At 38.3% G+C, this 57,671-nt stretch carries 52 protein-coding genes and 2 tRNA genes (1 of these 54 running past the window's edge); 23 read left to right on the plus strand and 31 right to left on the minus strand.

All coding sequences use genetic code 11. The annotated features are described in order from the left end of the window. Nucleotides 1–19: 19 nt before the first annotated feature. The 4 genes from J690_RS16035 to J690_RS16050 form a co-directional block, all read right to left on the minus strand. Nucleotides 20–96 (minus strand) — tRNA-Asp (locus J690_RS16035). A gap of 24 nt (nucleotides 97–120) precedes the next feature. Next, nucleotides 121–196 (minus strand) — tRNA-Val (locus J690_RS16040). 206 nt (nucleotides 197–402) lie between these two features. Further along, a complete protein-coding gene (gene elsL / locus J690_RS16045) occupies nucleotides 403–906 on the minus strand; it encodes a cell wall-recycling L,D-carboxypeptidase ElsL (RefSeq protein ID WP_032005430.1) in 504 nt (167 codons plus the stop codon). A 90-nt stretch (nucleotides 907–996) separates the two neighbouring features. Beyond that, nucleotides 997–1,365 carry a YbaN family protein gene (locus J690_RS16050; RefSeq protein WP_032036903.1) on the minus strand — a complete coding sequence of 123 codons (369 nt, stop codon included), beginning with the start codon at nucleotides 1,363–1,365 and terminating at the stop codon, nucleotides 997–999. Between the two features lie 103 nt (nucleotides 1,366–1,468). Here J690_RS16050 and J690_RS16055 point away from each other — a divergent pair, with 103 nt between their 5' ends. The 3 genes from J690_RS16055 to dapE all read left to right on the plus strand — a co-directional run bounded on the left by J690_RS16055 (nucleotide 1,469) and on the right by dapE (nucleotide 3,880). Next, a complete protein-coding gene (locus J690_RS16055) occupies nucleotides 1,469–2,350 on the plus strand; it encodes a DUF1853 family protein (RefSeq protein ID WP_032036904.1) in 882 nt (293 codons plus the stop codon). A 123-nt stretch (nucleotides 2,351–2,473) separates the two neighbouring features. Then, nucleotides 2,474–2,617 (plus strand): entericidin A/B family lipoprotein, encoded by a 144-nt coding sequence (locus J690_RS16060; RefSeq protein ID WP_014207555.1) that lies wholly within the window; start codon nucleotides 2,474–2,476, stop codon nucleotides 2,615–2,617. Nucleotides 2,618–2,743: 126 nt separating this feature from the next. Continuing rightward, complete coding sequence (dapE, locus tag J690_RS16065) at nucleotides 2,744–3,880, plus strand: succinyl-diaminopimelate desuccinylase (protein ID WP_005072799.1); 1,137 nt, start codon at nucleotides 2,744–2,746, stop codon at nucleotides 3,878–3,880. Nucleotides 3,881–4,020: 140 nt separating this feature from the next. Here the strand turns inward: dapE and J690_RS16070 are convergent, their stop codons facing one another. From J690_RS16070 to pilG, 8 genes are all read right to left on the minus strand, one after another. Continuing rightward, nucleotides 4,021–4,902 carry an alpha/beta fold hydrolase gene (locus tag J690_RS16070; protein ID WP_032036905.1) on the minus strand — a complete coding sequence of 294 codons (882 nt, stop codon included), beginning with the start codon at nucleotides 4,900–4,902 and terminating at the stop codon, nucleotides 4,021–4,023. 8 nt (nucleotides 4,903–4,910) lie between these two features. Then, nucleotides 4,911–6,302 (minus strand): coproporphyrinogen-III oxidase family protein, encoded by a 1,392-nt coding sequence (locus tag J690_RS16075; protein ID WP_032036907.1) that lies wholly within the window; start codon nucleotides 6,300–6,302, stop codon nucleotides 4,911–4,913. A gap of 213 nt (nucleotides 6,303–6,515) precedes the next feature. After that, entirely contained in the window at nucleotides 6,516–6,983 is a 468-nt protein-coding gene (locus J690_RS16080) for a hypothetical protein (RefSeq protein WP_032036909.1), read from the minus strand. Next, complete coding sequence (locus J690_RS16085; protein ID WP_032036911.1) at nucleotides 6,983–11,488, minus strand: hybrid sensor histidine kinase/response regulator; 4,506 nt, start codon at nucleotides 11,486–11,488, stop codon at nucleotides 6,983–6,985. Before J690_RS16085 ends, J690_RS16080 begins: the two co-directional genes overlap by 1 nt. 147 nt (nucleotides 11,489–11,635) lie before the next feature. Beyond that, nucleotides 11,636–13,714 carry a methyl-accepting chemotaxis protein gene (locus J690_RS16090; protein ID WP_032036912.1) on the minus strand — a complete coding sequence of 693 codons (2,079 nt, stop codon included), beginning with the start codon at nucleotides 13,712–13,714 and terminating at the stop codon, nucleotides 11,636–11,638. A gap of 42 nt (nucleotides 13,715–13,756) precedes the next feature. Further along, the gene (locus J690_RS16095) at nucleotides 13,757–14,293 is read right to left on the minus strand and encodes a chemotaxis protein CheW (RefSeq protein WP_002116439.1); all 537 of its coding nucleotides are present in this window, start codon (nucleotides 14,291–14,293) and stop codon (nucleotides 13,757–13,759) included. Between the two features lie 60 nt (nucleotides 14,294–14,353). After that, nucleotides 14,354–14,716 (minus strand): response regulator, encoded by a 363-nt coding sequence (locus J690_RS16100; RefSeq protein WP_002116220.1) that lies wholly within the window; start codon nucleotides 14,714–14,716, stop codon nucleotides 14,354–14,356. Nucleotides 14,717–14,738: 22 nt separating this feature from the next. Next, complete coding sequence (pilG, locus tag J690_RS16105; RefSeq protein ID WP_000389061.1) at nucleotides 14,739–15,122, minus strand: twitching motility response regulator PilG; 384 nt, start codon at nucleotides 15,120–15,122, stop codon at nucleotides 14,739–14,741. A gap of 284 nt (nucleotides 15,123–15,406) precedes the next feature. Here pilG and J690_RS16110 point away from each other — a divergent pair, with 284 nt between their 5' ends. From J690_RS16110 to J690_RS16125, 4 genes are all read left to right on the plus strand, one after another. Continuing rightward, the gene (locus J690_RS16110) at nucleotides 15,407–16,045 is read left to right on the plus strand and encodes a hypothetical protein (protein WP_032036913.1); all 639 of its coding nucleotides are present in this window, start codon (nucleotides 15,407–15,409) and stop codon (nucleotides 16,043–16,045) included. 68 nt (nucleotides 16,046–16,113) lie between these two features. Further along, the gene (locus tag J690_RS16115) at nucleotides 16,114–17,223 is read left to right on the plus strand and encodes an efflux RND transporter periplasmic adaptor subunit (RefSeq protein WP_081405207.1); all 1,110 of its coding nucleotides are present in this window, start codon (nucleotides 16,114–16,116) and stop codon (nucleotides 17,221–17,223) included. Between the two features lie 15 nt (nucleotides 17,224–17,238). Next, nucleotides 17,239–20,337, plus strand: a complete 3,099-nt coding sequence (locus tag J690_RS16120; RefSeq protein ID WP_002116481.1) for an efflux RND transporter permease subunit — start codon at nucleotides 17,239–17,241, stop codon at nucleotides 20,335–20,337. Nucleotides 20,338–20,395: 58 nt separating this feature from the next. Next, nucleotides 20,396–22,111, plus strand: coding sequence for a proline--tRNA ligase (locus J690_RS16125; protein WP_032036916.1), 1,716 nt, complete (start codon nucleotides 20,396–20,398; stop codon nucleotides 22,109–22,111). 53 nt (nucleotides 22,112–22,164) lie between these two features. Here J690_RS16125 and J690_RS16130 read toward each other — a convergent pair whose 3' ends face one another. The 4 genes from J690_RS16130 to J690_RS16145 form a co-directional block, all read right to left on the minus strand. Next, nucleotides 22,165–22,506: a YegP family protein gene (locus J690_RS16130; RefSeq protein WP_016143125.1), complete on the minus strand. Its 342-nt coding sequence runs from the start codon at nucleotides 22,504–22,506 to the stop codon at nucleotides 22,165–22,167. A 211-nt stretch (nucleotides 22,507–22,717) separates the two neighbouring features. Then, a complete protein-coding gene (locus J690_RS16135) occupies nucleotides 22,718–23,062 on the minus strand; it encodes a zinc ribbon domain-containing protein YjdM (RefSeq protein ID WP_032036917.1) in 345 nt (114 codons plus the stop codon). A 91-nt stretch (nucleotides 23,063–23,153) separates the two neighbouring features. Continuing rightward, nucleotides 23,154–23,510: a DUF488 domain-containing protein gene (locus J690_RS16140; protein WP_032036918.1), complete on the minus strand. Its 357-nt coding sequence runs from the start codon at nucleotides 23,508–23,510 to the stop codon at nucleotides 23,154–23,156. 139 nt (nucleotides 23,511–23,649) lie between these two features. Continuing rightward, the gene (locus J690_RS16145) at nucleotides 23,650–24,102 is read right to left on the minus strand and encodes an SRPBCC family protein (protein ID WP_081405200.1); all 453 of its coding nucleotides are present in this window, start codon (nucleotides 24,100–24,102) and stop codon (nucleotides 23,650–23,652) included. Between the two features lie 38 nt (nucleotides 24,103–24,140). Between J690_RS16145 and J690_RS23910 the strand changes: the two genes are divergently transcribed. The 4 genes from J690_RS23910 to J690_RS16160 all read left to right on the plus strand — a co-directional run bounded on the left by J690_RS23910 (nucleotide 24,141) and on the right by J690_RS16160 (nucleotide 26,905). Continuing rightward, entirely contained in the window at nucleotides 24,141–24,257 is a 117-nt protein-coding gene (locus J690_RS23910) for a hypothetical protein (protein WP_002116161.1), read from the plus strand. A 59-nt stretch (nucleotides 24,258–24,316) separates the two neighbouring features. Beyond that, nucleotides 24,317–25,039, plus strand: coding sequence for a CAF17-like 4Fe-4S cluster assembly/insertion protein YgfZ (gene ygfZ, locus J690_RS16150; RefSeq protein WP_032036922.1), 723 nt, complete (start codon nucleotides 24,317–24,319; stop codon nucleotides 25,037–25,039). 146 nt (nucleotides 25,040–25,185) lie between these two features. After that, entirely contained in the window at nucleotides 25,186–25,896 is a 711-nt protein-coding gene (locus tag J690_RS16155; protein ID WP_032036924.1) for a DsbC family protein, read from the plus strand. Between the two features lie 184 nt (nucleotides 25,897–26,080). Further along, on the plus strand, nucleotides 26,081–26,905 hold the full coding sequence (locus tag J690_RS16160) for a tetratricopeptide repeat protein (protein WP_032036925.1): 825 nt from the start codon (nucleotides 26,081–26,083) through the stop codon (nucleotides 26,903–26,905). A 31-nt stretch (nucleotides 26,906–26,936) separates the two neighbouring features. Here J690_RS16160 and J690_RS16165 read toward each other — a convergent pair whose 3' ends face one another. From J690_RS16165 to J690_RS16180, 4 genes are all read right to left on the minus strand, one after another. Continuing rightward, nucleotides 26,937–27,860 (minus strand): AEC family transporter, encoded by a 924-nt coding sequence (locus tag J690_RS16165; RefSeq protein WP_032036927.1) that lies wholly within the window; start codon nucleotides 27,858–27,860, stop codon nucleotides 26,937–26,939. A 56-nt stretch (nucleotides 27,861–27,916) separates the two neighbouring features. Next, entirely contained in the window at nucleotides 27,917–29,026 is a 1,110-nt protein-coding gene (locus J690_RS16170) for an NADH:flavin oxidoreductase/NADH oxidase (RefSeq protein WP_032036928.1), read from the minus strand. Nucleotides 29,027–29,035: 9 nt separating this feature from the next. Next, nucleotides 29,036–31,165 carry a TonB-dependent receptor family protein gene (locus tag J690_RS16175; RefSeq protein ID WP_032036930.1) on the minus strand — a complete coding sequence of 710 codons (2,130 nt, stop codon included), beginning with the start codon at nucleotides 31,163–31,165 and terminating at the stop codon, nucleotides 29,036–29,038. A 134-nt stretch (nucleotides 31,166–31,299) separates the two neighbouring features. Then, nucleotides 31,300–31,866 (minus strand): DNA-3-methyladenine glycosylase, encoded by a 567-nt coding sequence (locus J690_RS16180; protein WP_017482160.1) that lies wholly within the window; start codon nucleotides 31,864–31,866, stop codon nucleotides 31,300–31,302. A 75-nt stretch (nucleotides 31,867–31,941) separates the two neighbouring features. Here J690_RS16180 and mutM point away from each other — a divergent pair, with 75 nt between their 5' ends. Both mutM and J690_RS16190 read left to right on the plus strand, forming a co-directional pair. Beyond that, nucleotides 31,942–32,766, plus strand: a complete 825-nt coding sequence (gene mutM / locus J690_RS16185; protein WP_032036932.1) for a bifunctional DNA-formamidopyrimidine glycosylase/DNA-(apurinic or apyrimidinic site) lyase — start codon at nucleotides 31,942–31,944, stop codon at nucleotides 32,764–32,766. A gap of 19 nt (nucleotides 32,767–32,785) precedes the next feature. Next, nucleotides 32,786–33,076, plus strand: a complete 291-nt coding sequence (locus J690_RS16190) for a peptidylprolyl isomerase (RefSeq protein ID WP_002051379.1) — start codon at nucleotides 32,786–32,788, stop codon at nucleotides 33,074–33,076. 87 nt (nucleotides 33,077–33,163) lie between these two features. Here the strand turns inward: J690_RS16190 and J690_RS16195 are convergent, their stop codons facing one another. From J690_RS16195 to typA, 4 genes are all read right to left on the minus strand, one after another. Next, the gene (locus J690_RS16195; RefSeq protein ID WP_032036934.1) at nucleotides 33,164–34,345 is read right to left on the minus strand and encodes a maltoporin; all 1,182 of its coding nucleotides are present in this window, start codon (nucleotides 34,343–34,345) and stop codon (nucleotides 33,164–33,166) included. Between the two features lie 199 nt (nucleotides 34,346–34,544). Further along, on the minus strand, nucleotides 34,545–34,886 hold the full coding sequence (locus J690_RS16200; RefSeq protein WP_032036936.1) for a gamma-glutamylcyclotransferase family protein: 342 nt from the start codon (nucleotides 34,884–34,886) through the stop codon (nucleotides 34,545–34,547). A gap of 134 nt (nucleotides 34,887–35,020) precedes the next feature. After that, nucleotides 35,021–35,452 carry a large conductance mechanosensitive channel protein MscL gene (gene mscL, locus J690_RS16205; RefSeq protein ID WP_017385595.1) on the minus strand — a complete coding sequence of 144 codons (432 nt, stop codon included), beginning with the start codon at nucleotides 35,450–35,452 and terminating at the stop codon, nucleotides 35,021–35,023. A gap of 256 nt (nucleotides 35,453–35,708) precedes the next feature. Continuing rightward, nucleotides 35,709–37,544: a translational GTPase TypA gene (gene typA, locus J690_RS16210; protein ID WP_002116501.1), complete on the minus strand. Its 1,836-nt coding sequence runs from the start codon at nucleotides 37,542–37,544 to the stop codon at nucleotides 35,709–35,711. 178 nt (nucleotides 37,545–37,722) lie between these two features. Between typA and J690_RS16215 the strand changes: the two genes are divergently transcribed. The 5 genes from J690_RS16215 to J690_RS24390 all read left to right on the plus strand — a co-directional run bounded on the left by J690_RS16215 (nucleotide 37,723) and on the right by J690_RS24390 (nucleotide 43,272). Beyond that, nucleotides 37,723–39,081 carry a uracil-xanthine permease family protein gene (locus J690_RS16215; RefSeq protein WP_002116159.1) on the plus strand — a complete coding sequence of 453 codons (1,359 nt, stop codon included), beginning with the start codon at nucleotides 37,723–37,725 and terminating at the stop codon, nucleotides 39,079–39,081. Nucleotides 39,082–39,144: 63 nt separating this feature from the next. Further along, the gene (locus J690_RS16220; protein WP_032036937.1) at nucleotides 39,145–40,158 is read left to right on the plus strand and encodes a methyltransferase; all 1,014 of its coding nucleotides are present in this window, start codon (nucleotides 39,145–39,147) and stop codon (nucleotides 40,156–40,158) included. A 21-nt stretch (nucleotides 40,159–40,179) separates the two neighbouring features. Beyond that, the gene (locus J690_RS16225; RefSeq protein ID WP_014207587.1) at nucleotides 40,180–41,640 is read left to right on the plus strand and encodes an amino acid permease; all 1,461 of its coding nucleotides are present in this window, start codon (nucleotides 40,180–40,182) and stop codon (nucleotides 41,638–41,640) included. Between the two features lie 264 nt (nucleotides 41,641–41,904). Continuing rightward, complete coding sequence (locus J690_RS16230) at nucleotides 41,905–43,110, plus strand: RtcB family protein (protein WP_032036938.1); 1,206 nt, start codon at nucleotides 41,905–41,907, stop codon at nucleotides 43,108–43,110. A 3-nt stretch (nucleotides 43,111–43,113) separates the two neighbouring features. After that, nucleotides 43,114–43,272, plus strand: coding sequence for a hypothetical protein (locus J690_RS24390; RefSeq protein ID WP_032036940.1), 159 nt, complete (start codon nucleotides 43,114–43,116; stop codon nucleotides 43,270–43,272). 121 nt (nucleotides 43,273–43,393) lie between these two features. On the opposite strand, the gene omp38 is transcribed toward J690_RS24390, so the two are convergent. After that, nucleotides 43,394–44,464: an outer membrane protein Omp38 gene (gene omp38 / locus J690_RS16240; protein ID WP_031949255.1), complete on the minus strand. Its 1,071-nt coding sequence runs from the start codon at nucleotides 44,462–44,464 to the stop codon at nucleotides 43,394–43,396. 379 nt (nucleotides 44,465–44,843) lie between these two features. Between omp38 and J690_RS16245 the strand changes: the two genes are divergently transcribed. The 3 genes from J690_RS16245 to J690_RS16255 all read left to right on the plus strand — a co-directional run bounded on the left by J690_RS16245 (nucleotide 44,844) and on the right by J690_RS16255 (nucleotide 47,216). After that, complete coding sequence (locus tag J690_RS16245) at nucleotides 44,844–45,359, plus strand: GspH/FimT family pseudopilin (RefSeq protein WP_032036942.1); 516 nt, start codon at nucleotides 44,844–44,846, stop codon at nucleotides 45,357–45,359. Nucleotides 45,360–45,467: 108 nt separating this feature from the next. Next, on the plus strand, nucleotides 45,468–46,643 hold the full coding sequence (locus J690_RS16250) for a thiolase family protein (RefSeq protein WP_032036943.1): 1,176 nt from the start codon (nucleotides 45,468–45,470) through the stop codon (nucleotides 46,641–46,643). A 129-nt stretch (nucleotides 46,644–46,772) separates the two neighbouring features. After that, on the plus strand, nucleotides 46,773–47,216 hold the full coding sequence (locus J690_RS16255) for a VOC family protein (protein ID WP_032036945.1): 444 nt from the start codon (nucleotides 46,773–46,775) through the stop codon (nucleotides 47,214–47,216). Between the two features lie 51 nt (nucleotides 47,217–47,267). Here J690_RS16255 and J690_RS16260 read toward each other — a convergent pair whose 3' ends face one another. From J690_RS16260 to J690_RS16285, 6 genes are all read right to left on the minus strand, one after another. Beyond that, a complete protein-coding gene (locus J690_RS16260) occupies nucleotides 47,268–47,621 on the minus strand; it encodes a DMT family transporter (protein WP_032036947.1) in 354 nt (117 codons plus the stop codon). An 82-nt stretch (nucleotides 47,622–47,703) separates the two neighbouring features. Then, the gene (locus J690_RS16265) at nucleotides 47,704–48,189 is read right to left on the minus strand and encodes a DUF934 domain-containing protein (RefSeq protein WP_032036949.1); all 486 of its coding nucleotides are present in this window, start codon (nucleotides 48,187–48,189) and stop codon (nucleotides 47,704–47,706) included. Beyond that, entirely contained in the window at nucleotides 48,182–49,825 is a 1,644-nt protein-coding gene (locus J690_RS16270) for a nitrite/sulfite reductase (RefSeq protein ID WP_032036950.1), read from the minus strand. Before J690_RS16270 ends, J690_RS16265 begins: the two co-directional genes overlap by 8 nt. A 165-nt stretch (nucleotides 49,826–49,990) precedes the next feature. Continuing rightward, entirely contained in the window at nucleotides 49,991–52,396 is a 2,406-nt protein-coding gene (locus J690_RS16275; protein ID WP_017385605.1) for a glucose/quinate/shikimate family membrane-bound PQQ-dependent dehydrogenase, read from the minus strand. Nucleotides 52,397–52,570: 174 nt separating this feature from the next. Beyond that, the gene (locus tag J690_RS16280; protein ID WP_081405209.1) at nucleotides 52,571–53,803 is read right to left on the minus strand and encodes a carbohydrate porin; all 1,233 of its coding nucleotides are present in this window, start codon (nucleotides 53,801–53,803) and stop codon (nucleotides 52,571–52,573) included. Between the two features lie 155 nt (nucleotides 53,804–53,958). After that, nucleotides 53,959–55,077, minus strand: coding sequence for a CaiB/BaiF CoA transferase family protein (locus tag J690_RS16285; protein WP_032036952.1), 1,119 nt, complete (start codon nucleotides 55,075–55,077; stop codon nucleotides 53,959–53,961). A gap of 210 nt (nucleotides 55,078–55,287) precedes the next feature. On the opposite strand from J690_RS16285, the gene J690_RS16290 reads away from it, so the two are divergent. After that, on the plus strand, nucleotides 55,288–56,298 hold the full coding sequence (locus tag J690_RS16290) for an AraC family transcriptional regulator (protein WP_002116561.1): 1,011 nt from the start codon (nucleotides 55,288–55,290) through the stop codon (nucleotides 56,296–56,298). Nucleotides 56,299–56,467: 169 nt separating this feature from the next. Continuing rightward, a protein-coding gene (locus J690_RS16295; RefSeq protein WP_005064279.1) for an acetyl-CoA C-acetyltransferase crosses the window boundary here: on the plus strand, nucleotides 56,468–57,671 show its 5' portion. It continues 2 nt past the right edge of the window; only the first 1,204 of its 1,206 coding nucleotides appear in the window; the start codon lies at nucleotides 56,468–56,470; only part of the stop codon is in view: it crosses the right edge, with 1 base visible at nucleotide 57,671.

The following is a 57,671-nucleotide window of genomic DNA, read 5'->3' on the forward strand; positions in this document are numbered from 1 at the left end:
AACGATGTTAAGTCTTAAGTGGCGCAGCGGACGGGGCTCGAACCCGCGACCCCCGGCGTGACAGGCCGGTATTCTAACCAACTGAACTACCGCTGCACTTGAGAGCTTAACGTAAAGGCTTGGTGGGCGCTGACGGGATCGAACCGCCGACATTCTGCTTGTAAGGCAGACGCTCTACCAACTGAGCTAAGCGCCCTTAACGTCTTCATCGTTTGTGAGGTGCATTATAGAGAATCTTTAACAGGTGTCAAACGCTTTTCGACAACTTTTCAAAAAAATGCGAATGAATGATTAAAAATAAGTCATTATTAAGTAAAAAACAATTTTTTGTATTTTATTTAAGCACTTATTTTAATATTTTGATCATTCAGCTAATTAAATAAAAATTTTTAAAATCTTATTTTAGGTTAAAGATTGCTCAGACAAATAAACCAATGCATCTTCAGCGACTAAATCAAACAGTTCAATGATTTCTTCATTACGCATTCGAATACAGCCATGTGACATGGGAACGCCCATCGGTTCTTTATCAGGAGTGCCATGAATATAGATATAACGCTGCATGGTGTCATGACCTTCGCCTTTATTAAAGCCTTCTTCTAAGCCATCTAACCAAAGAATACGTGACAATATCCAATCTCTTTCAGGGAATTGTGCTGCTAGTTCACTACTATAGACCTCCCCTGTTGGCTTACGTGCAATAAAAACCGCATTTTGAGGAGATTGTGCACCTATTTTTTTTGCAACCCTATGCCATCCACGTGGAGTCCTACCAGTATTCTCTTGCTCACCGATTCCGTTCTTTCCGGTAGAAATGACATAAAACTTATTATGTTTAGGCAAAGTTAATGTTTGATTTGCTAAATCGATGAGGACGTCTGCTTCTTCGAGCTTAAATTGAGACATTGAACTTATTCTCTTATATCAACTCAAATACTTTGAGTTTAAGTAAAAATTTATATGAAGAACTTGTCTTGCGCCAAAATTAAAAGATTATCAATCTTTTAATTTTGTCTCAGGGCGTAGCCATAACCAAACTGCAACGATGAACATGGTAGTATCAGTAAAAATCTTGACCCAAAGCGGTGCTGAAGTAAATAGCATTATAAGGCCACTGATTGCCATCATTATGCTTGCAATCCATTTGGCTTTACGTGGTACTGTACCATTGGCTCGCCAATCACGTAATGTTGGGCCGTATTTGGGATGGTTTAATAACCAATCATCCATTTGTGGCCATCCCTTTGAAGCTGCCCATGCAGCCAGAATCAAAAACACTGTTGTGGGCATACCTGGTAAAATTGCTCCAATAATGCCTAGCGTGATAAAAATCACGACCAAAGAGCGCCAGAACAATGTTCGCATATATAAACCTTAACCTGCTGTTAGCGTTAGTATAAAGTGTTTTTCTAATATTGTTTGTTGATCCCTTATGAAATTAGGATGAATTACTTCGAGTATTAAATATATGAATATTGCCTCAGTGAAAACTTCCTATTTCGAACCATGGCTTCAATTCCAACATCCTATCGTGCGACAGCTGGCTTTTTGTATCGCTAGTCCAAATTTACTTTGTCAATTACCAAAAAGTTTTTCTATACAACATGACTTTAAGCTGCACCCAACCGAAGTATGGGAAGAGCATTTCCAAAATTATTTACCACGGTTAAAAGAGCTCGATAAGTCACCAGAGCCTTTAATCCAGTTTTTATCTCAACTTAAAAGTACACGCTTAGGCTTACGCTTTGAGAATTTACTTTGGTTCTGGCTCCAAGAGGATAATTATCATCCTTATCAACTGTTAGGTCATAGTATTCAAAAAATTGATGGAGCAAAAACTTTAGGTGAACTGGATTTTTTAATTTTAAATAAAAAAACTCAACAAATTGAACATTGGGAGGTCGCGTTAAAATACTATTTGGGCGAGGCAGACTTACATTTAGAACAATGGATTGGATTAAACCGTCAGGATACTTTAAGCAAGAAACTTTATCATTTTACGAATAAGCAATTTCAATTTTCTGAGGCATTAAATTTTAAGATTCAACAACGTTTTGCAGTTTTAAAAGGACAACTCTACCTACCACTTCAACTAAATTTTCAAAAGTCGCCACCAGACTGGATAAATTTAAAGCGTCGTTTGGGATATTGGGGGACTACCATTCTCCATTCTTCTTTTTATCGATTGGAAAGACATGAATGGTTGTGTCCAAATAAAGAGCAGACTTCAAATCAAGCACATTGGTGGACAGACGGTCTATATTGTAAAAATAGTAAAGAGATTTTGTTTTATATGTTTAGACATCCTTCGTACTTAAACATCAAGCCTCAACTGCAAAAATTAAGCTAATTAACAATAAGTTTTAAGCTTCTAGAAACATTTTATAACGTTTTTACTATTAAACAGTCATGTTTCTTTTTCCGTTTGTTTTTTAATCTAAATTTACTTCATTATTAAATTTAAACGGAGAAAATGATGAAAAAAGTTTTAGCTGCGTCTGTAATGGTTGCTGTTATTTTAACAGGGTGTAATACGTTTAAAGGTTTTGGGCAAGATGTTTCTAAAGCAGGTGATGCTGTAACAAATACTGCTGAAAAAACACAAGATAAAATGTAAGTTAGAGTTGTTACTTCAAAAACCTTATCATTCCGATAAGGTTTTTTTATTTTTACGTACCCATCATCTAGAGATTCGCCTATTATATCGGACTATATTTCACCTGATCAGCACGCAATTTTCGGTATGAACCATTCAGACACTCTCTCGCTTAGCTTAGAACTGTTACAACAACCTTCTGTTACTCCTATTGATCATACATGCCAAACCATCATGGCAGACCGTTTAGCCAAAATTGGTTTTCATATTGAACCAATGCGTTTTGGTGAAGTTGACAATCTTTGGGCGCGTCGCGGAACTGAAGAACCTGTATTTTGTTTTGCCGGTCATACTGACGTAGTTCCGACAGGTAAGTTAGAAGCATGGAATTCAGATCCATTTGTACCTGAAATTCGCGATGGAAAATTATATGGTCGTGGTTCGGCCGATATGAAAACAGCACTTGCAGCTATGGTCGTTGCATCTGAACGTTTTGTCGCAAAACATCCTGATCACAAGGGTTCGATTGCTTTTCTAATTACTTCTGATGAAGAAGGACCTGCTATTAACGGTACGGTTAAAGTGATTGAGACTCTTGAAAAACGTAACGAAAAGATGACATGGTGTTTGGTAGGCGAACCTTCTAGTACTCATAAATTGGGTGATATTGTTAAAAATGGTCGTCGTGGTTCACTTAATGCCGTATTAAAAGTTCAAGGTAAGCAAGGTCATGTGGCTTACCCACATTTGGCGCGTAATCCAATTCATGAAGCATCACCAGCTTTAGCAGAACTGTGCCAAACTGTTTGGGATAATGGAAATGAATATTTCCCAGCAACATCATTTCAGATTTCAAATATTCATGCTGGCACTGGCGCAACAAATGTCATTCCTGGTGCACTAGAAGTTACTTTTAACTTCCGTTATTCAACAGAAGTAACAGCAGAACAACTTAAACAACGTGTGCATGAGATTTTAGATAAACACGGTTTACAGTACGAAATCGTTTGGAATCTTTCTGGTTTACCATTCCTAACACCTGTAGGTGAACTCGTTAATGCAGCGCAAACTGCTATTTTGAACGTAACGGGTACTGAAACTGAGCTTTCAACGAGTGGCGGTACTTCTGATGGTCGTTTTATTGCTCCAACAGGCGCACAGGTATTGGAATTAGGTGTTCTAAACGCAACAATTCATCAAATTAACGAACATGTTGATGTACAAGACCTTGATCCACTAACTGATATTTATGAGCAAATTTTGGAAAATTTGTTAGCTAAGTAAAACTTAAGATCTAACGAATTGAAAAAGCGCCCTTTTGGGGGCGTTTTTTATATTTAAAGTATCAATACATTACATTCTTTTAAAATTTTAAAGATTATTTATATTCAATAAACTAGAAAATTAGTTTTAATAGAAATAGCTTATAAAGCTGCTTTTGAATTCTTATCTATCCATTGCAATATAGTTGGCCAGACTTCTTTAGCAGCATTTTGGCTAAGTACAATTCGACTATGAGAATAATTTTCTAAGTTACTATTGGAATAGCCAAATTCTCGAAATATATTATTTTCATTTTCAAAAGCTTGCAAATATTTATAGCATCCTTTAGCAGGGGCAATAAATTTATCGCCAGTCCCGCAAATAGAATATATTGGAACTCTAATAGAGCTCATAAATTTTTTATAATCTATATCTTTAAATTCACTTATAAAATTTTCCTTTAAGTTCCAATTAAACCATGGACGCATCGTGTAATAGGTTTCATTTATTCGCCCCAACTTAAATTTATTAGCAGGAATCTGACCTAGACCTTTTACAATTAATTTTGCAGAAAACAATTTAATAAAATCAAAGGAATTATTTACTGCTCCAAATGCTTGGCAAGCAATAAAAGTAATACTTTGAATATTTTTTAAATATTCAGGATAATTAATTAAGAACATGGTTAAGCATAGCCCTCCACCACTATGTGTTACACAGTGCAAGGAGGTTATATTAAAATTATGGTAAATATAATGAAATGCAGTTTTATATTCATATAATGCAACAGTTTCAAAATTAAATGGTATCTCTGTTTTTGGGCTAGTACCATGCCCTCGCCACTCTAAAATAAAACAAATATAACCATGATTTGCCAAATAATCTGCAATGCCTATACAAACAGTTTTATCCGAAAATGCACCATGAGATAAGAAAATTGCTTCTTTTTTTATTAGAGAATTATTTCTTTTAGAAATTTCCCATAAAGCAAATTCACCATGATCATCTGTTTTTAAAATATGTAGCTCTTTATGAATTGACATTTATTTATCTACTGTTGTAAAGACTTTATTCTAGGTTGACTTAGCAATGCTTGAATGAGTGGAGTATAAAACTCACCCTCATTAATAAGTTTAATATATTCGTCTGTATACTCTACCCAGCCTTCTTCAACTAAAGCATCCCATATCGGCTTATAGTCGAGTTTAATATCGCTATTAAAAATTTTCTCATATTTTTTTGTATTAATTTTCATTTCTTGTAATGCTTGGAATATCCAGATTAGCTTCACATCTTCAGTATCATGAACAAACATACGTTCAATAGGAAGCTTATTCAAAGATATCGCATCATAATATTCATTTAGGTTTCGGTGGTTCATTGCTGAAACAGACTTAATTTCTGATGAGTTAGGCTGTAATCTCATATTAACCGCTGCATAGCCTAATCCGCTCATTGTTGTCATTTTACTTTGACCATTTTCATGTAAACAGTCTCGGAGATTATCTTCATATAAATATTTTTCTGAGATCAGATGATTATCATTTGGTTTTTCCCAGTCATATACTGTTTTTTGTTTATAGCCTTTACTTATTAAGAATTGTTTTGCAATATTATACATTTCAATTTTTTTCTCAATAGATGGCGTATTCTGCTTTTGTTTTGTAGCAAAATCAGATCGACCAGCAATATTAAGCTCATAATGAGTAATATGTTTTATTCCTGATTGAACAATACTTTCTAAATCTCCTAGCATTGCTTCAATCGATTGATTTGGCCAGCCATAGATCAGATCAACATTGCAAGATAGAGAATACTTGTGGAATAACTCAATCGCGTCGAAAACTTGTTTTCTTGTTTGTTTTCGACCACTGGTAACGATTAGCTTATCATTAACCTGTTGTACCCCCATACTGACTCGATTGAAACCAGTCTCCTTAATTGCTCTTATTTTATCTTCGTTAAAAAGTTGAGGAATACCTTCTAAAGTCATTTCTATGGGTGTAGATAACCCCATGTCCGGAAAAACGGATGACACAATGTTAGCCAGTTTTATATAATCATGAGGTTGAAGTAAGTTAGGTGTACCCCCTCCTACATATAGGCTTTCTAGTTTAGCGCCTTGATAAAATTCTTTATATAATTGAGCCTCCCTATTTAAAAAGTCCAGATAATAATCTACTTCCTTTTTACCTTTATAGTCTTGAGTAGGGAAAAGACAAAATCCACAATGAGGTGGATCAGTAGGAATACAATAAGGAATACCTAAATATAAATTTATAGACTTATATTGAGCCTCCGTATTTAATAAAAAGTGATTATTTTCTTCCTCCTTTAAATCTGTTTTCCATATTTTAGGTGAAGGATGAGTATGTAGAACCTTATTTGATAAATGTCTTACTTTATTTTTTTGGATGAAATTTTTAATTGAAACAATATCCATAATCCGTGTATCTTTTATCCTATTAAAATAAATATATTATATTTAAGTATATTATTTTATACAATTAATTTAATTATTATTTCCCACTCGAAAAATCTTTATTAGTATAATTTAAATATTATTAAAAAAATCTTAAACTATATTTCAACATGTTTAGAAATTATTTAGTTTTAATAAAAAAGGAACTCAAAATGAGTTCCTTTTTTAGATATTTTATAGATGAAGTGAATTTTGAATATATTGCAAATTAGGAACATGGTAGCGTTGATTATCCATACGGACATATTTAAATACCGTTGGGTGCTGCAAAGACTCTTGTATATCTTCATTTTCATCTACGACTTCAGAAATACGCAGACGAACTGAAACTGGCATCGATTTACACATAAGTGCAAAACGTTGACTAATGTCTTCACTTTCAATGACTAATGCTACTGCTCGAGAATCTATTTCGTTGTGAACCGAATAAACAGGGAGTTTTACATCATGCCATTCAATATGCTTGATACCATTTTTAACATCCATAGCAGATAACACTATATTTTGTGGCAATAGCATCGGCACTTGCTGATGGCATTCAATAATATATGCATCAATAAAACCAGTTGAGACAGTAATTAAATGCTGAAGCTCTTGCTGGTCCATTTCATTAATTAAGGATGTACTTATATTACTTTTCATTAGGCAAGTCCCCCTTCAAATGTCATGAATAACGCATCAATATTGTGAAGTAAGTCTTCTTCTTGGAAAGGTTTACCCATGTATTGGTTAACACCTAAAGTAAATGCTCGTTCACGGTGTTTTTCACCAGTTCGTGATGTAATCATAATCACTGGCATATCTTGATGTAGATCATGATGTCGAACGAGGTTAAGTACCTCAAAGCCATCCATTCGCGGCATTTCAATATCAAGTAACATGAGATCTGGTTTAATATTTTCCAACTGCTCAATGGCATCAACCCCATCTTTAGCTGTAACTACATCATAGCCCTGACGTTCAAGTAAGCGAGACGTCACCTTACGTACAGTTACCGAGTCATCTACAATCATGATAAGACGTCGCTCGTCAGACTCGCGTTTTCTATAAATAGTTTCATTAAGCGATTTATGTCGGCGAGTAGATTGAATTTGGCGAGCAATATTTTGTCCATCTAAAATTAGACAAACTTGGCCATCACCTAAAATAGTTGCTCCTGCAATCGCACCAATGCTAGAGAATTGTTGTCCTATTGGCTTAACTACAATCTGTGCGCGTGAGCCAATCAGTTGGTCAATTAATAATGCGACGTTTTGTCCATTATTTGCCTTAATCATTAATACTGGTAATGAATACATCATTCCACTTAAACGCGGAATTGGTTGATTACCAACAAACTCAGATAAATAACGTAATGGATAACGCTTATTTTCAAATTCAAAGAGCTCTTGTGCACTTCCGAAATATTGTTCTAATGATGCTGGTGAAACTCGTACAATTCGATCAATCTGAGCCAATGGAATTGCAAATTGCTGATCAGCAACTTTAACCATTAAAGCATCACTAACAGCTACTGTCGTTGGAACACGTATGGTAAAGACAGTTCCCTGCCCGTATACAGAGTCGACACTCACATGGCCACCTAAGGCCTTAATATCACTTTGCACGACATCCAGCCCTACACCACGACCTGAAATCTGAGTGACTTGATCGGCTGTACTTAAACCAGGATGGAAAATCAGCTGTAAAATATCTTGATGTTCTAATACTTGCTCTGGATTAATCAAACCAGACATTAACGCCTTTTGACGCACCTTCTCGATATCAATACCTTGCCCATCATCCTTAAATGTAACTACAACATCTGTACCTTGACGATGAATATTGAGTTCAATACGTCCCGTTTCTGGTTTTTTAGCTTGCTCACGTTGCACACGGTCTTCTAGTCCATGGTCAATTGCGTTTCTAAGCATGTGCTCAAGTGGCGTAACCAAACGTTCTAACATTGTCCGGTCCAGCTCGCCTTCTGTATTATTAACAAAAAGCTCTGCTGGTCGATTTAACGCGGTAGAGGTCTGCCTCACAATTCTTTGTAGACGAGGCAATAATCGAGAGAATGGTACTAAGCGTGTTCGCATGAGACCTTCTTGAATTTCAGCCTGAATACGCGATTGCTGTACCAATAAACCTTCAGTGTCTCTAATCTTTTCAGATAATGTATTTTTAAAATCTACTAAATCCGATGCAGACTCGGCAAGAGACTTTGATAACTGATTTAATGAAGAATATTGGTCCATCTCTAACGGATCAAATTCCGTATAACGCGAGTTCTCAATACCGTGTTTTGCAATAATTTGGGTTTCCAATTCACCTTCCATTCGACGCAACTGATCTGCAAGTCGCTGAATAGCCAATTCCATTTCCGCTAAGGTATGACCAAATTGGCTTAAATCCATTTCAATTCGCGAACGGTTAATCGAATTTTCACCAGACAGATCAATCATTTTTTCAATTAAATCTGCCGAGACTCGAATCATCTCATTATTTTGATCAAGGCGTTGTGCTTGTTCCCACTCACCCATCATTGGCGGTGGTTCTGTACCGTCACCTTGCACAAAACTCATTACAGGTTCCGTGCTGAATAGATCATTTCTAGTTAACTTACTAGGAATTTGAATTGCTGTTTCAATGAACTGGATATTTTCCAGACTTTGTTGTAAACCATCGAAGTGTTGATAATTTTGTTTAAAAATTGCCTCTTTTAACCAGACAATTGCACTCTCTAATAAGTTGTCATAAATATTTGAGCTGAAATGATGAAGCGCAAATTGTTCAAAAGCATTCTCAAGTTGATAAGCAATCGCTTGCACGGTTTCAAGTCCCAGCATACGGGAACCGCCTTTCAAGCTGTGCACTGCCCTTTGTAGTTGAAGCAAGATACTACGGTTAGTACGTTGCTCGAACCATTGTTTTAATAAGTGATCGGCCATTTCTAATAGTTCGGCCGCTTCCTCCATGAATGTCTGCTCGACAACAGTATTAATATCTTGATCTGGGATACTCTCTGTATGATCGTGATCAGCATAAAGAACTTGTAATTCGGTTTGCTCAACAAGTTGATTATTAGACTTAGCAATCTGCTCAGAAGCAGAAGTTAACTCACTGAGGTTTAACTCCGTATTATTTATCGCTTCTTGTTGTAATACTTCAAAATTTAATTCAGGTATAACATACGTTTCAGGTTCTGTTTTGCTCTCTTTAATATGAGAATCAAATACCTGACCTGCATTTTTAAGTGCTTGAATAGTATGAGAAGCAGCATAATCTAGGTGCTGTTCACGCACTATTTGAAGACGGTCAGCCAAGTCATCTTGAACTAGTCGAATAAAATCAATGAGAGCAGACGAAGCTATCAACTGTTTTTGAATTAAACGCTCATAAATACTTTCTAACTCATGTGCAATTAAACCAATATAAGTTGCCTGAATCATATTTGCCCCACCTTTTAAGGTATGCAAATAACGCATCAGATTATTGAGAGCGGCAAAGTTTTCTTGATCATCAACCCAAAGATTAAGATCTGTATCCATTCCCTCAAGCAACTCATCGGCTTCTTCAAGAAAAATATCTAAAAGATCTGGATCAAAATGACGGTTTACATGCTCAGATGAAATGAATTGTCGATCTAGTTGTACACTCTGCCCTATGGTGACCTGATCAGTGAATACATTTTCTATCAGAGGATCATTCGCTGTTTGTTCAACTTCAGCATTAAACAATGGTTCAAAAACGTCTTGATGAGTTTCTAAAGATTCGGAATTAAGATTTGGAATATATTGAGTATATAGTTTTAGCTCGTCCAAGACATTTTGGTGTTGCTCAATGATACTTACTCTTTGTCCTGCGGCTAATGCATCAAATAACTGAATTAATTGTTGGTGCGCTTTTTGATAAATTTCAAAAACATAATCTGATTGCAATAAATCAGGTCGATCAAGCAATATGTCGTAGCTTTCTTTCAACTGGTTAGTATATTCATATAAACCAATCATTGCCTGCGACTGAGTGTGTTGCAGCAAAACATCTGCTTGTTCACTTAAACGTTCAAGATAATAAGGAAACTCTGTACGTATTCCCTTCTCAAAGTCTAATTCCGCATCAAGTAATTCAGCAACATTTAGCTGTAATAGCTGAGACACTAAACCATGTGGCGGCATGAGTGGGCTTGAATGCTCTCCATGCTGCTCCATGTAAGTATCCCAAACCTGATTAAATTTTTGTAGATCACATTCCAATTGCTCAGTAGAGCAATGTGCAGCCAATAGATCTAAACTATTTCGAATAAACTGACGATAATCACGGAGTAATGAAATTTCTTCTGAATGAGAAGAAAGCTCTTCTTGTAATAGTATTTTAAATAAATGCTCAACTTTGGTACTGGCATCAAAGATTGGTTCTACATGAGCCATGGCAGAGCTGCCACGTAATGTATGTAACGCACGTATTAGAGCATTATAACTTTCATGCTGATGTATTTCTTTTTCCAAAAACTGATCAATTGTCGCTAAGTGCTCTTCTGCTTCTTCCATAAATAAAATTAAGGTTTCAGCAAGAGTCTGTTCAGTTTCTATAGCAACTTCTGGAGTCAAAATAGTTAAAACTTCTGTAGATTCTGGTTCTAAGTCATTTGTTTCTAAACCAGTTTGAGTTTCAGCAGTAAGAATATCTGATAATAATAAAAGTTCGTCTAATGCGTGTTCTATACTTTGCTGTTGCTGTAATTGTTGTCCCAATAAAATGAGGGGCCTAAAGTCTAGGGTATGATTTTTTTTAGATTTGAAGTCATCTACTAACTTAAAGAAATAGAACTTAAATACCAACTGAACATATTGTTGGATGTTAGGAGTTAATCCGAGACTCTGATTGATTACCCGATTAAGCGTATCTTCTACAGTCCAAGCAAGCTCAGCAGAAGATTTGGCACCAATCATTCGCCCAGAACCTTTCAATGTATGAAAATGACGGCGGATTTCAGTAAGCGTAGCAATATTTTTAGATTGCATCCATTCGTGAATCAAAGATTGTAATTCAACAAAAATTTCTTCAATTTCTTCGACAAATATTTCAAGAAATTCATCGTCTTGTTGAGAGTAGCTATCTTCCGGTAGCATCATTGCTTCAGTTAAAGTTTTTAATATTTCTTTCATAGCAAAGGCTTCTTTTGCTTGTCTCCCAAATGGAGAAAAACGACAGAGTCAACACCAGAAAAATAGCTGTTTCCCCAATATTTATCTGGTGTTGTTAATACTTTTTAGAAGAATAGCGGTACTGAAACAGCTATTCTCATCCCCAATTTAATCAGGTAATTTAAAGTCCGTTACCGATTCACGTAATGACTCTGCCATGTTTGCTAGTTCAGAAACAGAGCGTGCTGTATCAAAGGTTGCAGTTGTCGTTTGTGAAGTAATTTCTTGTACGACTGTCATGGTGGTAGCAATGTGGCTGGCAGATGCGGATTGAAGTTTTGCTGCATCAGAAATGCTGGCAATTAAGTTTGCCAAGTCACCCGATACTTTTTGAATTTCATCCAAGGCAATACCCGCGTCTTTTGCCAAGTTTGCACCACGCACAACTTCAGTGGTGGTTTGTTCCATCGAAATAACAGCTTCATTTGTATCGGTCTGAATTGTTTTAACCAGAGTTTCGATCTGTTTAGTTGCCGATGCAGAACGCTCTGCAAGACGCTGTACTTCGTCAGCAACCACGGCGAAACCACGGCCTGCTTCCCCAGCCATAGAAGCTTGAATTGCAGCGTTTAACGCAAGAATATTAGTTTGGTCGGCAATATCGTTAATAAGCGATACGATGTTACCAATTTCTTGTGACGACTCACCCAATCGCTTAATACGTTTAGATGTTTCTTGAATCTGTTCACGGATTGTGTCCATACCTTCAATTGAACGGTTTACCACTTGCGCACCATTAGAGGCAATTTGTACCGAACGTTCTGCTACCTCAGCAGACTCAGATGCATTTGAAGATACTTGGTCAATCGATTGCGCCATTTCATTCATTGCTGTTGATGCACCAGCAATTTCTTGAGCCTGATGCTCAGACGCCTCTGCTAATTGGTTCGTAATACTCTGCGTATCTTGCGTATAGCGAGCAACCTCTTGAGAGGTTTCATGAATACGGGATACAAGATCACGTAGTTGGTCAATCGCAAAGTTAATCGAGTCTGCAATCGCTCCCGTAAAATCCTCAGATACGGTTGCATATGAACGTAAGTCACCATCTGCAAGATCGGCGATTTCATCCAGTAAACGTAAAATCGCGTTTTGGTTACGGTCATATTCGTCTTGTAATCGAGTAACACGTTGTTTATCCATCACACTACGTAATGTGATCAATTTAAATACAGAGAAGATTAAGCCTGCTAAAGAACTGATTAGCACCGCGCCTAACAATAAAGTAAGCCAGTTCTTTCTTGCTACATCAGATAAATGCCCCAAGTTATCTAACATCACATCTGATTTAGAGAAGATCTGAGAAGATGCCTGACGAACATTGACAATCTGGTTACCATTTTTTAATACCGTGGCAGCAGCAGATTTTAATACTTTGTCATATTCAGATTTAATACTTTCTAATGATTCACGTAAAGCTGGATCTGCAATACGATCAACACCCAATTCAGCATTACCATTAAGTTCAGCATTTAAATACGTACCAAACGTATCAATGTCTACACCAAAATCGCTAGTCGATACATTACCATCGGTACCACTTAATACCGAGTTAATAGAACGTAAAATACGTTCGGCAATAAACACCTGGTTTTTAGCAATAATTACCTGACTACTTGGCAAACCTTGACGCGCCATTTGGTCAACCATCAAGTTATATTCTGCCTGAATCTCAGGAACGGTTTCGCTAATAGAGATGTTAGTGTCATATAGCTGGTTAAGGACTTTTTGATGTGCTGAAATCAAATCGATGTTTTTTGAAAGTTCAGTCCACATAACTTGAACTTTTTGATATTCATCAGTCGATTTACCGTGAATATTTTCAATCTCAAGTAAGTTTTCATTAAAGTCTTTTTGAGACTGCTGTAGCTTGGTGATTGCCTCTTGAGAGCCAGACTCAGTTGCTTCAGTTGCTTGTTTAGAAATCGTTTGAGATAACAAACGTAACTCACCGAGACTTCGAATTAACTGGTTATGACGTGGAACGTTATAGAACAGATAGGCTAGAGAAACTAATGCAAGAACAAAACATAAAAGTGCTGCATATAGGATTGGCTTGGACTTTTCACTTTCCCCAAATAAACTGGCAAACTGCTCAATTTTTGACTGGATTGTTGCAATAAAATTGACACCCGATTTTTCGGACGTAACCCGACTACTGCCTTTCTTTTTAAGCTTAAAGCCCATAGCTTTTCCCCAGAAAAATACTCTGTTTTCACAGCGTAAAAATTAGTTTATAAATTTTGTCGATGCATTCATGTAATGTGGGTTTTGCAATAAACGACTAAATAAAAAGACATGCCAATGCTGGTTATGTTGATGAAAATAACCTTGGCAATATTCTTTTAGATTTTCCTCTAAGTCTAAGCTTTGAGAAAAAAAGCTTTTTTTATTAAAGTGCTGAATCCCCAAAACCTGATCCACGACCAACCCCACATACTGGTCGCGATGGCTAATACACAATACTTTTTGAGTTGACGAAAATGAACTTCGTTGCCCTAAAATAAAATGCGCCAAATCAGACACTGAAAGTAATCTTCCTCGAATATTTGCCAATCCCTTTACCCAACTTTGGGTATTTGGAACTGGTGTATATTTTGGTGGATAGATTACTTCTGACACTTCCCCAAGTGGTGCGACAAAGTATTGCCCTCTCATTTCAAAAGCAATTCCTGACCATCGCTGTGCTTCATTTTGAACTGAAGCGTAATTCTTATTACCCCGTTTAGACAAACGAAGTAACTCGATAAATCCATTCGCTGCCATACTCGATCCTATAAAACGGGTACAAAATGCCCGTTATTTATGTTTTTATGGATGGATGAGTTAATTTAGAAATTGTTTAATTACATCAATCAATTGATTTTCTTCGATTGGCTTAATCAAATAATCGATTGCACCTTGACGCTTGCCCCATACACGGTCAGTTGCCTGATCTTTAGTACTCACAATCACAACAGGGATATGCTTAGTGTCTTCATCACGAGTAATCTGACGTGTTGCCTGAAAACCATTTACACCCGGCATTACAACATCCATCAATACAAGATCTGGTTGCTCTGCTTTTGCAAGAGTTACACCATCTGCACCATTTGATGCTTCAAGCACGTCATAACCATGTTTGGTTAGGATCTCTTTAAAACGGAAAGTTTCTGTTGGTGAATCATCTACAATGAGAATACGTGCCATTTTTTTGCCCTCAAATTATTGTTTATGAACTTACATGATTACGAATCGCGTTTAACAATTCATCTTTGCTAAAAGGTTTCGTCAAGTATTCATCTGAACCTACCACACGCCCTTTTGCCTGATCAAATAAACCATCTTTACTAGAGAGCATGATAACGGGAATATTCTGATAATTTTGAGAGTTTTTTATCAAAGCACAAGTTTGATAACCATCTAAACGAGGCATCATGATATCGACAAAAACAATATCCGGATTTGCTTCTGCAATTTTGGACAAAGCTTCAAATCCATCCACAGCAGTAATCACTTCACAGCCTTCGCGCTGTAATAAGGTTTCTGCTGTACGGCGAATGGTTTTTGAGTCATCAATCACCATTACTTTCAGATTTTGGAATGCATCTTCCATTTAATCTTCCATCCCCATAAAAATAAAATATAAATGCAATTTAACTTAAATTTGTTTTTACACATTTATACGCATTTTTAACATATCTCACCTTCTATTTTCAATGAGGCATTTTTGTCTACTTTCTCATTTATAAACAATAACTTTTAACCTCATCACACTTTAATTAAAATTATCATTTTTTTTATAATGACTATATTTTTATTCAGCTAAATAATAATTAATATAATGAAGATTAAATATTTAAAAATAAGCGACTTAGCTATCTTTTTTGGGGATTTTCAATGAATGACGGGATGAAATATGCCTTTTACAGGAACTGTTTGTCTGTATCTATAGGCATTATTTCCTTCGGATCACTCTTTTTCTTACCCTCTGGTGTTGCTATTGCCGATACGCCTAAAGCGGTTTGGTATCGTTATTATGATCAACATGGTATTGCCAATATTAGTACATCGGTCACACCTGCTCATATTCGTTATGGTTATGAAGCTCTAGATCGTAATATGCAAGTGATAAAAAGAAACCATTCTTATAATGCTGAAGCTGATTTAAATCAATCAAGTCAACGGGCATTATTGGCGCGACATAAAGAACAAGATATCAAATTAAAAAAAGCTTATAGCAATAGTAAGACAGCTTCGATTAAAAGAGATCAGGCATTAGTGTCTATAAAAAAGCAAATTAATTATCAACAGGAACAACTTAATCAATTACAACAAGACAAAATTTTATTTAAGCGTCAGGAAATGGAGTATTTCAGAAAAGGAGAACCGATTCCTGAGCGTCATAAGGCGTTGATTGAAAACAATCTAATTAATATTAATCGGGTTAAACAAACACTTGAAACACTTTCCAAGACCTATAATCGAACCAACAATGAGTATGAAAATATTATCGATCGTTTAAAAAAGCTTGAATAACTGCAAAGGTTTATCAAGAATAGGGGCAAAATAAAATTTGAATTATAGGATGATGCTGTATGCACACAATGCATCTCACCCCTTCTACTTTTTTTAAACTGAGTATTATTAGTTTATGTTTAATTTTAGCTGCATGTAATCAGCAAGAAACAACCAAAACTACTGAATCAGCTCCTGTCAAAATTGAGCTTATTCCTCAAGATCTTATTGCAGTTAAAGAAGGAGCTCTTGACTCTCAAACTGCATTTACAGGAACTATTCGAGCGGTTCAGCAAAGTTCCATTCAGGCACAAGTGAGTGCAACGGCGACGAATGTCACTGCAAATGTGGGTCAACAGGTACAAAAAGGCCAAGTTCTAGTCAGATTAAATAATCAGGACAATGTTGCACGATTAGCACAAGCACGAGCTAACCTTGCATCAGCTCAGTCACAAGCTGAACTTGCTCGTAATTTGATGAACCGAAAACAAAGATTATTTAATCAAGGTTTTATTGCTCGTGTCGAGTTTGAACAAAGTCAGGTTGACTATAAAGGCCAGCTTGAAAGTGTAAAAGCACAACAAGCCAATGTTGATATTGCTAAAAAAGCGGATCAAGACGGAATTATTACTAGTCCAATTTCAGGTGTGATTATTAAACGCCAAGTTGAACCCGGCCAAACTGTTTCAGTTGGACAAACACTATTTGAAATCGTAAATCCAGATCAACTTGAAATACAGGCCAAGTTGCCAATTGAACAGCAAGCTGCACTTAAGATCGGTAGCAACATTCAATATCAAATTCAGGGCAATTCTAAACAATTAAATGCAACGCTAACTCGCATTTCACCTGTTGCAGATCAAGATAGTCGACAAATTGAGTTTTTTGCTGCTCCTAAAGAAAAAATTGACTCGTTAAGTATTGGAGCTTTCATTAATGGAAACATTTTGCGCAATGACACTCATCAAGGCCAAACTATTCCTTTAGATAGTATTCAAAATATACAACATGATCCGTTTGTATGGGTGATACGCAATCACACCATTCAAAAAGTTAAAATTCGGGTGGTTGAACAGCGTTATAACGACAATATTGCGTTAGTTGAAGGTTTACAAAGCACAGATCTGGTCAGCCGTATTCAATTTGAAGATTCCGACATTAATAAAAAAGTGACGGTTACAACCGACAAAAATAAATAAGGTAGCAAATAGCGTATGTGGTTTACTCGAATCAGTGTGAAATACCCCGTTTTTACCATTATGATGATGCTCAGCTTAATGGTACTCGGGTTGGCCTCTTGGAAACGTATGACTGTCGAAGAGTTTCCAAATATAGATTTCCCATTCGTAGTAGTCACCACACAATATGCGGGTGCGTCACCAGAAGCGGTTGAGTCAGATATAACAAAAAAACTTGAAGATCAAATCAATACAATTTCAGGAATTAAACAGATTACTTCACGCTCAAGTGAAGGCCTTTCAATGGTGATTGCCGAGTTTAATCTTGATACTTCTTCGGCGATTGCGGCACAAGATGTTCGTGACAAAATTGCACCCGTCACAGCGCAGTTCCGTGATGAAATTGATACACCGATTGTGCAACGCTATGACCCCTCTTCTAGCCCAATCATGTCAGTCGTATTTGAATCAAACAGCATGAGTTTGGCGCAATTAAGTTCGTATGTAGATAAAAAAATTGTACCTCAGCTTAAAACGGTTTCGGGTGTCGGTAATGTGAATTTATTGGGCGACGCTAAACGGCAAATACGAATAAAGGTTATTCCTGCACAATTGCAAAGCTACGGCATTGGTATTGATCAGGTCATTAACACCTTAAAAAATGAAAATATTGAAGTGCCTGCAGGGACCTTACAGCAAAAAAATTCTGAACTGGTTGTACAGATTCAATCAAAAGTTATTCATCCCCTTGCATTTGGTGATTTGGTGATTGCCAATAAAAATGGTTCACCCATTTTTTTAAAGCAAGTAGCAACTGTTGAGGACACACAAGCCGAACTACAATCGAGTGCCTTTTATAATGGAAGAACTGCGGTCTCAGTCGATATCTTAAAAAGCTCCGATGCCAATGTAATTAAAGTCGTCGATCAGACTTATCAAACGTTAGAGAAATTAAAAGATCAAATGCCTGCGGGTTTAGATTACAAAGTCGTAGCTGATAGCTCTAAAGGTATTCGCGCTTCAATCAAAGATGTTGTTCGAACCATTATTGAAGGTGCTGCTTTAGCAGTTCTCATTGTTTTACTCTTTTTAGGCTCTTTCCGCTCTACAGTTATTACTGGTCTAACCTTACCGATTACCTTGCTCGGAACCTTAACTTTTATCTGGGCATTTGGGTTTAGCATTAACATGATGACGCTGTTAGCTTTGTCACTCAGTATTGGTTTACTCATTGATGATGCAATTGTAGTTCGGGAAAATATTGTCAGACATACTGAACTGGGCAAAGACCATGTAACCGCTGCTCTTGAAGGGACAAAAGAAATTGGTTTAGCTGTACTCGCAACCACGCTTACTATTGTGGCAGTCTTTCTACCCGTAGCCTTTATGGGTGGTCTGATTGGACGCTTCTTTTATCAATTTGGTGTAACGGTCAGTACGGCTGTTTTAATTTCAATGTTTATTAGCTTTACGCTCGACCCAATGCTTTCAGCTCATTGGAAAGATCCTGTAAAGAAAAAAGATAATTGGCTACAACGTTTTTTTAACCATATTTCTAATTTGTTAGATCGGCTTACTCATGTTTATGAAAAGCTATTAAAGCTTGCTCTACGCTTCCGTTTCATTACAGTCATTGTTGCAATCGCTTCATTATTTGCTGCATTAGGCCTGTCTAAACTCATCGGGACCGAATTTGTACCTACACCAGATAAAGGTGAAGTCCGTATCCAGTTCGAGACTCCTGTAGATTCTTCTTTAGAATATACCCAAGCCAAATTACATCAGGTCGATCAAATTATTAGACAATTCCCTGATGTGGTTTCTACGTATGGCGTGGTTAACAGTGAAGTAGACTCTGGTAAAAACCATGCTGGTTTAGGGGTGACCTTAAAGCCAAAACAAGAACGTAGCTCAGATCTTAATACTCTCAACAATGAGTTCCGTGATCGTTTGCAAACTGTAGCGGGTATTCGAGTGACCTCTGTTGCCGCAGCACAGGACTCTGTCTCTGGCGGACAAAAGCCAATCATGATTTCTATTAAAGGATCTGACCTAAATGAACTACAAAAAATTTCAGATCGCTTTATTGCTGAAATGGAAAAAATTAAAGGCGTAGTTGATTTAGAAAGCTCATTGAAAGAACCTAAACCGACTTTAGGTGTTCATATTAATCGCGTGCTAGCAAGTGATTTGGGCTTATCTGTTTCCCAAATTGCGAATGCCATTCGACCATTAATTGCGGGCGATAATGTCACCACTTGGGAAGATCGTGACGGCGAAACTTATGATGTGAATTTACGTTTAAATGAAAATAAACGTATGCTTCCGCAAGATGTACAAAATTTATATATCAACTCTAATAAAACCAATGCAGCTGGACAAAATATATTAGTTCCATTGAGTGCCGTCGCAACGACCGAAGAAAAACTTGGGGCTTCGCAAATTAACAGACGTGATCTTGAACGTGAGGTTCTTATTGAGGCAAATACCTCTGGTCGCCCGAGCGGAGATATTGGTCAAGACATCGACAAAATGCAAAAGGCATTTAAGTTACCTGCGGGCTATACATTCGATACTCAAGGAGCAAACGCCGATATGGCTGAATCTGCGGGATACGCATTAACAGCCATTACCCTATCGATTGTATTTATTTATATCGTGTTAGGTTCTCAGTTTAATAGCTTTATTCATCCAGCAGCAATTATGGCCTCTTTACCTTTGTCATTGATTGGTGTTTTTCTTGCCCTATTCTTGTTCCAAAGTACCCTAAATCTGTTTTCGATTATTGGTATTATCATGCTGATGGGGCTTGTCACTAAAAATGCGATTTTGCTGATCGATTTTATTAAGAAAGCGATGGATCAGGGTGTGAGCCGTTATGACGCTATTTTACAAGCTGGTAAGACCCGTTTACGTCCAATTTTGATGACCACAAGTGCTATGGTGATGGGGATGGTTCCCTTAGCTTTAGGTCTCGGCGAAGGCGGTGAGCAAAGCGCACCAATGGCTCATGCGGTTATTGGTGGTGTGATAACCTCTACTCTGTTGACTCTTGTGGTTGTACCCGTCATTTTCACTTATCTGGATGACTTGAAAAACTTTATGCTGCGTCAAACACGACGATTCATGTCATAATGCAGCGATTATCGTATAATCTGCGTTTTTATAACGCTTAACTTTTAGGACTTTTTCCATGCGCGCAAGCCGCTTTTTATTTGCAACGTTGAGAGAAACCCCAAATGATGCTGAAGTGATTTCACACCAGCTCATGTTACGTGCGGGGATGATTCGTAAATTGGCATCCGGTTTATATACATGGCTGCCGATGGGAACACGTGTGCTTAAAAAAGTAGATGCGATTGTTCGTGAAGAAATGAACCGTTCAGGCGCAATGGAAGTATTCATGCCCGTGACTCAACCTGCAAGTCTTTGGGAAGAATCAGGTCGATATGAACAATATGGCCCTGAGTTATTACGTTTTAAAGATCGTCATACGAACCCATTTGTACTTGGGCCAACGCATGAAGAAGTTATTACAGATATGGCGCGTAACGAATTAAAAAGTTATAAGCAGCTTCCTGTAAATTTCTATCAAATTCAAACTAAATTCCGTGATGAAATCCGTCCACGTTTTGGTGTAATGCGTTCACGCGAGTTCATCATGAAAGATGCTTATTCTTTCCATGCAACTCAAGAATCATTACAAGAAACTTATGATGTGATGTACGACACTTATAGCCGTATTTTCACTCGCTTAGGTTTGGATTTCCGTCCAGTACAAGCTGATACAGGTTCTATTGGTGGTTCAGCTTCCCACGAATTCCACGTATTGGCTGCTAGTGGTGAAGATGACATCGCATTTTCAACTGAATCTGATTATGCAGCAAACGTTGAAATGGCTGAGGCTGTTTTGGTGGGTGAACGCGCAGCACCGACACAAGAATTTAAATTGGTTGAAACACCAAACCAAAAAACGATTGATGATGTTTGCCAATTCTTAAATGCTGATCCAAAGCAATCTGTTAAAGCATTATTGGTTCAAGGCATTGCTGATGAAAAAGGTAATGTTCCTGTCGTTGCTCTATTTGTACGTGGTGACCACGAACTTAATGAGATTAAAGCTGAGAAACATCCTTTAGTTGCTGCACCTCTTACTTTTGCAACTGAAGAACAACTTCAAGCATTTGGTTTAACTGCTGGCTTTACAGGTCCACAAGGTTTAGTTGAAAAAGGCTTAACTGTAATTGTTGACCGTGCTGCATCTGTTCTTTCAGACTTCGTTGCTGGTGCAAATGAAGCTGACAAACATGCAGTTGGCGTAAACTGGGAACGTGATGCGCAAATTAGCGAAGTTTTTGACTTACGTAATGTGGTTGAAGGCGATCCATCTCCAGATGGCAAAGGTACACTACAAATTAAACGTGGTATTGAAGTAGGTCATATTTTCCAGCTTGGTACTAAATACTCTGAAGCTTTAGGCTGTAAAGTTTTAGGTGAAGATGGCAAACCATTTACAGTAACTATGGGATGCTACGGTATTGGTGTAACACGTGTTGTTGCAGCTGCAATTGAACAAAACTACGATGACAAAGGTATTATCTGGCCTCAAGCCATTGCACCTTTTGAAATTGCAATTGTTCCAATGAATGCGCACAAATCACCACGTACTCTTGAAGCAGCAGAGTCTCTTTATGCAGAACTTCAAGCTCAAGGTTTTGATGTGTTACTTGATGATCGTAACGAACGTCCAGGTGTTAAATTCTCTGACCTTGAATTGATGGGTATTCCACACCGTATTGTAATTGGTGAAAAAGGTTTGGATGCTGGTACTTTTGAATACAAAGGCCGCCGCGATGCTGAAGCGAGTAATTTAACTAAAGAAGAGCTTTTAGCTAAATTAGTGCGTTAATAAATACATAAATAAAAAAGCAGCTTTTAGAAGCTGCTTTTTTATTTCATTTTTTATGCTTGAACAGTTAAATCCTTGATAGTCGTGGATGAACCATTATTTTTAACCGACTCAATTCCTTTATCACGTGAAGCTTCGCTCGCATAGAACTGGCTCGTGCCAATAATCTGATGATTTGCAGCTTTTAAATTGAAATAAGGTTTCCCATTCTTTGCAGTTAAACGCTCATATCGGGCGTCATCACCACTGTTTTTTTGAATTGACTCAATACCATTTACAGCAGAGGCTTTTGCCTTATATAGCTCGCTATTTAAAATAGGCTCACCATTTCCTGCCTTCAAAATAAAACGATATTGACCATCACTCGCTTGTGAAATTTCGTACCATCCTGCCATAAAAACCTCATTTTTTTGTTGGTGTGGGTATGACTTTCGTTATTATTCTGGACGAAAGTTATTTGTTATTAATGACAATATAAAGGCGTAAATATTCCTTGAACAGTCCATTTTTTATACTTTTTCGTAATAAAATTATAATGATGTTAGGAATTTAAAAAGCAGAGATATAAACATATATCTCTGCTGAAATGTAATAATAATTAACAGTTTAAGCTTTTTTTACAAATTCAGATTTTAACTTCATCTGACCAATACCATCAATTTTACAGTCAATATTGTGACCATCACTTGCATCTGGCACTAGACGAATCGTTTTTACCTTCGTACCTACTTTAACGACTGAAGAAGAACCTTTAATTTTTAAGTCTTTGATTACAGTGACGCTATCACCATCTGCCAAGACATTTCCATTTGCATCTTTAATAATTTCTTGTTCTTCAGTTGCTGATGCTTCTCCTTCTTTCCACTCATATGAACATTCAGGACAAATCAATAAGTCGCCATCTTGGTAAGTATATTCTGATTGGCATTTTGGGCAGTTTGGCAAAGACATGAAAAAAATCTCAAAAAGTATATTATGCGAGATATGACTCATTTTTTAAAGTTTTAAATAAGAGACTTTTACCAAAAAAAAATTTATATATTTATTTTAAGTTTTTACTTAATAAATATTCCTTCAAAATAATTGCGTGATTGTTTTCAACATCCTTGGCTGAATATAAAAGTGTGACTGTATTCCTTGATGCGATTTGTTGTAGCTCCTGAACTGCTGGGTTGGTATCAAGCTCTTTTAAATAGCTCTGTTTAAACTCTTGCCAATGATCTGGCGTTGCAGCATGAAACCATTTTCTAAGTTCTGTCGAGGGTGCTATTTCTTTTAGCCATAAATCCAAATGAGCATTTTCCTTACTAATTCCCCTGCTCCATAGGCGGTCAACCAAAATTCGCTTACCGTCACTAGGATCGGCCTTTTCATAAATTCTTTTAATATGTATATCCATCGTTTTTCTCTGCATATTGTTTATATTTTGGAGTTATAAAATGATTCTATATTTTATTCATTTAGAATAAAGCTCAAAAAGAAAAAGTGAGCAGAAATAAATCTACTCACTTTTCTATGTGACTCTAAAAAATAACTTTTTATTGATCTGGAATTTCAGCTTCAATCAATAAAGTAAGCAAAGATAGGGACTCTTGCCAACCTAAGTAGCAGGCTTCTACAGGAATAACTTCCGGTATTCCTTCTTGCGTAATATGCACTTCTGTACCTACCAATACGCTTTTTAATATAATAGTAACCTGCATAGTCCCGGGTAAATTTGGGTCATCAAATTGATCGTTGTAGCGAATTAGTTCATTTGGAACTAATTCCACATATGTTCCGCCAAAAGCATGGGTTGAACCTGTTGAAAAATTGGTAAAACTCATTTTGTATGAGCCACCAACATTTGCATCAAAACTATGAACTTTCGCAGTAAAACCGTGGGGCGGTAACCACTTGACTAAAGCATCTGGATCTAAAAATGCACGGTAAACTCGCTCGGCTGGAGCCTTAAACACGCGATGAAATTTCACTGTTCCTGTTGCCATCATATTCTCCTTATTTTAATTTCCTTAAAATTATTGAAATTATGGCTATTAGCTTAAACCTTCCGATTTATCCGAACGTATATTTTTGGTGTTTTTTTAAACAAAAAAGCCAGCTTCAGGACAAACTCAAATTACGAAAACTATGGCTGATTTTTTAGTAAAAATGGAGCAAAATAGTCAGCAATCATAAAGAAACATATTGAATTTGAGATTAATCATGAGTCTGCTCGCTTTCTCCTCATATGCTTTAAACGGTGTAGATGCACAAAAGTTTTTACAAGGCCAAGTTACTGTAGATACTGAACGTTTAGCTGAAAATGAAACTCGCTATACAGCTATTTGTGATCTTAAAGGTCGTATTCACTTTGGCTTATGGCTAAAGAAGATGAATCCTGAAAGTTTTGAAATTGTAGTTACTCAAGATCAAGCTGAAGAGTTTGCCAAGCACATTAAAAAATATGGCGCCTTTTCAAAAATGACCTTAAGTGAACAAGGCACTGTGTTCCCAAAAGTGGTGAATGGCCATACTGAATTCAGCTCTACAGAAACTAATATTTCCGAATGGCAAAAACAAGCCATTATGACTGGTCAAGCTTGGATTACACAGACAACTGAACATGAATTCCAACCACAAGAATTACGCTTACATCAACGCGAAGGCGTCAATTACGACAAGGGCTGTTACTTAGGCCAGGAAATTGTGGCGCGTCTTTGGTTTAAAGCAAAACCAAAACACTGGTTACATCTTGTGCAAGGTACAGGTGAAGCGCCTGCTTCAGCAACTCAATTAAATAACGATGTTGAAGTCGTCAATAGTATTGCAAATGATGAAGGCTATCTTGCTTTAGTTGTAGCTAAACCTGCTGCTCTACAAGAGTTAGGACTTCAAGTTCTTGAGTTACCAGAAACTTTAAGTGGTGATGTTGCAAGACCACAATAGTAATTTTTATTAGTTCAAACTGCCCACTGCTAAGTTAGTGGGCTTTTTTATAGATACAAAACACTAATGATTTCATTAGATTAGAACGTCAATTTTTTAAGCTTTATATGCCATCATTAGCCCTGTTGAAATTCAAGAGAAAAAAGATGAAAACTAAACTTGCTACACTCATGTTGAGTCTGGCTATTTTCGGTTCTGCTCATGCTGATGTTAAAACACTTGAACAAAATCTTAAGACGAATTATCCCGATTTGCCTGTAAAAGGTGTTTATCAATCGCCTGTGCAAGGTATTTATGAAGTGTATACAAGCGGCCGCATTGTTTATACTAATCAAGATGCGAAGTACTTTTTTGTTGGTAATTTAGTCGACATTAAACAACAAAAAAATATGACTGAAGAACGTATTGCCGAACTGGGCAAAATTGACGTTAAAAGTTTGCCATTAAATCAAGCGATTAAATATGTAAAAGGTAAAGGCGAACGTACGCTCTATGTCTTTAGTGACCCAGATTGCCCATATTGCCAGCGTCTAGAACAAAATATGGTTGGGATTGATAACGTAACCGTATATGTGTTCCTTTATCCTCTTACTAGTTTGCATCCAAATGCTGAAAAAGTTTCAAATCAAATCTGGTGTTCAAAAAATCCGGCAGAAGCTTGGACAAACTATATGCTTAATCGCAAATTGCCGACTAATAGCAAAAGTTGCTCAAGCCCAATTCAGAAAAATATTGCTTTAGGTCAAAAATTAAATATAGATGGAACACCTACCCTGTTCTTGCAAGATGGCCAAAGACTCTCTGGTGTACCAAGTGATGCCAAACAAATTGAAGCATTACTTCAGTCAGCAAAATAATAATATTACCCACTCCATTATATGAATGTGAGTGGGTATTTTTTCTCCACAATTTGCCCAAAGTGCAGTGCTTTATATACAAATCGGCTGTTTACTTTCAGCAATCAATATTTATGATGAGAAATTGAAACTCTTTCATGCATCAATGGATTGATGTAGCTACGAAGTAAAAGGTTAAAAAGAAATGAAGAAATTACTAATCGCAAGCCTAATCACCCTTTCAAGTGCATCAATTTTTGCAGCTGATAACACAGCGACTGCTGCTAAAACCGATGTTTTTAAACAAGCTGAACAACTCTACGCAGCAAAAAACTACTCCGCTGCATTTCAAGAAATGCAACGCCTCGCCCAAACAGGTAATGCCCAAGCTATCTATAACTTAGGCTATATGACTCAAATGGGCCAAGGTACAGCAAAAGACTCTTCTAAAGCTCTTAAATATTATGAGGATGCTTCAAATAAAGGTTACGCCCAAGCGAGTTACACACTTGCACAAATTTATGAGACTGGTGAATTAGGGGTTGCCAAAGACAGCAACAAATTCAGTCAATATGTTCAAAAGGCATCGGCTCAAGGCTCTGATGATGCAACTGTGAAAATTGCGACTATTTTATTTGCTCAGAAAAAACCGCAGTCACATCAAATTGCCCTGCAAAAATTGGCGCCTTTAATTCGAAAAGGAAACTACCCTGCTATTCAGGTCAAAGCACTCTATGACATTAGCCAAGGTGTGGAAAATAAAAATCCTTTAATGAAACGCCAAGGTATCGAAGCTTTACAGTCAATTGCGCAAAAAGGCTATGCGCCTGCGTCGATGGCTTTAGCAACCATGATGGCGAATGGCAATATCATTCCGCAAAACCTACCGCAGGCTAAAAAGATCTTTACTGAACTTGCCAATCAAAATGTGCCTAACGCTAAAGAATCGTTAGCTTCGGTTGATAAAATTATTGCAGAAAAGAGCAAACAGGATGCAAATGCTCCCGCACAGCCAGCGCCTAAAAAATAGTAAGTAATTAGCCCCTTATGGGGCTTTTCTTTTACCACCACAAAGCAATAAGCCAGCTCACACCAATAAAACCAACAATTGTACTAATCATAAGTGGTGTTAACGCCTTTTCATTTAAGCCATAGGCTTGTCCAAAAATGCCGAAAGCAATCGGCATCGGTAAAGCAGCGATTAATGTTCCTGCGTAAAGCATTTCACGGCTTACATTTGGAGTTATTAAAAAAAGTGTAAAAATAACAGATGGCATTAGTACAACTTTAAAGGTCGCTAACAAAACACTTTCTATATTTACCGTTGTTATTCCAATACCTACTAAACTTCCGCCAATTGCAAACAAGGCCAAAGGCGAAGCTGTACGCCCAAGTAACTCTAAAGATTGGTCAAGCGTTGCAGGAAGATTAACATCTAAAAGAATGCATCCCATCCCAACTAAAATCGCGATAATGACAGGATTCTTGAGTAAGTTTAAAAAAGTCTGTTTTAAAAGTGGTAAAAGATTTTGTTGTTGATGTAAACCAGCTTCGGCCAAAATCAGCATGAGCGCCACAATCAATAAATTCTCAATGATGAGTGTTAAAGAAATATAGATCGCAGCGTGATTACCTATCAACATGGTTAGAATAGCTGTTCCCATAAATCCAGTATTGGACATAGATGCACCCATCGAAATAACGGCGCTATGGGTTAAGCTATTTTTAAAATATTTTCGATAGAGAATGAAAGCCAAGAAAAATAAAATTAAGGACCCACCGCCATAAGCAAGAAAATAAGCTGGGTGCCAAATGTCTTGTAAGTTTTTATTTGCCAAAGAATGAATTAAAAAAGCCGGTAAGGAAATTTTAATTACAAATGCGCTAAGAGCCCTGATCTGTTCAGGTGTTACCAATTTGATGAAGACACAAACATAACCCATCAATAGCAATATCAAGATAGGTAAAATAACCTGAAAAACCACTGACCGTCCTCACTTAGCGAAAGAAAAATGGGCAAAGATGACTTTGCCCAATACAATTAAAAAGAGTTAAAAAGCTGCTTTAATCCATGTGGTTGGCAACGTAAATACTGAGGCGCAATTTTAACTTCTGCCCCTAAAGCCGCTGCTGCATGCCAAGGCCATCTTGGGTCATATAACATTGCACGGGCAAGACCAATAGCATCAGCTTGCTGGTTTTCCAAAATTTGTTCGGCATGTTCTGGCTCAGTAATTAATCCTACAGCAATGACTGGAATAGACACATGCTTTTTGACTTGTTCGGCAAATGGAACTTGGTAACCAGCCCCAATCGTAATAGATTGATGCTCGTGCAAACCACCACTAGACACATGCACATAGGCTGCGCCCAATTGCTCTAAAGCTTTTGATAAACCAACCGTAGATTCAACATCCCAATGCTCAATGCTCTCTAACCAATCGGTTGCAGATAACCTAACACCGACAGGATAACCTTCTGGTACAGCGAGTTTAATTGCCTGAAGAACCTCAAGGGTCATACGCATACGGTTTTCTAAAGAACCGCCATATTCATCAGTACGCTGATTGGCAATTGGCGATAAGAATTGATGTAGTAAATAACCGTGCGCAGCATGAACTTCAATCAACTCAAATCCAGCTTCTACAGCACGTTTTGCCGCTGCTGCAAAGTCTTGCTGAACTTGTTTAATCTCAGCAATAGTCAAAGCATGGGGCGCTGCATCATGAACAGAAAAGGTACTTTCACTTGGAGCAACCGTTTGCCATCCATGAGGCTGATCTTTTGCAATTTGACCTTTACCTAACCACGGCTTTTCAGTAGATGCTTTACGCCCTGCATGTGCTAACTGAATTCCAAATGGCATCGGTGAAAGTGTATGAACCTTAGCTAACAACGTTTTAATTTTGTCACGTTGTTGATCATTCCAAAGCCCAAGGTCAGCATAACTAATCCGACCTTCAGGTTGTACAGCTGTCGCCTCTACAATACAAAGCCCAGCGCCAGATAATGCATAATTCGCCCATTGCTGTTCATGCCAATAGGTAATTTCACCATCATCTGTTGCCGAATATTGGCACATCGGAGCAACTACAATTCTATTGACCAGTTGTAGTGAACCAAAGTTAACCGCTTCAAATAATTTTGCCATTTTTAATTCCTAGAATTGCTTAATTACACGTAAACCTGCACTCCAGTTACGTCCATCTGCTGGTTCAAAGTAACGTCCATTACCATCATTTACGATCACTGAACCTGCATAGTTTTTATCAAATAGGTTATCAACACGGGCAAAGCTATTCACTTTCCAGTCGCCCATTACCCATGCATAACCCACATTAGCTGAGGTTACACTGTAGCTTGGCGCTGCGTCATTGTTGGTATCATTCACGTATACTTTATCCATATACTGTACATCTACACCGCCATATAGCCCGTGCGATGGCTGCCAAGCTAAAGAGGCATAAGCTTGGTTTTTAGCAATTCCAGGAATGGCATTACCCGATGGAATTTGAGCAATACTTCCTAAAGCTGGAATATCAGCATCAAAAGTTGCATCTAAATATGTATAGCTAGCAGTCGCTGTTAAATCTCGCCACAACTTTTTATTCCATGCAAACTCTACGCCTTCACGTAGGGTTTTATCGGCATTACGGAATGTTGATCGACCATTTGAGTTGCCGGCAGAAACGATATCATCTTTGGTTTTAGTTTGAAAAACTGCCAAAGTAAAATCACCTAATTGGTTTTGTGATTTTAAGCCTGTTTCATAGGTATCGCTTGTGGATGCGGTTAAATCAAAATTAAAACCACTTTCTCCATCTGGACGATATGCCATTTCAGTAAAAGTTGGCGTTTCAAATCCTTTGGCATAACTCACATAAGCCATCAGTTCAGGTAAAATTTGCCAGCTTAAAGCAGCCGAAGGCAAAACTTTACTGTAATCAGTCTTACCACTATCGTCGCCATTACTTAAATAGTTATCTTTAGATTTGTAATGGACATTGCTATAGCGAACACCCGTATCTAAACGCCAAGTTGGTAAGAACTGCCATGATGCTTGTAAATATGGGTCGATATTCCACAAAGTATTATCTTCATCACGGCGCAAATTACCTTTGACACCATAAGAAGGCTGTCCGTTTACTAAATTAAAGTTTTCAAAACCTTTACGATCTTCATCCATTGCATCGAGTGCAACACCAACACTTAAAGTAGTATTTGGAAGTAACTCTTTGCCCGTCCAACGGAAGTCAGCACCATAATAATCACGTTCAAAATCAATTACCCCGCCTGCATGATTGATGCTGGCATCTTGTGTTGATTTAGGAATAGATTGATATTGAGTGACTTGGCGATTACCTAAATATGCCATGGCATAGAGTTCATTTTTATCATTAATAGGCTTAGACCATGTCACCCCTGTTTGGGTCTGTTCAATATCTTTACGGACATTAAATTGCTTTAAAAATGGAACTTGTTGCTTTGGATTTGCATTCCACTGATCACGGTTCAAACCCTGCGGGTCATCTGCATGAATTTTTACATAGTTGGTTACCCAATTGATTTTACTACCATCAACAAGATTCCAACTGAGCTTTGCATTATTTAGTACTTTTTCTGCACCGCTATGTTCTCGGTAACCATCAGTATCGAAGTATGATGAACTAATAACATAACTTGGTTCATTCGCGCCCTTTGCTCCACCTTGTAGCACGAGTCCTGCTCGGCTTTTATCGTGGCTGCCTCCCGAATAACTCAGCTCAATCGAATCTTTCCCTTGCCCTTCTTTAGTAGAAGTTAAAATTGTCCCACCCGATGAGTTTCCATAAAGTGAGGAAAAAGGTCCTGTTAGAACTTCAACATGGTCCAGACTACTTAAATCGATATTAGACGTTTGGCCTTGTCCATCTGGCATTGTTGCAGGAATACCATCGACATATAAACGAATACCTCGAACACCAAAAGTTGAACGTGCACCAAAACCACGCATAGATAACTGTAAATCTTGCGCATAATTTTCACGATTGCGAAGCTGTAAACTCGGTATACCCTTTACAACTTCGGTTAAATTTACTTGTGAAGAAGTATCAACTTGAGGTGCATCTATCCGAAAAACCGAAGCCGGTGTCTGCAAATAGGTTGTATCGGTACGGGTTGCTTCCACATGTAATGTTGGCAATACAGTTACGTCTTGTGTTAAATCTTCTGCCCAAACAAGTGGGCTAGAAATACAGCCCATACTCATCAAAATACAGTAATGCAGTCGGTCTAAGCGTAATAAGGACATGCTTATTTCCTTTATTTATATTGTAGTTATGATAACAAAAAGCGGTGTCTTGTCTGGATATTGAATTCGATCTGCATTGTTGTAAATCTGGAACACTCTTCCTCGATATCTAAAAACTGATTTCCAGATTAAAATTATCGACTCAAAGATGGATGATCTTTCCAGCAATATCGTTCAGGCCAATGTTTTGCTTCTTCGGCATAATCAATTCCAATCCGTGGCGTTAGAACTACTTCTGGTTGCGTTGATGCCGCTTCAATCCATAGTCCAGATTCCTCTCCCAAGGTTTGTCCTTTTAAAGTCCGATCAATCCCTAAATAGCGTGTCAATTTGCCGGGTCCAGCTAAAAGCTTATAGTCTTTTTTAGTTGAAGCACTATTTAAAAATGCAGAACGAATCATTACCCCTTCAGGCACACCTTCTGTCTGAGTAATAAGATTGAGCATTTCATACATGCCATAAATTAAATAGACGTAAATCGTGCCACCAGGGCAATACATTACCTCTGTTCGAGCGGTGCGTTTGTCATTGTAACTATGGCAAGCTTTATCACGAACGCCCAAATAAGCTTCAGTTTCACTAATTGTACAGCGGATCACTTGGCCATCAGGTTGTCGCTTACACAATACGCAGCCGATTAAATCATAAGCTACTTCTGAGGTTTCACGTTGAAACCAGCTTAATGGTAAAATATCTGACATAGTAATCTCTGAAATATTACATACCACACGTTATACTTGATTAATCCAGTATATCTGTTAATTCTGCGAGTTGGCATGCCTGAGTTACCCGAAGTCGAAACCACCAAAACCAGTTTATTTCCATTATTGAATCAAAAAGTTCTAAGTGTTGAAGTACGCAATCCTAGCTTACGCTGGCCTATACCAGATGATGTTCAGAAACTTGTTGGGCAACGTCTCATTGGGTTAAATCGACGTTCAAAATATATTTTGGCAAAGTTTGAACAAGATCAAATGCTTTGGCATTTAGGCATGTCAGGAAGCTTTCGTCTAACCGAGCCAAATGACGAACTGAGAAAGCATGACCATCTGATTATTCAATTTGAAGATCAGCAATTACGTTACCATGACCCTCGCCGTTTTGGTTGTATTCTTTGGCTTAATCCCGAGACTCAAGGCAAACTCATAGATACTTTAGGGCCTGAACCTTTAAGTACTGACTTTCATGCAGAATATTTAGCTTCAAAACTCAAAAATAAATCTGTCGGCATAAAAATTGCACTCATGGATAATCATGTAGTGGTTGGTGTAGGCAATATCTATGCAACTGAAAGCTTATTTAATGTAGGCATTCACCCAGCTCAGCCTGCTGGTGACTTAAGCATGCAACAAATTGAGAAACTTGTTGTCGAGATTAAACGCATTTTAAAGTCGGCAATTAATTTAGGTGGCTCGACATTACGAGACTACAGCAATGCCATGGGAGAAAATGGTTATTTCCAGCAAACACTTCTTGCTTACGGTCGTGCTGGAGAAATGTGTGTTAACTGTGAAACCACATTAGAAAACTTAAAACTCGGTCAGCGTGCCAGTGTATTTTGCCCACAGTGCCAACCGCTTAAAAAGCTGAGAAAGCCTTAATTTTTTGGAGGAAGACAACATGCAAACAGCAATTGTCCGACATATTTTAGTTAAAGATAAAGACTTAGCTGAGCAGCTAAAAAAGAAGCTTCAAAGTGGCGCTGACTTTGCCAAACTTGCCAAGCAATACTCTACCTGTAATTCGGCAAAACGTGGTGGTGAACTTGGTGAAGTCAAAAAAGGGCAATTGGTGCCCGTCATCGACAAAGTTGTTTTTACAGCTGCTGAACGTGTGTTACAAGGTCCGATCAAAAGTCAGTTTGGCTATCATCTTTTAGAAGTTAAATTCAGAATGGGTAGCTTAAGATAAGCCTCCTCTCAAGTTAATGTAAACTCATAACCGATAGCCCAGTTACTCAATAGAAGAGGCCGAAATAGCCTCTTTTATTTTTTAAATTTACCACCAATATTCTAGTTGCATGCCAAAATTTGACCCATGTCCTGTGTTATAAAAATCACTATCAGGATATAAACGATCTCTCAAATTCTGTTCATTCTTGTTCCAAAAAGCATAGGTGTAATACAATCGAAGTTCAGGTCTGTCGTAATATCCTGTTCCTTTTAGTGACCAAGTTGGTGCAATAGTCAATTTTGTTAGGCTTCGATTTTGATCATTGCTATCTATCCAGTCATAGCCAATTTCGGTCGATATTTTAAAATGGTCTTGTACAACATACGCCATTCTGGAGCCTATGGAAAACCATTCACTATCATTCTGATTCTTAAATTTATCTTTTTGATATATAAATTGAGCCTGTCCATTGAAAACTTTATTTTCAGATTCCCAATCTAAAACTTCAATGAATCTTAAAGAAGAGTTATCTCGGTCCAACTCAGGGTTGCCAGTATAACTTAGCCCCATACCTGCTCCTTCGCCATATTGCAAAGCAACTGTATTCTTACCATTTAAGACATCGGAAGTTATATTCTGCAATGTTAAGGCCCAACCTGTATGATCTGCATCAATAATAGATAAGCCTGTATTCAGTTTATTTGTACCATTTAGCTGAATGTCTTTTATGGTAAGGTCATGTCTATTAATATATTTTTTCTGAAATACATTATCTTTTCTAGAGAAAACATAGCTTAATGACAGATCATTAATTTTATAATTATCGATCCCGAACCCTGTTCCGCTTTGGTTCCAATAGAATAAATCAGACATATGAATATCATTTCGATTATAAAATCTTCTGCCTAACCAAAGATTTGCTCCATTTAAATAAGAAATATTTTTCCAATCTAGATAGATTTGATTTAGCCGCGTATATCCATGGTCACCACTGAAACTTAAACTTTGACCATACTGATTATAAAATTGAAGCATTCCATTGATACTAATCTCAGAATTATCATTCAATTTTAGAAGATTCTGTTTGGCAAATAGCTCCGCATATTGTTCACATTCATTTCCAAGACGATATTTTGAAGGTGCGCCAGTGAGCTGAAAACATTCTTGTAATTCCCCGCTCTCTGTAACTCCTATACCTGTACGTACATATCCTCCAATTTCAGTAGCGAAAGTAATTTGCGATATGGCATAAAACGTAGTTCCAATAATCCAAGGAGACTTCTTCATTTAAAATTCCTTTTTAAGTGTGAGTTTTCCACACTCACTTATATTCCAAGCAAGGTTGGATAAAAGGACTAATGGTTATTAGAAAGAAAACGAAGACTATTTGATTGATTTGAAAAGGCTCAAACAAGAGCCTCCATATATTATTTTTAAAACTAGATCTAAAAGAGAAAAATTGAGTTCGTGAAGTCAGCTTTTGTATTTAAATATTTTTAGCATGAGCATTCATTTGATATGTCCAAGCTTTAACAGTTTCCCCTGATTCAAGCATTACATCTACTATAACTCGTTCATATTGAAAGCCTTCAAAATCATCAAGCATCTGCCAGTTTTCAGCAAGTTTTTCTGTGCTAAATAGATAGCCTTCTACCCACTCCGCCTGAGGATCTAACACAATTGCTTTTAAGCCTTGATCTGGTCCCCAATCTAAAATATGTATGATTCCTCTTACTGAAGCTTTGGTCCACGTTCCCCCAATCTGTTCGAGAATATGTGCATTTGCTTTATTTGGACATAATGTTCCATACACAAAAAGCTGATTCATTCATCTATCCCTTTTTCAATATTCATAGTTGGTCTGATCTGCGATCTTGCAATTTTATCAATATCTTGATTCCAATATAAAATATGAAGTAATAAAAAACGGCACTCAAGGTACCGTTTTTATTTCAAATCTTATTAGGCTTGCTTTTTCAACTCATCACGAATTTCACGTAATAATTGAATATCTTCAGGAGTTGCAGCTGGAGCTTCTGGTTCATTTTTATCACGGCGAAGTCTATTTAATAATTTCACCATTAAGAACACAACCCAAGCTAAAATAATGAAGTTAATTAAAATGGTGAGGAAATTACCATAAGTTAAGACATTAACACCTGCTTTTTGCAAAGCATCTAAAGATTGTAAATTGTTAGGGTTTGCACCTAATACAATGAATTTTTGTGAAAAATCAACACCACCACCAGTAATCACACTGATAAGTGGCATGATAATATCTTTTACTAAAGAGTCTACGATTTTGCCAAAAGCACCACCAATAATCACACCGATGGCTAAATCCATCATATTGCCTTTAATGGCAAATTCTTTAAATTCTTGAATAATACTCATCTAAACATCTCCAGATGTCGGGGGGCCGAAACACGTCATATTTTTCTTTTTCATTGGCATCTTATCGAATTAGATAGTACTCGCCATGATATTGATAATTTAATATTTTTATCAAAAAAAGAAAGTTATTTCACACTTTAACAACATATTCTCTTACAACAAAAATATGATTTTAAGCCCACTTTAATTTCAAATATAACGATTAAAAAAACCGCTAAATTAATTTAGCGGTTTTTTCTTTTTCATTTAAGAAAAATTATTTATCACGGTTACGTTTACGTTCATTTTCAGTCAAGTAACGCTTACGGATACGGATTGATTTAGGTGTTACTTCTACTAACTCGTCATCTTCAATGAATTCAAGCGCTTGTTCAAGCGTATATTCAATTGCAGGTACTAAAGTTAAAGCATCATCTGTACCAGACGCACGAACGTTAGTTAATTGTTTCGCTTTAGTAGGGTTTACAACCATATCGTCTGAACGAGAGTTAATACCCACGATCATACCTTCGTAAACTTCTAACTGTGGTTTAGCGAACAAACGACCACGGTCTTGTAAACTGAACAATGCATAGCCCAAGCAAGTACCTTGAACCATAGAGATCAATACACCGTTTTGACGTTTCGCAACAGTACCTTGTTTAACAGGACCATAATGCGAGAAGCTTGAAGTCATGATCCCTGTACCAGAAGTCATAGTCAAGAATTCAGAACGGAAACCAATCAAACCACGTGAAGGTACAGTTGCTTCAATACGGATACGGCCTTTACCGTCAACTTCCATATTGGTCATCTCTCCTTTACGGTGACCCATTTGTTCCATTACAGCACCTTGATGCTGTTCTTCAACGTCAAAAGTTACGTTTTCGTAAGGCTCTTGTCTTTCACCATCAATTTCTTTGATGATTACTTGTGGACGAGATACGCCCATTTCGAAGCCTTCACGACGCATGTTTTCAATTAAAACTGAAAGATGAAGTTCACCACGGCCAGATACTTTGAAACGGTCTGGACTGTCAGTGTCTTCAACACGTAAAGCTACGTTATGAATTAATTCGCGATCAAGACGTTCACGGATATTACGTGAAGTTACGAACTTACCTTCTTTACCAGCAAACGGAGAGTTGTTTACTTGGAAAGTCATAGATACTGTAGGTTCATCTACAGATAAAGCTGGTAATGCTTCAACATTTTTCGGATCACAAATGGTGTCAGAAATGTTAAGTGCGTCGATACCAGTAATACATACGATATCACCAGCAGATGCTGATTCAACATCGATACGCTCTAAACCATGGTAACCCATGATTTTTAAGATACGGCCGTTACGTGTATTGCCTTCTTTGTCAATTACAGTAACAGGAGTATTTAATTTTACTGAACCACGCTGAATACGACCAACACCGATAACACCTACGAAGCTGTTATAGTCAAGTGAAGAAATCTGCATTTGGAATGGACCATCAACATCAACTGCTGGTGGTTCAACGATGTCTACAATCGTTTCGAACAACGGTGTCATGTCTTCTGCAAGTTCTTCTGGAGCAGGACCTGCTACACCACGTAAACCTGATGCATAGACGATTGGGAAATCTAATTGCTCATCAGTTGCACCAAGGTTATCGAATAAATCAAATACTTGATCAATAACCCAATCTGGACGCGCACTTGGTTTGTCAACTTTGTTGATAATAACAATTGGCTTTAAACCACGAGCAAAGGCTTTTTGTGTCACAAAGCGAGTTTGTGGCATTGGGCCTTCTTGAGAGTCAACTAAAAGTAATACGCAGTCAACCATCGACATAACACGTTCTACTTCACCACCGAAGTCGGCGTGTCCCGGGGTATCCACGATGTTGATACGGTAAGTTGTATCAGTACGTTTATCTAACCAAGTAATAGAAGTGTTCTTTGCAAGAATGGTAATACCACGTTCACTTTCAAGCGCATTTGAGTCCATGACACGCTCAATCTCGCCTGCTCGTTCACCGAGAGCACCAGATTGCTGAAGTAGTTTATCGACAAGTGTGGTTTTCCCGTGGTCGACGTGCGCAATAATTGCGATATTACGGAGATTTTTGATATCTGACATGAAAATTCGAAACGCCTGAAATTTGAGGGCAAATTATACAGAAAAACACTACTCTTGAGTAGTGACAGTTTATTGACATTGACAAAAAAATTTTCCAATAGCCTGTATTTCGTTTTGTAAAGATAGGTATCTCGATTAGAATAGCGCCAATTTGCGAAATTGCGGCGTACCTACACCCATGTCCAATCAACACTCTCAAGACCATCTTGACCTTGTTTATGGCTTAGATGATCGACCAAAACCTTTGATCGCTTTTTTAGCAGCTTTCCAGCATTTGCTTGCGATTATTGTACCAATTGTTACACCAGGGCTTTTAATTTGTTTAGCTTTAGGCGTATCACGCACCGAAACTAACATGATTTTATCTATGTCTTTGGTGATTTCGGGTATTGCTACATTTCTTCAATGTAAAAAAGTCGGCCCGTTTGGTGCAGGTCTTCTGATTGTACAAGGCACAAGCTTTAACTTTATTGGACCAATTATTGGTATTGGTAGTGCAATGGTTGCCGCAGGAACTCCTGTAAACCAAGTTATGGCTGCAATTTTTGGTGTAGTCATTGCTGGTTCCTTTATTGAAATGGGTGTTTCGCAAATTCTTCCATGGGTAAAAAGATTAATTACTCCCTTGGTGACTGGTATTGTTGTTCTATTAATTGGCTTAACGCTTATTAAGGAAGGCTTGATTAGTATGGGTGGTGGCTACCAAGCCATGCAAGACCATACTTTTGCAAGTGCAGACAACCTTATTATGTCATGTACCGTACTTGCTATTATTATTGTGCTAAACCGCATTCGGGTGGTTTGGATTAAAAGCTCAGCAATTTTAATTGCTTTAGTGATTGGTTACATTCTTGCAGGATTTATGGGTTACCTAGATTTCTCAGGTATTAAAGATGCGCCTCTTGTACAGATTCCAACGCCGATGCATTTTGGTTTAAGCTTTTCTTGGGGCTTATTCATTCCAATGGCTTTTATTTATTTAGTCACATCTTTAGAAGCGATTGGTGACGTGACTGCAACCAGTAAACTTTCAAACCAACCCGTTAATGGTCCAGAATGGATGAAACGTATTAAAGGTGGTGTTTTAGTGAATGGTGCGAACTCTTTACTCGCAGGTTTATTTAACACCTTCCCTAGCTCTGTTTTTGCTCAAAATAATGGTGTCATCCAACTCACTGGGGTTGCAAGTCGTTATGTGGGTATCTGGATTGCTGCTTTACTTATTTTATTAGGTTTATTTCCAGCAGTAGCTGGTGTAATACAAGCCGTACCACAGGCGGTATTAGGTGGCGCTGTGATGGTCATGTTCGGTGCCGTAGCTGCATCAGGTATTAACATTCTCTCATCTATTCATTTAGATCGCCGAGCACTTTTAATTATCGCAATTTCACTTGCATTAGGTTTGGGGGTTGCTCAAGTTCCTCAAATTTTGGAACACCTACCAGAATTATTTAAAAATATTTTTAGCTCTGGCGTAGCGACAGGCGGTATTGCAGCATTAATTTTAAATGTTGTACTTCCTGAAACACACAAATAACTATTTTTTAATTTTGATTACTGCCCAGTTTCCACTGGGCATTCTTCTTCATGAGAGATGTACATGGATCCTAGAAGTGAAGTGATATTAAGACAACAAGACTATTTAAAAGGTAGAGTCTTGTTAATTAATGCACCGAGTGATGCCCTAGTCAGTCAATTACCAGCTGATATTGATGCTTCAGTCTGGACATGGAACCATGCTGACTACCAGAGCTTTATAAATAGTGGAACAAATGCGCATTTCTCAGTTGAGTTTCCATTACAAAAATTCGATCAAGCTGTCATTTTTGTTCCCAAATCTAAAGAACTGTTAAATTACATATTGCATGTCGTAATGAGCAATCTTAAAACTGCTCAGTCTGTTTTTTTAGTAGGTGAAAAAAAAGGTGGTGTTGAACGCGCTGCCAAACAATTACAAAGCTTCGGCAAAGTACTTAAACTTGATAGTGCACGTCACTGTCAGCTATGGCACTTAAAGATTGAAAAAACAGAACAGCTTAAACCTCTCGAAAGTTGGCTTAAAACTTACACTGTTCATGTTAATGAACAAGAACTTACGATTTGTGCCCTTCCCGGTGTGTTTAGCCAAAATCATCTAGATGTCGGAACTGCTGTTTTACTCCCTTATCTTAATCAGGTGAAATCAGGTAGAATTGCCGACTTCGGGTGTGGTGCTGGAATTATCAGTTGCTATTTGGCAAAAATAAATTCAAGTAATATTATTCATGCCCTAGATATTGATGCTTTCGCTTTACGGTCAACGGAAATGACTTTTAGTCGAAATGGAATAGGTTCAGACCAGTTGAGATTGCAGCCTGTTACAGGAATTGCAGACGCTCCAACAGAACTCGATGCCATTGTCAGTAATCCCCCTTTCCATCAAGGTATTCATACCAACTATGATGCAAGTGAAGGACTCTGCCAGAACGCTAAAAAACATTTAAAGGCATCAGGTGAGCTATGGATTGTAGCAAACCGTTTTTTAAACTATCCGATCTTAATTGAGAAGCACTTTGGTCAGTGCCAGATTAAAACTGATCATCAAGGCTTTAAGGTGTTATATGCCTGTGCATAACAAACTATGTAAGGAATCTCCATGAGCGAAACACATGCTCCTGAAAAACTCCAGCGTAAGCTTGGGGCTCGTCATCTGAATATGATCGCCATTGGTGGTTCCATTGGTACAGGCCTCTTCCTTGCTTCTGGATCAACCATTGCAAACGCTGGCCCTGGTGGAGCGCTACTCGCCTATTCACTCATTGGCATTATGATTTACTTCTTAATGACCAGCTTAGGTGAGCTTGCAACTCACACACCAACATCCGGTGCCTTTTTTACTTACGGCAGTCGTTATGTCGAAGAAGGCTTTGGTTTCGCTCTAGGCTGGAACTATTGGTATAACTGGGCAATTACGGTTGCATTCGAACTTGTTGCGGTTCAGTTTATTATGAAGTTCTGGTTCCCTGATATTCCAGGGTTCTATTGGAGTGCCCTGTTCCTTATTGTTATCTTTCTGATCAATGCCATGACAGTAAAGGGATTTGGGGAAAGCGAATTCTGGTTTTCGATGGTAAAAGTAATTGCGATTGTTGCATTTATTATTATTGGCTTAGCCATGATCATCAAGATTATGCTAACTCCAGGTGTTGCAACTTTCGGAAACTGGACCTACAAAGAGGCACCTTTTGTAGGCGGTTTACAAGCCATGATTGGTGTAGCAATGATTGCTGGATTCTCTTTCCAAGGAACTGAAATGGTTGGAGTTGCTGCTGGCGAATCAAAAGATCCAAAGAAGACAATTCCACTTGCAATCAAACAGATTTTCTGGCGAATCTTATTATTTTATATCCTATGTATTTTCATTATCGGCACTCTAATTGCCTATGATGACCCGAATTTATTGCAAGCAGCAGCCACTGAAGATATCGCGCTTTCTCCGTTTACATTGCTTTATGAAAGAGTAGGTTTTGCTTTCGCTGCGAGTTTAATGAATGCTGTCATTCTTACTGCTATTTTATCAGCAGGTAACTCAGGCATGTATTCCTCAACTCGTATGTTGTTTAAAATGGCTCAAGAAGGCCGTGCACCAAAGTGGTTTGCAAAACTTGATGGTCGTGGCGTTCCAATGAACGCGCTATACGCAACGACATTTATTGCTGCATTCTGTTTTTTAACGACATTTATTGGTGAAAAACAAGTATTTAACTGGCTACTCAATATGTCGGGTATGTGCGGTTTTATTGTTTGGTTAGGAATTGCGATTTCACATTATCGTTTCCGTAAAGGATACATTGCTCAAGGCTATAAATTAGAAGATTTAGCATATCGTGCCAAATTTTTCCCATTTGCACCTTGGTTTGCATTTATTCTTTGTTCAATCATTATCTTAGGACAGAACTACCAAGCCATTTTAGGTGGAAAAATTGATTGGTTAGGCTTACTTTCAACTTATATTAGCTTGCCATTGTTCTTGATCATTTGGTTAGGTTATAAGTGGAAAAATAAAACCAAATTGATCTCTTACGATCAAATGAACGTCAAACCTGAGCAAGATTAAAACTGGTCATTAAAGTAAATCAAAGATCAAAAGCTTGATCTTTGATTTAAAAAGCGTAAAATGCCGTTCAGATTTTCAACGGCACTTTTAAATAAGGAGGACATCATGCCATTAGTACAAGGTAAAACAGATTAAATAATTTGGCACGATGTCAGCTCACGGACAAGTGTACAAATTCACACCACTTGTCCGAATGCTTAAATTTAGAACCTAGCATTCGCTAGGTTTTTTTATGCCTGCTCGGACAAAAATAAGAGAAAAATTATGGGCATACAAAAAATATTAAACAAGGAGGCACTCTATGGTGTCCCTGTTAAAATTTTCACTCAAGACATAGATAGTGAAAGTATCGAACAACTCAAGAAAATGGCACAACTGCAATTCATCTATTCTCATATTGCTGTTATGCCCGATGTTCACCTAGGAAAAGGCGCAACTGTAGGTAGTGTTATTCCAACTAAACACGCCATTATCCCTGCTGCTGTAGGGGTAGATATTGGTTGTGGTATGAATGCAATTCGCTTGAGTTTAAAGGCTTCACAATTACCTGATAACTTAAGTCGTTTGCGTGATGCGATCGAACGCAAAGTCCCGGTTGGCTTTGCTTTACATAAACAGGTTAAGGCAAAGGCTTCCAGCATTATTCCACTTGAAAAACGCTTAGAGCCAATTATCAAAAAGCATCCTGGCCTTGTTCGTATGCTTCGACAATTTGATGCAACATGGCAAAAGCAACTTGGGACCTTGGGTGGTGGTAATCACTTTATAGAGTTATGTATTGATGAGAAACAAGATGTATGGGTAATGCTACACTCAGGTAGCAGAGGGCTCGGTAATGTTATTGGTACTTACTTTATTGAGTTAGCCAAAAAAGAAGCTCAGCATCGCTTTGGCCATGTACCAGATAAAGACTTAAGTTATTTTGCTGAAGGCTCAAAAAGTTTTGATGATTATGTAGAAGCTGTAGAGTGGGCACAAGAATATGCTTTTGGAAATCGTAAAGAGATGATGCGATTAATTTTAGAAGCGATCCGCCCTCTTCTACCTTCTTTTCAAATGACAAAAGAAGCGATTAATTGTCATCATAATTATGTAAGCCGTGAAATGCATTTTGGTGAAAATCTATTGATTACCCGAAAAGGTGCAATTAGAGCAGGTTTAGATGAGCTAGGTATTATTCCAGGTTCAATGGGAGCACGATCTTATATTGTTAAAGGCAAAGCAAATCCTGAATCATTTTGTTCTTGTTCTCATGGAGCTGGGCGTAAGATGAGCAGAAGTAAAGCAAAAGTTCTTTTTAATCAGCAAGATCTTATTGAACAAACCCAAGGTATTGAATGCCGTAAAGACAGTGGCGTTGTCGATGAAATTCCAAGCGCTTATAAAGACATTGATGAAGTCATGGCGAATCAGTCAGATCTCATTGAAGTCGTTCATACTCTAAAACAAGTTTTATGTATTAAAGGTTAAAGCATGAAAATTAAAGAAATGCCAAAGATCAAAGTCCGTAATCAAGTAGCTCTATCCCCTTTACTTCACAAAGGTGGTATGCACGAAACGGAAAAACCTCGTGCTCAACATCGCAGAGATAGACAAGATGCTAAACAGCAATTGAAGAAAGGTAATTGGTAACTAATTTAAACCAAGATCGAAAGTCATTATTAAGGAGACACAGAAATGACTAAATATTTTAAAAATCGCCATAAAAAAAGCGACTCTAACGAGTCGCTTTTTTACTGTTCAAGAACTCAAATTATTGAGCTGCTGCAGGAGCTGCCGCTTCTTGACCAGGTTGAACAACTACAGTACGGCTACCAGTGATTGTCGCGAATACACGACGGTTCATAGCACGGCCTTCTTTAGTTTTGTTGTCAGCAATCGGTTGATCCCAAGCGAAACCTTGAGTAGACAAACGAGATGCATCAACGTTGTATTCGTTTACAAGAGCTGATTTAACAGAGTTAGCACGAGCTAAAGATAAACGTTCGTTCAACTTACGTGGACCAGTGTTATCTGTGTGACCTTCGATACGTGCAGTAGCGTTAGGGTATTCAGTTAACTTCTCAGCAACTTTAGCGATTTCTGGCTTGTATTGGTCTTTGATGTTTGATTTGTTAGTATCAAAGAACACACGAAGTTCCATGTTAAGGTCTTCAGTTAACTCTTGTGGTTGTGGAGCAACTGGAGTTGGTTCAACTGGAGCAACTTCTACTACAGGAGCAGCAGGCTTCAAGTGACCACCAAGAACTACGTTTAAACCAGCAAGAGCTGTATAGTTCCAGAACTCTTCATCAGCGTTATAAGTAGCACGAGCTTCTGTACGAAGAGATAAAGCATCGTTTAAGCGCCAGAAAGCACCAACACCCGCATTACCTAAAGTACCTTCTTCTGAGTTACCACGTGTACCACGGTTTACGCCATCAAAGTCATACTTGTAGTGACCAGCACCTAACAATACGTATGGCTTGATTTTGCTGTCGTAGTTTTTAGTGATTAAATCAGAAGTAACATAGAAGTTACCGTTGATTTGTTTTTGTTTATATTCAGCACCAGCAGCAGCGCCGTCTACGTCGCCTTTAACTTGGTTATATTCAGCTTCGAAACCTAACCATGGTGTTAACTCGATACCAAGAGCTGCACCAACGAATAAATCGTCTTGTAACTCAGGTCCGTTAGTTAAGTTACCATCTTTACCGCCATTGTTGTGTTGGCTGTCTTGGAAAGTGTAACCAAGCAATAATGGAGTAACTGTTACGCCAGCATTAGCAGCAGCTAATGGAGCAGCAACAAGCATAGTAGCAAGTGCAATACGACTCAATTTCATGGATATCCTCCAGAGATAACAATTGTTGTTCAAGCTCAGCCTAAATTTATTGGCCCCTGAGATATTTTCACCCCAGTATTATTTTTAAGCTATTCACATTTGAATCATACAAACACTTGATAGACTTTCCAAGTGCTTGATAATTTTAATCAAGTAAATTATTGACAAAATTACTTACAATTTCCGTTGTAATTCGGTAATTTTTCACTCAACTAGCAAATATGAACAACTTCTTTCTTTCGCTTACGGTGATTTTACCAGTATTCTAGCATCCTGATAACCTTTATTTAATTTTGTGTTTCCTCACTATAAAAATCATTATAAGCCATTGATAGAAAGCATAAAATCAAAATATTTCTTTATATATTAAGGAATTTTAATGTTTAAATCTCCTGGTTTCACGTTGTTGGAACTCACTATAACGCTCGCAATTCTTATGATTATGGCCACTATAGCGCTTCCTTTATATCATCAATTTATGGCTTCTGTAGAATTAAAAAATTCGTCTCGACTACTCACAATTCATATACAAAAAGCCAAATACGACGCAATTCTACGACATAAGAGTGTCGTACTTTGCCCAAGTGTTGATTTATCTACATGTAATAGTAACTGGGATACAAGTCTTATAAGCTTTGTAGACACGAATCAGAATCTACAAAGAGAAAACAATGAAGAAGTATTAACCAATGTTGAACTTGCTCATCGCTATGGGTCTTTAAAATTTCAAAAGTTTGGAAAAAAACTAAATAGTATTGTATTTCAGGGTGACACTGGCCTTCCACGAGAGTCCAACGGCAGTTTCACTTATTGTTCTTATGACCAGCTTAAAAACTTTAAATTAGTTCTCAGCAAAATGGGGCATACCCGTTTAGAAGATCTTAAAAATTGTTAGAACTCTACAGTCTAATGCAGAAGATATCTCTCTTTGCTTTTTGCAATATACTGCCTAGGTTTTAAACATTTCTTATTTTGAGATTAAGAACAATCGGAGATTACAACAATGACTGACATCGTAATTGTGAATGGTGCTCGTACTGCCATGGGTGGTTTTCAAGGATCACTATCAGGACTTACAGCGCCTGAATTGGGTGCGGTAACGATTAAAGAAGCAATCGCACGTGCAGGTTTACAACCTACTGATGTCGAAGAAGTAATTATGGGTTGTGTACTGCCTGCAGGCTTAAAGCAAGGTCCAGCACGTCAAGCGATGCGTAAAGCTGGCTTACCAGACTCTACAGGTGCTGTAACGATTAATAAGCTTTGTGGTTCTGGCATGAAAGCTGTTATGCAAGCCGCTGATATGATTAAAGCAGGTAGTGCTGAAGTTGTTGTTGCCGGCGGCATGGAGTCTATGACAAATGCACCTTATGTTTTACCAAAAGCACGAGCTGGCTATCGCATGGGCCATGGCGAAATTAAAGATCATATGTTCTTTGACGGGCTTGAAGATGCTGAAACTGGGCGTTTAATGGGTTCATTTGCTCAAGATATGGCCAATACTCGTGGCTATACACGTGAGCAAATGGATGACTTTGCGATTCGCTCTTTGAAACGTGCTCAAACAGCAATTACTGAAGGTTATTTCAAAGACGAAATCGTTCCAGTTAGCGTACCTAGTCGTAAAGGTGATATCGTTGTTGATCAGGATGAACAACCTTTAAATGCCAAGATTGACAAGATTCCTTCACTCAAACCAGCTTTTGCAAAAGACGGTACAATTACCGCAGCGAATGCAAGTTCTATTTCGGATGGTGCGTCTGCATTAGTATTAACTTCAAGTGAAGTTGCAGCACAACGCGGTTTACAACCGCTTGCGAAAATTATCGCGACAGCGTCAAACTCGCAACATCCTTCAGAATTTACGATCGCTCCAGTTGGTGCTATTGAAAAAGTTCTTAAAAAAGCGGGATGGAATGCTCAAGACGTCGATCTTTGGGAAATTAACGAAGCTTTTGCTATGGTTACTATGTGTCCAATTGATGATTTCAAACTTGATGCAGAGAAAGTAAATATCAATGGTGGTGCTTGTGCCCTAGGTCACCCTGTAGGTTCTACGGGTTCTCGTATTATTCTTACTCTTATTCATGCACTGAAACGTACTGGTGGTAAAAAAGGTATTGCTGCGCTCTGTATTGGTGGTGGTGAAGCAACAGCGGTTGCAATTGAACTCATTTAATCCAAATTCATTATTTTAAAATCCCACTTCGGTGGGATTTTTTATGAAAAGACTACAAAAAATGACCCACAACATCACTTTTAAGTTTTAACTTATTCCTTTAAACGAAAACAACAATGGACAATAACAATGCAACTCAATCACTATCTCAATTTCCAAGGTCAAGCAGAACAAGCCTTTAACTTTTATAAATCAGTATTTGGTGGTGAATTCGGTATGTTAAGCCGTTATGGTGATATGCCAGCGCCTGAAGGTGTGACGTTATCGGAAGCCGACAAAAATCTGGTTCTACATGTTTCTTTACCGATTAATGAGTATACTGTGCTTATGGCCTCAGATACAAATGATCAGTTCTGTGCCCCTAACAGCGTTTTTACCCAAGGAAATAATCACTATATCTCGATCAACCTTGAAAAAGATGAGCAAGAAAAAGCAAAACAACTTTTTGATGCTTTATCTGTTAATGGTCAAATTGAAATGCCTTTAGAAAAAACATTCTGGGGCGCATTGTACGGCGCTTTTACCGATCAGTTCGGTATAAAGTGGATGGTTAACTGCCAGCTTGAAACCTAATATTTTCAATATTTAGCCCTTATAGAGATACCCACTATTTCTATAAGGGCTTTAAACATCGATATTGGAATATTGCGCAATAATCATTAAACCTACAGTAATAAAACCAATTCCCACCCATCCTGCCACATCAATATTCTGACCAAGAAAAATCTTTGCCAAAAAAGCTGTTGCTAATACACCTATTCCAGACCAAAGCACATATAAGATTCCAGCTTGCATATATTTCAAAGCGATAGCTGCACATGCAAAAGAAATAATATACAAAACCAGAGCAATACCCTGAGCTGTTTTATTGGCTAGGCCATTCCCTTTAGCAGAATAAAATGTTGAGAGTACATCTGTCGCAATAGCAAAAAGTAGCCACCAAGCACCGGGATTTATTTTTGAAATTAAACCTAACATTGTTGTTCTTCAGTTGAGTCATTTAAAAATTATTCATAAAAAAAAGCTGAACCTGAGTTCAGCCTTTATATTTAAAAACTATTTAAGCACCAGTTTGATAACTTGCTTGCGGTACGGCTGTTGAAGCTTGGTATGGGTTGGTAAAGTCTTGCAAACCAGCTGCCGCTTCTTGCACATCTTTACCTTCTTTAATCACAAAACTATCAAAACCTGAACGTTTTAAGTAGTTTAAGACATCCTTAAACACATCACCAGTTGCACGCAATTCACCTTGGAAACCTTGACGACGCAATAGTGCAGCGAATGAATAACCACGACCATCACCAAAACCCGCAAACTCAATGAAGATTGCATCAAGTTCACTTAATGGAAATGTGTGCTCTTCAGGTGAATCATTTACGGTCACATACAAAGCTTTTTTGCCTTGAACGTTAGCTAATTGATCGAGTTGAGCTGTTGTTACAACAACATCACCTTGGGGAATAACACCATCTTCAGCAATGATTTGATAAGTATTATCTGTAATCGTGCCATCTTTATAAAGCACTGGTAGAGCTGTATTAAGCATATGCACGCTCCTTAAATGGTTGAATTCCTACACGGCGATATGTATCAACAAAACGCTCACCTTCAGTACGCAAATCAAGATAAGTATTTAATACTTCTTCAATAACATCAGGCACAGCATCTGCTGCAAAAGATGGCCCTAAGATGTCACCGATTGATGCATCATGGTCTGAATTACCACCTAATGTAATTTGATAGAACTCAGCGCCTTTCTTATCTACACCTAAAATACCGATGTTACCTACATGGTGGTGACCACAAGCATTCATACAACCAGAAATATTTAGATCTAAATGACCAAGATCATAAACTTTGTCTAAGTCATCAAAACGACGTGTAATCGCTTCAGCAATTGGAATTGATTTCGCATTTGCAAGTGAACAGAAATCACCGCCTGGGCAACTAATGATATCGGTAATAAAGCCGATATGTGCACGCGCCATATTTTGTTGTTCAAGCGCTTGCCATACATCGAACAAATCTTTTTGAGGTACATCTGCCAAAGCAATGTTTTGTTCGTGAGTCGTGCGAAGTTCACCGAACGTATATTTATCAGCAAGGTCTGCAATAAAATTCATTTCTTCAGTGGTCATATCACCCGGTGCAATACCTGCGCGTTTTAGAGAAATCGTAACAATACGATAGCCCTTCACTTTATGCGCATGCGTGTTGATATTGAACCACTGTTTGAATTTTGGATACTCTGCAAACAATGCTGTGAAATCCTCATCTGCCAAATCTTGATAGTCAAATGGTGTGAACTCTTCATCTAACTTTTTCAAGATTTCTGGCTGAATCTTCAATGCTTCACGTGTATGTTCAAATTCAGCTTCAACTTTCTGTGCAAACACTTCAGGAGTTAATGCTTTAACTAGAATTTTAATACGCGCTTTATATTTATTATCACGACGGCCATGCAAGTTATAAACACGTAGAACCGCTTCTAAATAAGCAATTAAATCTTCACGTGGTAAAAACTCACGAATAACGCTACCAATGATTGGAGTACGGCCTAAACCACCACCAGCCATAATTTTATAGCCGATCTCGCCTGCTTCATTACGCACGATATAAACACCAATATCGTGGAATGCAGTTGCCGCACGATCTTTTTCTTTAAGTGCAGAAACAGCAATTTTGAACTTACGTGGCAAGAATGCAAATTCTGGGTGGAATGTACTCCACTGACGAATCAATTCACATGTTGGACGTGGATCTGCAATTTCACCAGCAACCACACCTGCATATTGGTCAGTTGTGGTGTTACGAATACAGTTACCACTGGTTTGAATGGCATGCATTTGTACAGTTGCAAGTTCAGCTAAAATGTCTGGCACATCTTCAAGTGCAGGCCAGTTTAACTGAATGTTTTGACGTGTAGATACATGTGCATAACCACGGTCATAAGCAGTTGAAACTTCAGCAACTTTACGTAATTGTTTAGAATTCATTAAGCCATACGGCACAGCTATACGCAGCATAGGCGCATAACGTTGCACATATAAACCATTTTGCAAACGTAATGGACGATATTCGTCTTCAGAAAGTTTGCCAGCTAAATAGCGTTCTGTTTGATCACGGAACTGAGCAACTCGTTCATTAACCAGCTGCTGGTCGAAATCGGTATATAAATACATGGCGTATGGCTAGTAGATTCATTATTAAGGCGGATAGCATAGCGAGCTTTTATTCATCAATAAAATGCTTTTTTTGCATATTTAATAACGGTTTTATTGATAAGCTTTAATATAAATCGACATAAAAAAGCCCGGATAAATCCAGGCCCTTTCTATAAAAGCTTTTTATTTGTTATCTGGTAAGGCATAAGCCACTAAATAGTCGCCCATTTTCGTACCAAATGAACCATGACCGCCAGCCATGATCACAACATATTGCTTACCATTGATTTCATAAGTCATTGGTGTCGCTTGTCCACCTGCTGGTAAACGCGCTTCCCAAAGTTTCTTACCGTTAGTAACGTTAAACGCACGTAAGTAGTTATCTTGAGTTGCACCAACAAACATGACATTACCGGCAGTAGAAATTGAACCACCTAAACCAGGCACACCAATTTTCACAGCTGGTAACTGGAACAAGTTCGGCAAGCTGTCACGAATTGTACCAATACGTTTTTTCCATACCACTTCATGAGTTTTCAAATCAACGCCAGCTACATAGCCCCAAGCCGGTTGTTTACAAGGTAAACCAAGCGGAGATAAGAATGCGCTAATTTCAACACCATACGGTACGCCGTACATCGGTTGTACGCCCTGCTCAGTTCCTGCACCTTTTGCAGTTTGTGCACGGTTTGGATCAGCAGGAATTAAACGACTGACGAATGGCAGACCAATCGGGTTCATTACAGCAACCTGACGATCAGGGTTAACTGACATACCGCCCCATTCAAATACACCTAAGTTACCAGGGAAAACTAAAGTACCGTTTTCAGATGGTGGAGTATAAATACCATCGTAATTTAGACGTTTGAAAGATACACGACACATGAGCTGATCAAGCATGGTGGCACCCCACATATCTTTATCAGTCAATTTATCTTGTGGTGCCAAGTTCAAGTCAGAGAATGGCTGAGTTTTTGAATAGAACTCACCTTTAGTTTGTGGTCCACGTTTAACTGTTTGTGGAACTGGTTTCTCAGTTACAGGAACAATCGGTTGACCATTACGGCGATCAAGAACAAAGGCATTACCTGTTTTCGTCAATACATAGATTGCAGGAACAGTTTGGCCAGCTTTGTTTTTGATATCAGCTAAAGATGGTTGTGATGGAACATCCATATCCCATAAATCGTGATGGGTTGTCTGGAAATTCCACACTAATTTACCAGTTGAAGCATTAATCGCTAACATTGAGTTTGCATAACGCTCTTTCAGCTCGGTACGGTCACCACCCCAGATATCTGGTGTACCTACACCTGTTGGTACATAAACGATATCAAGTTTGGCATCGTATGCTAAAGGTGCCCACGCATTTGGTGAGTTATGAACAAAAGTAGTACCTTCGCCCGGCATTGCATTTGGATCTGCTGCGCCCGTATCAAATACCCAAAGAAGTTTACCAGTGTTAACGTCGTATCCACGAATCACACCAGATGGCTCTTTATTTGAGTAGTTATCTGTTACAGAACCAGCAATAACAACAGTTGAACCAGTCACGATACCAGGAGATGTTGGGTTATAACCGCCTGGATACGCATATGGCATGAACTCTTGTAAGTTCACTTGACCATTTTGACCAAAGTCGGTACATGCTTTACCAGTGTCAGCATTTACAGCCACTAAACGGCCATCGTTGACTGGTACAAATACCTTACGTGGACATTGTGTAGAGCTAGATTTCTTGCTTTGAAGACTCGTTGCAAACTCAGTTGTATTGTTTGCATCGTAGTACATCACACCACGACAAGTTAAATGCTGGAACGATTTATCCGTTTTAAGTTTCGGATCAAAACGCCATTTTTCTTTACCTGTAGCAGGATCAATCGCAATTAACTGCTGGTGAGCTGTACAGATAAACATGTTATTACCGATTTTAATCGGTGTAACCTGATTAGTCGTTTCACCAGAGTCGTTATCTGTCTTAAGATCGCCAGTACGTAAAGTCCAAGCAACTTTCAAGTCTTTTACGTTTTGGTCATTGATCTGTTTCAATGGAGAATAACGCACACCTGCTTGAGTACGACCATAAGCTGGCCAATCACTTTCAGCAACACCAGGCACGGCTTGAGCTGTTTCTGGTTGAGGGGTTTTGATTTCACCATTAATTTCTTGCGGATCATTGAAGATAGAATAAACCATCAACACGATTGCAATTGCTAAAGTTGAAGATAAGGCAATCTTACTTGATCCAAGGTTGTTGATTCCACGAGTTACAGCCGGAACCAATAACCATAAACCAAGAATACCTAAAATATCTAAACGTGGTGCAAGCGCCCAAAAGTCTGTTCCAACTTCCCAGACACTCCAGATAATAGTTCCTAGCATTAATGCAGCATAAACCCACAAAGCAGTAGAAGCACGCTTGTAGAGTTGCCATGCAACAATGAGGAGTAATACTCCAGCTATAATGTAGTAAATTGAACCGCCTAGTGTAGCGAGCCAAATACCTCCAATTAACAGGAATAACGCCAGTAACCCAATAATAATTACGGTAAAAGTCGTTAAACCTGATCTTGAAGTAGGTTGATTCATAAACCACCTCTTATCAATCATCATTTTTATAGGAAAGATGTGCCAAGAACCTTATAGAAAAATGGCATCACCAATACATCTAAAACAAATTCAGGCATCAAGAAAAAACGGAAGGTCAGGATAATTCAATCAATGAGTTAGCCCTCGACAATCCGTTTTTCGGAGTAATTACGCTTAGAATGCAGTTGAGAATTTAATACCGCCAACCCAAGTGTTATCACCATTTTTTAATGCACCAACATGACGAACATATTGCACATTTGGACGAATAGTTAACCAGTTAGTGGCATGAATACCGTAGTAAAGCTCGGTATTGTATTCAGTGTCATATTCTTTAGTTTGAACATCGTTCCAATCATCATTGATATGGATACGAGCAACACCGAGTGCCAACTCATCTTGAGGACGTTGATTGAGCAAACCTTTATAGACCAAGCCTACATTTTGCATGTTATCAATTTTGTTGGTATCAGAGTCGTGGAAAGTCAGGTTCACAAAACCTGTCAAACCGCGATCTGTTTGATCAGCAGGCTGGAATAATTTTTGTTTTGCAGTTACCCAAACACCTTGTTTATGTGAGTTTTTGGTTTCATTTGCAATTTCTTTGGCGTCAGCAGTGCTGTAGTAATAACCTAAACGGTATTCCCCAGCCATACTTTGAGCACCTAATTTAGGTGACCAAACTACTTCGGCAGGAATAATTGCACCGTGAGAACCATCAGTACTTAAGTTAAAACCTTTGCCTCGGTCCAGATTTTCCGGGTTGTATTCATATACACCAACTTGCGTATATAAGTCGGGTTGCAAGTTATATTTAACACGCATTGCCCATTGGCTTACTGGCCAGTTATACCACTGATCGCCCACCCAGTTACCGACCTGCGAACCACAAAGTGCCAAGTTCTGGAAATCACAGTCAAAACTATTAAAGTCTTCACCTTCACCAAAACGACCGACTTTAACGTCTAATTTTTGATCCATGAATTTTTTCTTAATCCACAAATCTGTTAAACGCCAAGTTTGCTCACGCCCCCACACTTCTTGCACCGAGCTTAAGTGCCCTGCTAAAGCTGGTGAATGTTCAGAAAGCGACTGCCCATCACGATAAGTTAATGTGATTTGAGCTTCAGTATCTTGCCAACCTAAAATTTTATTTAGGTCAAAATGAGTTCCTAGTGCAAGTTGCCCCGTATAAGCACTACCATGCGTAGACGTATTTTTTGAATCTAAAATACCGGCATATTCGCCGGTATATCCAAAAGAAAAATCATAACCTTGTGCTTGTAACGCGGTGCGTTGACCGTTCCAATCACCCAACATCCAAGGACTATTTGGGTCGAATGCAGCAGCAGCTTGTGCATGCTGTATAAAAAGAGTAATTGATAAAACGGATAAACAGGAAGCCATCAAGGATTTATGTGTTTTCATGTTTACATACCTTTTATGTCTTTGTTTATAAAGGGTACGCTAATTTTATGTAAAGAAATTATTCAAAATGTTAATCGATTGATTAATCTAATAATAATCTTAATACACATTGTATGAAAAATGGCCCCAGCTCTTTACCACTGCCCTTCACCAAGTTTTTGACCTATAAAGGAATATCTCATTTTCGATCTTGAAAACTTAATTGGACAAGCCAATTGTGGTTCTGTATCCACTGTATTATTTTGCAAAGGTACATCCACAATCCATCCACGTTCTTGTGCTAAAGGCGAGTTTAAGGACTCAGTTAGGCTTAAAACAGGTTCTACACACACATCAAGATTTGCAAAAATTTCATGCCATTCTTTAAATGATTTCGTTTTAATTTTCTCTTGAATGGCTTGTTTAACTTCCTGTCGGTCTTCGACATCTAAGGAAGCGCCTTTTTGTAATAGTAAAGGCAAATCAAGCGCCACTGATAAACCAGACATAAATTGTGGCTCAAGACTACCTATTGAAAGATAACGACCATCTTGAGTCATATAATAGTCATAAAAAATACCGCCATTGAGCATGCCATGCTCTGGTGCTTGTTCAACCTGTGCAGCAAGTGTCGCTGATGCAGCCATACTGTTTAGGCTAGCAACACAATCGGTCATGGAAATATCAATATATTGGCCCATTCCACTACGTCCGCGTTCGACAACCGCAGCTAAAATTGCAATGACAGCATGAAGTGAACCACCTGCAATATCTGCAACTTGAATACCGAGTGGTGGCGGACCACTGTCTTGTCGGCCGCTATATCCAGCAATACCTGCTAAAGCTAAATAGTTAATGTCATGCCCAGCTCTGTCTTTATAGCTCCCTGTTTGTCCATAACCTGTAATTGAACAATAAATGAGACGTGGGTTAATTTCGGCAAGTGTCGCGTAGTCTAAACCGAGACGGCGCATAACATCAGGTCGGAACTGCTCTATGACAATATCAAACTCAGAAATTTTGGATTTAATCAGATCAATACTCGCCGTATCCTTTAAATCGAGAACAATCGACTGTTTATTTCGGTTTAGATAACTATGTGCTGTTGCTTGACCATTTGCATATGGCGGCATGATTCGGATTAAATCAGGACGTGATGGAGATTCGATATGGATGACTTCTGCTCCCATATCGGCCAAATACATGGTGGCAAAAGGTCCAGGTAAGAGCGTCGAGAAATCGAGAACTTTAAGTCCATTTAATGCTGTCGTCATCGTATTTTTAACCACTATTATTCGAATTTTCTTTTATATTAGTTAAGCAAATATACTAAAACAATGTCATGTTCAGCCATTTACCTTGATCATTTCGGCAATTTAACATGTAAAAAGTGCTTTTACTCTGTTGTAAATCGCCAATTTATTTTTTTAGACGGTCATTTAGGTCAATTTAAAGTGAACATCAAAGAGACTGAAGGATTCAATATGAGTCGCGATACGATTAGCATCCACTTCGTGAATGCGGCTTTGACAGGCGTAAAACGCCTTGGCATGGATGTTGAAATGCTCCTTTCACATGTGGGTATTGAAGCGGAATTATTACGTCAACCTAAAGCTCGAATCTCACCAGAACAATACACTCGTTTTATAAAAATGTTGTGGATGGTCACACAGGATGAACACGTTGGATTTGACGTACAACCACGTCGTCTGGGCACTTTTGCCATTATGTGTCAGTTGATTATTCACGCAAAAACATTAGGTCAAGCCCTTGAACTATCATCTCAATTCTACAAATTATTTGGCGATGAATGGTCGGTAACACTAGAACGTGACAAACACGAAGCACGTCTAGTTCCCCTCATTCCAAAAACTTTAGATCCAGACCATTTCATTACTGAAAGCATGCTCATGATTTGGCACGGTCTAGCATCATGGTTGATTGAACGCCGCTTGCCATTAGAACGTGTTCATTTTAGCTATCCACGTCCTGCACATGCAGATGAATATGATGCATTATTTTTTGCACCAGTTATGCAGTTTGATGCACCGCGTACTGAAATTACCTTTGCAGCTGATTATCTTGATTTGCCAATCCGCCAAGATGAAAAAACGCTAGAAGAATTCTTAAAAGCAGCTCCTGCTCAGCTTTTGGTAAAATTCAAGAACACCAACTCGCTAACTTCTCGTATTCGTGAAGTACTCAAAAGCCAAATTGGTGAAGAAATGCCAACGCTTAATGACGTTGCATCAATGTTGTATTTATCTCCGCAAACCTTACGCCGCCGTTTGGCTGCTGAAGGTAAAAGCTATCAAGGCGTGAAAGATGCTTTACGTCGAGATGCTGCGATTCACTTGTTACTCAACCCTGAATTAACGCTTGAAGATGTTGCTCAACAAGTTGGGTTTAGTGAAACCAGTACCTTCCACCGCGCATTTAAAAAGTGGACGGGTGTAACCCCTGGCCTATATCGCCAGCTACATGGTTATCACTAATTCTTAAATCTCTTTAGTTTCACATTTAGCCCAAGTTCAACTTGGGCTTTTTTGTATTTCTATTGGCAAAAATCATCACCTGACTGGTGCGCTTATCGTCATTGCGTTGCCTTTTAAAACCAGTACACTCAAAACACAACAAAGTTTAAGTAATAAAAAAGGAACTGTTATGAGCGAGGCTTATATTATTGATGCCATTCGCACCCCACGCGGAAAAGGAAAAAAAGATGGCTCTCTTTACGAAGTAAAACCAATTACATTACTGACGACCTTATTAAATGAATTACAGCAGCGCCATCAACTCGATACGTCTAAAGTCGATGACATTGTTTTGGGCTGCGTAACACCAATTGGCGATCAAGGTGGTGATATTGCCAAAACTGCAGCGATTGCAGCAGGTTGGAATGATGATGTTGCTGGGGTACAAATCAATCGCTTTTGTGCATCAGGCTTAGAAGCAGTCAATATGGCAGCAATGAAAGTCCGCTCTGGTTGGGAAGATTTAGTGGTTGCTGGTGGCGTTGAATCAATGTCACGCATTCCAATGGGCTCGGATGGTGGGCCGTGGGCATTAGATCCAGAAACAAATCTTAAGTCATCATTTGTTCCACAAGGTATTGGGGCCGACCTCATCGCAACCTTAGATGGCTATAGTCGTGAAGATGTTGATAATTTTGCTGTAAAGTCACAGCAAAAAGCGGCTGCGGCTCAATCAAATGGTTATTTCGACCAATCAGTTGTGCCAGTAAAAGATCATGCAGGTGTGGTGATTTTAGAGAAAGATGAATTTATTAAAGGCAATACCACACTCGAAGGTCTAACAAAGCTCAACCCAAGTTTTGAAATGATGGGCCAAATGGGCTTTGATGCAGTTGCTTTACAAAAATATCCGGAAGCACAAAAAATCAATCATGTTCATCACGCAGGTAACTCATCAGGTATTGTCGATGGAGCAGCTGTAGTTTTACTAGCTTCTGAAAAAGCTGTCAAAGAACAAAATTTAAAACCACGCGCTAAAGTTTTGGCGACTGCACTGGTTGGTACCGACCCAACCATCATGCTGACTGGCCCTGCGCCTGCTGCACGTAAAGCTTTAGAAAAAGCTGGGCTTACGATTGATGATATTGACCTATTTGAAGTCAATGAAGCATTTGCGGCAGTTGTTATGCGTTTTATTAATGAACTCAACGTCCCAGCTGAGAAAGTCAACGTAAATGGTGGTGCGATTGCTTTAGGTCATCCATTAGGGGCAACAGGTGCCATGATTTTAGGCACTTTACTTGATGAGCTTGAACGACAAGATAAAAAGCGCGGTTTAGCGACGCTCTGTGTTGGCGGTGGGATGGGTATTGCCACCATTATTGAACGCGTAT

The organism is Acinetobacter sp. 742879, assembly GCF_000588535.1.
GTDB lineage: Bacteria > Pseudomonadota > Gammaproteobacteria > Pseudomonadales > Moraxellaceae > Acinetobacter > Acinetobacter pittii.

What these genes read in the sequence shown, in the direction of transcription:
- J690_RS16195 (WP_032036934.1), bottom strand. Translation starts at nt 34,345, where the DNA reads ATGAAGAAGTCTCCTTGGATTATTGGAACTACGTTTTATGCCATATCG.
- J690_RS16245 (WP_032036942.1), top strand. Translation starts at nt 44,844, where the DNA reads ATGTTTAAATCTCCTGGTTTCACGTTGTTGGAACTCACTATAACGCTC.
- J690_RS16055 (WP_032036904.1), top strand. Translation starts at nt 1,469, where the DNA reads ATGAATATTGCCTCAGTGAAAACTTCCTATTTCGAACCATGGCTTCAA.
- J690_RS16050 (WP_032036903.1), bottom strand. Translation starts at nt 1,365, where the DNA reads ATGCGAACATTGTTCTGGCGCTCTTTGGTCGTGATTTTTATCACGCTA.
- J690_RS16270 (WP_032036950.1), bottom strand. Translation starts at nt 49,825, where the DNA reads ATGTATTTATATACCGATTTCGACCAGCAGCTGGTTAATGAACGAGTT.
- J690_RS16280 (WP_081405209.1), bottom strand. Translation starts at nt 53,803, where the DNA reads ATGGCTTCCTGTTTATCCGTTTTATCAATTACTCTTTTTATACAGCAT.
- J690_RS16225 (WP_014207587.1), top strand. Translation starts at nt 40,180, where the DNA reads ATGAGCGAAACACATGCTCCTGAAAAACTCCAGCGTAAGCTTGGGGCT.
- J690_RS16100 (WP_002116220.1), bottom strand. Translation starts at nt 14,716, where the DNA reads ATGGCACGTATTCTCATTGTAGATGATTCACCAACAGAAACTTTCCGT.
- J690_RS16230 (WP_032036938.1), top strand. Translation starts at nt 41,905, where the DNA reads ATGGGCATACAAAAAATATTAAACAAGGAGGCACTCTATGGTGTCCCT.
- dapE (WP_005072799.1), top strand. Translation starts at nt 2,744, where the DNA reads ATGAACCATTCAGACACTCTCTCGCTTAGCTTAGAACTGTTACAACAA.
- J690_RS16175 (WP_032036930.1), bottom strand. Translation starts at nt 31,165, where the DNA reads ATGTCCTTATTACGCTTAGACCGACTGCATTACTGTATTTTGATGAGT.
- J690_RS16275 (WP_017385605.1), bottom strand. Translation starts at nt 52,396, where the DNA reads ATGAATCAACCTACTTCAAGATCAGGTTTAACGACTTTTACCGTAATT.
- J690_RS16135 (WP_032036917.1), bottom strand. Translation starts at nt 23,062, where the DNA reads ATGTCTTTGCCAAACTGCCCAAAATGCCAATCAGAATATACTTACCAA.
- J690_RS16265 (WP_032036949.1), bottom strand. Translation starts at nt 48,189, where the DNA reads ATGCTTAATACAGCTCTACCAGTGCTTTATAAAGATGGCACGATTACA.
- J690_RS16070 (WP_032036905.1), bottom strand. Translation starts at nt 4,902, where the DNA reads ATGTCAATTCATAAAGAGCTACATATTTTAAAAACAGATGATCATGGT.
- J690_RS16190 (WP_002051379.1), top strand. Translation starts at nt 32,786, where the DNA reads ATGCAAACAGCAATTGTCCGACATATTTTAGTTAAAGATAAAGACTTA.
- J690_RS23910 (WP_002116161.1), top strand. Translation starts at nt 24,141, where the DNA reads ATGGCTATTAGCTTAAACCTTCCGATTTATCCGAACGTATATTTTTGG.
- J690_RS16170 (WP_032036928.1), bottom strand. Translation starts at nt 29,026, where the DNA reads ATGGCAAAATTATTTGAAGCGGTTAACTTTGGTTCACTACAACTGGTC.
- mutM (WP_032036932.1), top strand. Translation starts at nt 31,942, where the DNA reads ATGCCTGAGTTACCCGAAGTCGAAACCACCAAAACCAGTTTATTTCCA.
- J690_RS16090 (WP_032036912.1), bottom strand. Translation starts at nt 13,714, where the DNA reads ATGGGCTTTAAGCTTAAAAAGAAAGGCAGTAGTCGGGTTACGTCCGAA.
- J690_RS16250 (WP_032036943.1), top strand. Translation starts at nt 45,468, where the DNA reads ATGACTGACATCGTAATTGTGAATGGTGCTCGTACTGCCATGGGTGGT.
- J690_RS16120 (WP_002116481.1), top strand. Translation starts at nt 17,239, where the DNA reads ATGTGGTTTACTCGAATCAGTGTGAAATACCCCGTTTTTACCATTATG.
- J690_RS16075 (WP_032036907.1), bottom strand. Translation starts at nt 6,302, where the DNA reads ATGGATATTGTTTCAATTAAAAATTTCATCCAAAAAAATAAAGTAAGA.
- J690_RS16260 (WP_032036947.1), bottom strand. Translation starts at nt 47,621, where the DNA reads ATGTTAGGTTTAATTTCAAAAATAAATCCCGGTGCTTGGTGGCTACTT.
- typA (WP_002116501.1), bottom strand. Translation starts at nt 37,544, where the DNA reads ATGTCAGATATCAAAAATCTCCGTAATATCGCAATTATTGCGCACGTC.
- omp38 (WP_031949255.1), bottom strand. Translation starts at nt 44,464, where the DNA reads ATGAAATTGAGTCGTATTGCACTTGCTACTATGCTTGTTGCTGCTCCA.
- J690_RS16085 (WP_032036911.1), bottom strand. Translation starts at nt 11,488, where the DNA reads ATGAAAGAAATATTAAAAACTTTAACTGAAGCAATGATGCTACCGGAA.
- J690_RS16215 (WP_002116159.1), top strand. Translation starts at nt 37,723, where the DNA reads ATGTCCAATCAACACTCTCAAGACCATCTTGACCTTGTTTATGGCTTA.
- J690_RS16220 (WP_032036937.1), top strand. Translation starts at nt 39,145, where the DNA reads ATGGATCCTAGAAGTGAAGTGATATTAAGACAACAAGACTATTTAAAA.
- J690_RS16145 (WP_081405200.1), bottom strand. Translation starts at nt 24,102, where the DNA reads ATGATGGCAACAGGAACAGTGAAATTTCATCGCGTGTTTAAGGCTCCA.
- mscL (WP_017385595.1), bottom strand. Translation starts at nt 35,452, where the DNA reads ATGAGTATTATTCAAGAATTTAAAGAATTTGCCATTAAAGGCAATATG.
- J690_RS16290 (WP_002116561.1), top strand. Translation starts at nt 55,288, where the DNA reads ATGAGTCGCGATACGATTAGCATCCACTTCGTGAATGCGGCTTTGACA.
- J690_RS16160 (WP_032036925.1), top strand. Translation starts at nt 26,081, where the DNA reads ATGAAGAAATTACTAATCGCAAGCCTAATCACCCTTTCAAGTGCATCA.
- J690_RS16110 (WP_032036913.1), top strand. Translation starts at nt 15,407, where the DNA reads ATGAATGACGGGATGAAATATGCCTTTTACAGGAACTGTTTGTCTGTA.
- J690_RS16180 (WP_017482160.1), bottom strand. Translation starts at nt 31,866, where the DNA reads ATGTCAGATATTTTACCATTAAGCTGGTTTCAACGTGAAACCTCAGAA.
- J690_RS16080 (WP_032036909.1), bottom strand. Translation starts at nt 6,983, where the DNA reads ATGAAAAGTAATATAAGTACATCCTTAATTAATGAAATGGACCAGCAA.
- J690_RS16285 (WP_032036952.1), bottom strand. Translation starts at nt 55,077, where the DNA reads ATGACGACAGCATTAAATGGACTTAAAGTTCTCGATTTCTCGACGCTC.
- J690_RS16125 (WP_032036916.1), top strand. Translation starts at nt 20,396, where the DNA reads ATGCGCGCAAGCCGCTTTTTATTTGCAACGTTGAGAGAAACCCCAAAT.
- J690_RS24390 (WP_032036940.1), top strand. Translation starts at nt 43,114, where the DNA reads ATGAAAATTAAAGAAATGCCAAAGATCAAAGTCCGTAATCAAGTAGCT.
- J690_RS16095 (WP_002116439.1), bottom strand. Translation starts at nt 14,293, where the DNA reads ATGGCAGCGAATGGATTTATCGAGTTACTTCGTTTGTCTAAACGGGGT.
- J690_RS16155 (WP_032036924.1), top strand. Translation starts at nt 25,186, where the DNA reads ATGAAAACTAAACTTGCTACACTCATGTTGAGTCTGGCTATTTTCGGT.
- elsL (WP_032005430.1), bottom strand. Translation starts at nt 906, where the DNA reads ATGTCTCAATTTAAGCTCGAAGAAGCAGACGTCCTCATCGATTTAGCA.
- pilG (WP_000389061.1), bottom strand. Translation starts at nt 15,122, where the DNA reads ATGGAAGATGCATTCCAAAATCTGAAAGTAATGGTGATTGATGACTCA.
- ygfZ (WP_032036922.1), top strand. Translation starts at nt 24,317, where the DNA reads ATGAGTCTGCTCGCTTTCTCCTCATATGCTTTAAACGGTGTAGATGCA.
- J690_RS16140 (WP_032036918.1), bottom strand. Translation starts at nt 23,510, where the DNA reads ATGGATATACATATTAAAAGAATTTATGAAAAGGCCGATCCTAGTGAC.
- J690_RS16200 (WP_032036936.1), bottom strand. Translation starts at nt 34,886, where the DNA reads ATGAATCAGCTTTTTGTGTATGGAACATTATGTCCAAATAAAGCAAAT.
- J690_RS16255 (WP_032036945.1), top strand. Translation starts at nt 46,773, where the DNA reads ATGCAACTCAATCACTATCTCAATTTCCAAGGTCAAGCAGAACAAGCC.
- J690_RS16060 (WP_014207555.1), top strand. Translation starts at nt 2,474, where the DNA reads ATGATGAAAAAAGTTTTAGCTGCGTCTGTAATGGTTGCTGTTATTTTA.
- J690_RS16130 (WP_016143125.1), bottom strand. Translation starts at nt 22,506, where the DNA reads ATGGCAGGATGGTACGAAATTTCACAAGCGAGTGATGGTCAATATCGT.
- J690_RS16115 (WP_081405207.1), top strand. Translation starts at nt 16,114, where the DNA reads ATGCATCTCACCCCTTCTACTTTTTTTAAACTGAGTATTATTAGTTTA.